General features: G+C 53.3%; 54 protein-coding genes (2 of these 54 only partly in view). 29 read left to right on the top strand and 25 right to left on the bottom strand.

Annotated elements, in window-relative coordinates:
- Both FDX09_RS01110 and ghrB read left to right on the top strand, forming a co-directional pair.
- On the top strand, positions 1-347 hold the end of the coding sequence (locus tag FDX09_RS01110) for an MFS transporter (RefSeq protein ID WP_137346670.1). Its footprint begins 934 nt before the window's first position; 347 of the gene's 1,281 nt are visible here — the last part of the coding sequence; its start codon lies off the left edge, out of view; it ends in the stop codon at positions 345-347.
- A 22-nt stretch (positions 348-369) separates the two neighbouring features.
- The gene (gene ghrB / locus FDX09_RS01105) at positions 370-1,344 is read left to right on the top strand and encodes a glyoxylate/hydroxypyruvate reductase GhrB (protein WP_038635185.1); all 975 of its coding nucleotides are present in this window, start codon (positions 370-372) and stop codon (positions 1,342-1,344) included.
- Between the two features lie 57 nt (positions 1,345-1,401).
- Here ghrB and FDX09_RS01100 read toward each other — a convergent pair whose 3' ends face one another.
- Positions 1,402-2,112 (bottom strand): DUF3053 domain-containing protein, encoded by a 711-nt coding sequence (locus FDX09_RS01100; protein WP_038635187.1) that lies wholly within the window; start codon positions 2,110-2,112, stop codon positions 1,402-1,404.
- Positions 2,113-2,492: 380 nt separating this feature from the next.
- Between FDX09_RS01100 and FDX09_RS01095 the strand changes: the two genes are divergently transcribed.
- The 3 genes from FDX09_RS01095 (at position 2,493) to cueP (ending at position 4,003) form a co-directional block, all read left to right on the top strand.
- Positions 2,493-2,783, top strand: coding sequence for an HTH-type transcriptional regulator (locus tag FDX09_RS01095; RefSeq protein ID WP_003024273.1), 291 nt, complete (start codon positions 2,493-2,495; stop codon positions 2,781-2,783).
- A 280-nt stretch (positions 2,784-3,063) separates the two neighbouring features.
- On the top strand, positions 3,064-3,276 hold the full coding sequence (gene cspA, locus FDX09_RS01090) for an RNA chaperone/antiterminator CspA (protein WP_000014594.1): 213 nt from the start codon (positions 3,064-3,066) through the stop codon (positions 3,274-3,276).
- Positions 3,277-3,463: 187 nt separating this feature from the next.
- Complete coding sequence (cueP, locus tag FDX09_RS01085; RefSeq protein ID WP_121529685.1) at positions 3,464-4,003, top strand: copper-binding periplasmic metallochaperone CueP; 540 nt, start codon at positions 3,464-3,466, stop codon at positions 4,001-4,003.
- Between the two features lie 66 nt (positions 4,004-4,069).
- On the opposite strand, the gene glyS is transcribed toward cueP, so the two are convergent.
- From glyS to FDX09_RS01070, 3 genes are all read right to left on the bottom strand, one after another.
- Positions 4,070-6,139, bottom strand: coding sequence for a glycine--tRNA ligase subunit beta (gene glyS, locus FDX09_RS01080; RefSeq protein ID WP_042311682.1), 2,070 nt, complete (start codon positions 6,137-6,139; stop codon positions 4,070-4,072).
- A 9-nt stretch (positions 6,140-6,148) separates the two neighbouring features.
- The gene (gene glyQ, locus FDX09_RS01075; RefSeq protein WP_001168552.1) at positions 6,149-7,060 is read right to left on the bottom strand and encodes a glycine--tRNA ligase subunit alpha; all 912 of its coding nucleotides are present in this window, start codon (positions 7,058-7,060) and stop codon (positions 6,149-6,151) included.
- A 95-nt stretch (positions 7,061-7,155) separates the two neighbouring features.
- A complete protein-coding gene (locus tag FDX09_RS01070; RefSeq protein ID WP_137346669.1) occupies positions 7,156-7,458 on the bottom strand; it encodes a YsaB family lipoprotein in 303 nt (100 codons plus the stop codon).
- A 171-nt stretch (positions 7,459-7,629) separates the two neighbouring features.
- On the opposite strand from FDX09_RS01070, the gene FDX09_RS01065 reads away from it, so the two are divergent.
- Positions 7,630-8,625, top strand: a complete 996-nt coding sequence (locus FDX09_RS01065; protein WP_069323830.1) for an acyltransferase — start codon at positions 7,630-7,632, stop codon at positions 8,623-8,625.
- On the opposite strand, the gene yiaB is transcribed toward FDX09_RS01065, so the two are convergent.
- From yiaB to xylA, 3 genes are all read right to left on the bottom strand, one after another.
- Positions 8,622-8,987 carry an inner membrane protein YiaB gene (gene yiaB / locus FDX09_RS01060; protein ID WP_069323738.1) on the bottom strand — a complete coding sequence of 122 codons (366 nt, stop codon included), beginning with the start codon at positions 8,985-8,987 and terminating at the stop codon, positions 8,622-8,624. The two genes, FDX09_RS01065 and yiaB, sit on opposite strands and share 4 nt — an antisense overlap.
- A 166-nt stretch (positions 8,988-9,153) precedes the next feature.
- Complete coding sequence (gene xylB / locus FDX09_RS01055) at positions 9,154-10,608, bottom strand: xylulokinase (protein ID WP_137346668.1); 1,455 nt, start codon at positions 10,606-10,608, stop codon at positions 9,154-9,156.
- A 72-nt stretch (positions 10,609-10,680) separates the two neighbouring features.
- Complete coding sequence (xylA, locus tag FDX09_RS01050; protein ID WP_137346667.1) at positions 10,681-12,003, bottom strand: xylose isomerase; 1,323 nt, start codon at positions 12,001-12,003, stop codon at positions 10,681-10,683.
- A gap of 358 nt (positions 12,004-12,361) precedes the next feature.
- Between xylA and xylR the strand changes: the two genes are divergently transcribed.
- On the top strand, positions 12,362-13,540 hold the full coding sequence (gene xylR / locus FDX09_RS01045) for a D-xylose utilization transcriptional activator XylR (protein ID WP_038635210.1): 1,179 nt from the start codon (positions 12,362-12,364) through the stop codon (positions 13,538-13,540).
- A gap of 70 nt (positions 13,541-13,610) precedes the next feature.
- Here the strand turns inward: xylR and FDX09_RS01040 are convergent, their stop codons facing one another.
- The gene (locus tag FDX09_RS01040; protein ID WP_038635213.1) at positions 13,611-14,435 is read right to left on the bottom strand and encodes a protein bax; all 825 of its coding nucleotides are present in this window, start codon (positions 14,433-14,435) and stop codon (positions 13,611-13,613) included.
- Between the two features lie 316 nt (positions 14,436-14,751).
- Between FDX09_RS01040 and malS the strand changes: the two genes are divergently transcribed.
- A complete protein-coding gene (malS, locus tag FDX09_RS01035; protein WP_137346666.1) occupies positions 14,752-16,782 on the top strand; it encodes an alpha-amylase in 2,031 nt (676 codons plus the stop codon).
- A 134-nt stretch (positions 16,783-16,916) separates the two neighbouring features.
- Positions 16,917-18,209, top strand: a complete 1,293-nt coding sequence (gene avtA / locus FDX09_RS01030) for a valine--pyruvate transaminase (RefSeq protein WP_223851226.1) — start codon at positions 16,917-16,919, stop codon at positions 18,207-18,209.
- A 34-nt stretch (positions 18,210-18,243) separates the two neighbouring features.
- Here avtA and FDX09_RS01025 read toward each other — a convergent pair whose 3' ends face one another.
- Together FDX09_RS01025 and yiaJ are read right to left on the bottom strand one after the other, a co-directional pair.
- Positions 18,244-18,717, bottom strand: a complete 474-nt coding sequence (locus tag FDX09_RS01025; RefSeq protein ID WP_038635221.1) for a 4Fe-4S dicluster domain-containing protein — start codon at positions 18,715-18,717, stop codon at positions 18,244-18,246.
- 117 nt (positions 18,718-18,834) lie between these two features.
- On the bottom strand, positions 18,835-19,650 hold the full coding sequence (gene yiaJ / locus FDX09_RS01020; protein ID WP_038642923.1) for an IclR family transcriptional regulator YiaJ: 816 nt from the start codon (positions 19,648-19,650) through the stop codon (positions 18,835-18,837).
- A gap of 217 nt (positions 19,651-19,867) precedes the next feature.
- On the opposite strand from yiaJ, the gene yiaK reads away from it, so the two are divergent.
- The 8 genes from yiaK (at position 19,868) to araD (ending at position 27,445) form a co-directional block, all read left to right on the top strand.
- Positions 19,868-20,866 carry a 3-dehydro-L-gulonate 2-dehydrogenase gene (gene yiaK / locus FDX09_RS01015; protein ID WP_137346665.1) on the top strand — a complete coding sequence of 333 codons (999 nt, stop codon included), beginning with the start codon at positions 19,868-19,870 and terminating at the stop codon, positions 20,864-20,866.
- An 11-nt stretch (positions 20,867-20,877) separates the two neighbouring features.
- Positions 20,878-21,342: a YhcH/YjgK/YiaL family protein gene (locus FDX09_RS01010; RefSeq protein WP_087857199.1), complete on the top strand. Its 465-nt coding sequence runs from the start codon at positions 20,878-20,880 to the stop codon at positions 21,340-21,342.
- A 12-nt stretch (positions 21,343-21,354) separates the two neighbouring features.
- Complete coding sequence (locus FDX09_RS01005; protein WP_137346664.1) at positions 21,355-22,287, top strand: DUF4862 family protein; 933 nt, start codon at positions 21,355-21,357, stop codon at positions 22,285-22,287.
- A gap of 31 nt (positions 22,288-22,318) precedes the next feature.
- Positions 22,319-23,638 (top strand): MFS transporter, encoded by a 1,320-nt coding sequence (locus tag FDX09_RS01000; RefSeq protein ID WP_038635232.1) that lies wholly within the window; start codon positions 22,319-22,321, stop codon positions 23,636-23,638.
- A gap of 100 nt (positions 23,639-23,738) precedes the next feature.
- Positions 23,739-25,241: an FGGY-family carbohydrate kinase gene (locus FDX09_RS00995; RefSeq protein WP_085049086.1), complete on the top strand. Its 1,503-nt coding sequence runs from the start codon at positions 23,739-23,741 to the stop codon at positions 25,239-25,241.
- Positions 25,241-25,903 (top strand): 3-keto-L-gulonate-6-phosphate decarboxylase UlaD, encoded by a 663-nt coding sequence (gene ulaD / locus FDX09_RS00990; protein ID WP_038635237.1) that lies wholly within the window; start codon positions 25,241-25,243, stop codon positions 25,901-25,903. Before FDX09_RS00995 ends, ulaD begins: the two co-directional genes overlap by 1 nt.
- A complete protein-coding gene (locus tag FDX09_RS00985) occupies positions 25,896-26,756 on the top strand; it encodes an L-ribulose-5-phosphate 3-epimerase (protein ID WP_137346663.1) in 861 nt (286 codons plus the stop codon). The genes ulaD and FDX09_RS00985 overlap by 8 nt, the downstream gene beginning before the upstream one ends.
- The gene (gene araD, locus FDX09_RS00980) at positions 26,750-27,445 is read left to right on the top strand and encodes an L-ribulose-5-phosphate 4-epimerase (protein ID WP_137346662.1); all 696 of its coding nucleotides are present in this window, start codon (positions 26,750-26,752) and stop codon (positions 27,443-27,445) included. The genes FDX09_RS00985 and araD overlap by 7 nt, the downstream gene beginning before the upstream one ends.
- 4 nt (positions 27,446-27,449) lie before the next feature.
- Here araD and FDX09_RS00975 read toward each other — a convergent pair whose 3' ends face one another.
- Positions 27,450-28,265: a helix-turn-helix domain-containing protein gene (locus FDX09_RS00975; RefSeq protein ID WP_038635243.1), complete on the bottom strand. Its 816-nt coding sequence runs from the start codon at positions 28,263-28,265 to the stop codon at positions 27,450-27,452.
- A 252-nt stretch (positions 28,266-28,517) separates the two neighbouring features.
- Between FDX09_RS00975 and FDX09_RS00970 the strand changes: the two genes are divergently transcribed.
- Both FDX09_RS00970 and FDX09_RS00965 read left to right on the top strand, forming a co-directional pair.
- Positions 28,518-29,918, top strand: a complete 1,401-nt coding sequence (locus tag FDX09_RS00970; protein ID WP_137346661.1) for an MFS transporter — start codon at positions 28,518-28,520, stop codon at positions 29,916-29,918.
- A gap of 10 nt (positions 29,919-29,928) precedes the next feature.
- A complete protein-coding gene (locus FDX09_RS00965) occupies positions 29,929-31,884 on the top strand; it encodes a glycoside hydrolase family 127 protein (protein ID WP_137346660.1) in 1,956 nt (651 codons plus the stop codon).
- 87 nt (positions 31,885-31,971) lie between these two features.
- Here FDX09_RS00965 and FDX09_RS00960 read toward each other — a convergent pair whose 3' ends face one another.
- Positions 31,972-32,712 carry a MipA/OmpV family protein gene (locus tag FDX09_RS00960; protein ID WP_038635252.1) on the bottom strand — a complete coding sequence of 247 codons (741 nt, stop codon included), beginning with the start codon at positions 32,710-32,712 and terminating at the stop codon, positions 31,972-31,974.
- A 121-nt stretch (positions 32,713-32,833) separates the two neighbouring features.
- Here FDX09_RS00960 and FDX09_RS00955 point away from each other — a divergent pair, with 121 nt between their 5' ends.
- Positions 32,834-33,784 (top strand): LysR family transcriptional regulator, encoded by a 951-nt coding sequence (locus FDX09_RS00955; RefSeq protein ID WP_038635255.1) that lies wholly within the window; start codon positions 32,834-32,836, stop codon positions 33,782-33,784.
- Positions 33,785-33,800: 16 nt separating this feature from the next.
- Here FDX09_RS00955 and FDX09_RS00950 read toward each other — a convergent pair whose 3' ends face one another.
- The 9 genes from FDX09_RS00950 to FDX09_RS00910 form a co-directional block, all read right to left on the bottom strand.
- Complete coding sequence (locus FDX09_RS00950) at positions 33,801-34,937, bottom strand: HlyD family secretion protein (RefSeq protein ID WP_038635258.1); 1,137 nt, start codon at positions 34,935-34,937, stop codon at positions 33,801-33,803.
- Positions 34,938-34,942: 5 nt separating this feature from the next.
- Complete coding sequence (locus FDX09_RS00945) at positions 34,943-35,266, bottom strand: DUF3302 domain-containing protein (protein ID WP_042311625.1); 324 nt, start codon at positions 35,264-35,266, stop codon at positions 34,943-34,945.
- A gap of 333 nt (positions 35,267-35,599) precedes the next feature.
- Positions 35,600-37,138 carry an aldehyde dehydrogenase AldB gene (gene aldB, locus FDX09_RS00940; protein WP_137346659.1) on the bottom strand — a complete coding sequence of 513 codons (1,539 nt, stop codon included), beginning with the start codon at positions 37,136-37,138 and terminating at the stop codon, positions 35,600-35,602.
- Positions 37,139-37,230: 92 nt separating this feature from the next.
- Positions 37,231-38,382, bottom strand: coding sequence for an L-threonine dehydrogenase (yiaY, locus tag FDX09_RS00935; RefSeq protein ID WP_137346658.1), 1,152 nt, complete (start codon positions 38,380-38,382; stop codon positions 37,231-37,233).
- Between the two features lie 185 nt (positions 38,383-38,567).
- Positions 38,568-40,415, bottom strand: coding sequence for a selenocysteine-specific translation elongation factor (gene selB, locus FDX09_RS00930; protein ID WP_085049091.1), 1,848 nt, complete (start codon positions 40,413-40,415; stop codon positions 38,568-38,570).
- Positions 40,412-41,803, bottom strand: a complete 1,392-nt coding sequence (selA, locus tag FDX09_RS00925) for an L-seryl-tRNA(Sec) selenium transferase (RefSeq protein WP_137346657.1) — start codon at positions 41,801-41,803, stop codon at positions 40,412-40,414. The genes selB and selA overlap by 4 nt, the downstream gene beginning before the upstream one ends.
- A 98-nt stretch (positions 41,804-41,901) precedes the next feature.
- The gene (locus FDX09_RS00920) at positions 41,902-42,510 is read right to left on the bottom strand and encodes a glutathione S-transferase (RefSeq protein ID WP_085049093.1); all 609 of its coding nucleotides are present in this window, start codon (positions 42,508-42,510) and stop codon (positions 41,902-41,904) included.
- 96 nt (positions 42,511-42,606) lie between these two features.
- Positions 42,607-43,743, bottom strand: coding sequence for an HlyD family secretion protein (locus tag FDX09_RS00915; protein ID WP_038635278.1), 1,137 nt, complete (start codon positions 43,741-43,743; stop codon positions 42,607-42,609).
- Between the two features lie 2 nt (positions 43,744-43,745).
- Entirely contained in the window at positions 43,746-44,108 is a 363-nt protein-coding gene (locus FDX09_RS00910) for a DUF3302 domain-containing protein (protein ID WP_069323722.1), read from the bottom strand.
- Positions 44,109-44,637: 529 nt separating this feature from the next.
- On the opposite strand from FDX09_RS00910, the gene mtlA reads away from it, so the two are divergent.
- The 3 genes from mtlA (at position 44,638) to mtlR (ending at position 48,520) form a co-directional block, all read left to right on the top strand.
- Positions 44,638-46,554 carry a PTS mannitol transporter subunit IICBA gene (gene mtlA, locus FDX09_RS00900; RefSeq protein WP_038635284.1) on the top strand — a complete coding sequence of 639 codons (1,917 nt, stop codon included), beginning with the start codon at positions 44,638-44,640 and terminating at the stop codon, positions 46,552-46,554.
- Between the two features lie 230 nt (positions 46,555-46,784).
- Positions 46,785-47,933: a mannitol-1-phosphate 5-dehydrogenase gene (mtlD, locus tag FDX09_RS00895; protein WP_121529697.1), complete on the top strand. Its 1,149-nt coding sequence runs from the start codon at positions 46,785-46,787 to the stop codon at positions 47,931-47,933.
- Positions 47,930-48,520, top strand: coding sequence for a mannitol operon repressor MtlR (mtlR, locus tag FDX09_RS00890; RefSeq protein ID WP_137346656.1), 591 nt, complete (start codon positions 47,930-47,932; stop codon positions 48,518-48,520). The genes mtlD and mtlR overlap by 4 nt, the downstream gene beginning before the upstream one ends.
- A gap of 12 nt (positions 48,521-48,532) precedes the next feature.
- On the opposite strand, the gene FDX09_RS00885 is transcribed toward mtlR, so the two are convergent.
- A complete protein-coding gene (locus FDX09_RS00885) occupies positions 48,533-48,739 on the bottom strand; it encodes a hypothetical protein (RefSeq protein ID WP_003827334.1) in 207 nt (68 codons plus the stop codon).
- A gap of 293 nt (positions 48,740-49,032) precedes the next feature.
- Here FDX09_RS00885 and FDX09_RS00880 point away from each other — a divergent pair, with 293 nt between their 5' ends.
- The 6 genes from FDX09_RS00880 (at position 49,033) to trmL (ending at position 55,453) form a co-directional block, all read left to right on the top strand.
- On the top strand, positions 49,033-49,395 hold the full coding sequence (locus FDX09_RS00880; RefSeq protein ID WP_038635293.1) for a YibL family ribosome-associated protein: 363 nt from the start codon (positions 49,033-49,035) through the stop codon (positions 49,393-49,395).
- Positions 49,396-49,655: 260 nt separating this feature from the next.
- Positions 49,656-51,311, top strand: a complete 1,656-nt coding sequence (gene lldP / locus FDX09_RS00875) for an L-lactate permease (protein WP_038635296.1) — start codon at positions 49,656-49,658, stop codon at positions 51,309-51,311.
- A complete protein-coding gene (lldR, locus tag FDX09_RS00870; RefSeq protein ID WP_006687599.1) occupies positions 51,308-52,084 on the top strand; it encodes a transcriptional regulator LldR in 777 nt (258 codons plus the stop codon). Before lldP ends, lldR begins: the two co-directional genes overlap by 4 nt.
- Positions 52,081-53,271, top strand: a complete 1,191-nt coding sequence (gene lldD, locus FDX09_RS00865) for an FMN-dependent L-lactate dehydrogenase LldD (protein WP_038635300.1) — start codon at positions 52,081-52,083, stop codon at positions 53,269-53,271. Before lldR ends, lldD begins: the two co-directional genes overlap by 4 nt.
- Before the next feature lie 321 nt (positions 53,272-53,592).
- Positions 53,593-54,933 (top strand): aromatic acid/H+ symport family MFS transporter, encoded by a 1,341-nt coding sequence (locus tag FDX09_RS00855; RefSeq protein ID WP_038635303.1) that lies wholly within the window; start codon positions 53,593-53,595, stop codon positions 54,931-54,933.
- A gap of 46 nt (positions 54,934-54,979) precedes the next feature.
- On the top strand, positions 54,980-55,453 hold the full coding sequence (gene trmL / locus FDX09_RS00850) for a tRNA (uridine(34)/cytosine(34)/5-carboxymethylaminomethyluridine(34)-2'-O)-methyltransferase TrmL (protein WP_137346654.1): 474 nt from the start codon (positions 54,980-54,982) through the stop codon (positions 55,451-55,453).
- A gap of 88 nt (positions 55,454-55,541) precedes the next feature.
- On the opposite strand, the gene cysE is transcribed toward trmL, so the two are convergent.
- The 3 genes from cysE to secB all read right to left on the bottom strand — a co-directional run.
- Positions 55,542-56,363 (bottom strand): serine O-acetyltransferase, encoded by an 822-nt coding sequence (cysE, locus tag FDX09_RS00845; RefSeq protein WP_016154965.1) that lies wholly within the window; start codon positions 56,361-56,363, stop codon positions 55,542-55,544.
- 77 nt (positions 56,364-56,440) lie between these two features.
- Complete coding sequence (gene gpsA, locus FDX09_RS00840) at positions 56,441-57,460, bottom strand: NAD(P)H-dependent glycerol-3-phosphate dehydrogenase (protein WP_008786462.1); 1,020 nt, start codon at positions 57,458-57,460, stop codon at positions 56,441-56,443.
- On the bottom strand, positions 57,460-57,671 hold the 3' portion of the coding sequence (secB, locus tag FDX09_RS00835) for a protein-export chaperone SecB (RefSeq protein WP_038635313.1). The gene runs 256 nt beyond the window's last position; 212 of the gene's 468 nt are visible here — the last part of the coding sequence; its start codon lies beyond the right edge, outside the window; its stop codon occupies positions 57,460-57,462. The genes gpsA and secB overlap by 1 nt, the downstream gene beginning before the upstream one ends.

Here is a 57,671-nt window from a genome sequence, read left to right as displayed (position 1 = left end):
CCTTTATCGGCTCCTGGGCCGTTGGTGCAGATCACTTCTGGGTGTCCTACACGCTGTTAGTTATCGCGGGCGCGGCAATGTACGCCCCATATGGTCCCTTCTTCGCCATCATTCCTGAAATGCTGCCGCGCAACGTGGCCGGTGGCGCCATGGCGCTGATTAACAGCATGGGCGCATTAGGCTCATTCTTTGGTTCCTGGTTTGTCGGCTACCTCAATGGCGCAACCGGCAGCCCATCCGCCTCGTACATTTTTATGGGGGTAGCGCTTTTTGCCTCAGTATGGCTAACTCTCATTGTTAAGCCTGCTAATAATCAACAGCTACCTGTTGGCGCACGCCACGCTTAAATTTTAACTTACGGAGATCCGCATGAAGCCGTCCATTATTCTCTATAAAGCGTTACCTGACGATTTACTGCATCGCCTGGAAGAGCATTTTACTGTGACTTCTGTACCGAACCTGCGCCCGGAAACGGTCGCACAGCACGCCGAGGCCTTTGCCAACGCCGAAGGCCTGCTGGGCTCCAGTGAAGCCGTCAATACCGCGCTGTTGGAGAAAATGCCCAGGCTGCGAGCGACATCCACAATTTCCGTAGGCTATGACAACTTCGATGTCGATGCCCTTAATGCGCGTAAGGTGCTGTTGATGCATACGCCAACCGTACTAACGGAAACCGTCGCCGACACGGTGATGGCGCTGATGTTAAGCACCGCTCGCCGTGTGGTGGAAGTTGCTGAACGGGTTAAGTCTGGCGAATGGACCAAAAGTATCGGGCCGGACTGGTTTGGTACGGATGTCCACCACAAAACGCTGGGAATTGTCGGCATGGGTCGTATTGGGCTCGCGCTGGCGCAGCGTGCGCATTTCGGCTTTAGCATGCCGATTCTCTATAACGCCCGCCGTCATCATCACGAAGCGGAAGAACGCTTCAACGCGCGTTACTGCGATCTCGACACACTGTTGCAGGAGTCTGATTTTGTCTGCCTGATCCTGCCATTAACCAACGAAACACATCATCTGTTCAGTAGCGAGCAGTTTGCCAAAATGAAGTCTTCCGCCATTTTCATTAATGCCGGACGTGGCCCGGTGGTCGATGAAAAAGCGTTGATTAGCGCTCTGCAAAACGGCGACATTCATGCCGCAGGTCTGGATGTATTTGAGCAGGAGCCAGTAGCGACAGACTCTCCGCTGCTGTCACTGCCCAATGTGGTGGCCGTGCCGCACATCGGTTCCGCCACGCACGAAACGCGCTATAACATGGCGGCCTGCGCGGTGGATAACTTAATCGATGCGCTGCAAGGAAGAGTGGAGAAGAACTGCGTCAACCCGCAGGTCGCGCAATAAACAAAAGGCCGGGTAGTGTTTACGCTTACCCGGCCTCGCATGTATTACAGTACTCTTTTACTGAGTGGCATTCACCGCAGCAGTCCAGGCTTGAGTAAACGCCTGATGCTGAGCAGCCAACGGGCCAATCAGCGTGTTGTACTGACTTGCCTGTTGTGAGGTTGGGAACTGGATACCGTTGGCGACAAAGCTCACCTGCGTATCCTGTTGCGCCACAAAATCACCGACCTGCACCAGTTGCTGCGTGAAGATTTGCGCGGCAGGGATCAGTGGCTGTAACGCCTCTGAAGGCGCAGTGACGACTTTATTGTAGACCTGATCAAAGACCGGCTTGAGATCCTCGCCCTGTTTCAGCGCGCCATGCGCAGCATCTGCCTGCAGTTTCGCATTCTGCAACTGTTGCCCTAACACACCCAGTGCGCCATTTGCCTGACGCAGCGGTTCACGCTGAGTCACATAATCCTGAGGAACACGAATCGCATTTACGCTATCAACGACCGGGCGCAGACCGGAGTCCATCGCCTGATTAATCTGTTGAGAATAGCCATACAGAATCGCGTAATCGGACACAAACGGGCCAAACTGTTTTTTCTGATCGGCGGTCAGCGTTGGTAAACGCTCCCCGCTACGCATTGCAGTATTCTGCAGAAAATCGATAAACGCTTTGCGCTGATCGCCTTCTTTATCAAAACACCCACTCAGGCCAACTACCATTAAGAGCGCCAAAACAGGCGCAAACCAGCGAGAGCAGGACTTACCTGTCGCCATTTTAATACTCCTTTCACCCAAAAATGCGCACAACGACACCCGCGTGCCAGACGTTGACAAGGATAGTCCAGGTCAAGCTCGCAAGATACCCTTTCCGCGTAATCTTGTGAGGGAAAATAACCGCTCCCGCCCCCCTTTTTTTTGCTAAACAATGCGCCATTCAGTACCCAGGGTCATATTTTCATCATCTTTACAATCGGGAGCGATCGTTCGGAGATCGCGACCTTAATCAGTTTGTTAGCCTGTAAAGGCTTGTCGCTCATACTCTGCTGAAACGAATCCATCACGCAAACCTTAGATCCGACTTCATTTTTTCCGACTACTCTTAAGGAGCTTCGATGAAATTCACGATCCCGCTGTGTGATTTATAGGAGTTCTCAATGGAATACAAAGATCCAATGTTTGAACTGCTGAGCAGTCTGGAGCAGATTGTTTTTAAAGATGTATCGCAGACAGTTACTCTGACGCAAAAAACCAACCCTTTCACCGAATTTGAACAGCTACGACGAGGGACAGGTTTAAAAACAGATGATTTTGCCCGAGTGATGGGCGTGACGGTCGCGATGGTGCATGAATGGGAGTCTAAACGCGTAAAGCCTTCCACTACCGAATTGAAGTTGATGCGCCTGATCCAGGCCGATCCGAGATTAAGTAAGCAGTTGATGGATTGAACTATTTTTTAATTTTGCTGAAGAACGGTCCGGTAAAAGGGCCGTTCCCTTACGGAGGGTATCCACAAATAAGAAAATAGTAGTTGCATCCACAGGCGTAAAATGAGTTAATGCTCTCAACGGTTTGACGTACAGACCATTACAGCAGTTTAGTAAGGCAAGTCCCTTCAAGAGTTATCATTGATACCCCTCGTAGTGAGCATTTCCTTTACTGTTAAAAAATCTGTAGAGCACGCCATATCGCCGAAAGGCACACTTATTTTTTAAAAGGTAATACACTATGTCCGGTAAAATGACTGGTATCGTAAAATGGTTCAACGCTGATAAAGGTTTCGGCTTCATCACTCCTGACGATGGCTCTAAAGACGTGTTCGTACACTTCTCTGCTATCCAGAACGATGGCTACAAATCTCTGGACGAAGGTCAGAAAGTTTCCTTCACCATCGAAAGCGGCGCTAAAGGCCCGGCAGCTGGCAACGTAACCAGCCTGTAAGCTTAAAAAGCTCAAAATTCTGAATCCCTGCCAAACGGCGGGGATTTTTTTTACCTGTATTTCGCAATACATCCCACCGAAACGCGTCTTTGCATTACTTTACCCGCCGTACCTTTGACCTTTCCCTAAGGGCAAGCTTTATAGTGAGCCAGTCTGTATTCCATAATGTTCACAAGGAATTGAAGCTATGTCGAAATCCTCACTGCTGCTGGTTTTAGGTTTGCTCACAACGGGTACTGCATTCGCGGCGACCCCGGAAGCCACTTTTCTGGCGGAACATGGACTCAGCGGTAAATCCGTTGAGCAAATCGTAGAGACTATTGACCAGTCGCCGCAGAGTCGCCCGTTGCCTTACTCAGCGTCTGTCACCAGCGCCGCGCTGAAACTCTCTTCTGGCGATCAGGTTTATACCCTGCCGCTCGGTGACAAATTCTACCTGTCATTTGCCCCCTATGAATGGCAAACACACCCTTGCTTCAACCATAGTCTGTCTGGCTGCCAGGGCGAAATGCCGGAGAAGACATTCAATGTCAAAGTGACGGACAGTAAGGGAGAGGTCGTAGTACAAAAAGCGATGAAGAGCGGTCGAAACGGCTTCGTCGGGGTATGGCTACCGCGCAATATGGAAGGCACCATCGCAGTAAACTACAACGGTAAATCAGCCGAGTATCCCATTAAGACTATGGAAGACAGCCAGACCTGCCTGACTAAGTTGCAGTTGCGCTAACAACATAAAAAAATGCCGGATAAGGCGGAGACGCCATCCGGCATTTTCTAAGTCAGCTCAGGACCGTTACTGTAGCAGCGAAATATCCGCCACGCGCAGGAACAGCTCGCGCAGTTTTTCGAGCATAGACAGACGGTTAATACGCAGTTCTTTATCTTCTACGTTAACCATGACTTTCTCGAAGAAGGCATCGACCGGTTCACGCAGTGCCGATAGCTCAACCAGCGCTTCCTGGTAATGCCCGGCTGCAAAGACTGGCTCCAGCTTGTCGCGCAGCACCACAACCTGCATCGCCAGCGCAATTTCTTCCGGCTCTTTCAGCGTTGCCGCATTCACGCGGTCGTTCAGCGTTTCTTCAGACTTCGCCAGGATGTTCGATACACGCTTGTTCGCCGCAGCCAGCGCGGACGCGGCTTCCAGCGTACGGAAGTGCGATACCGCCTTCATGCGTGCGTCGAAATCAGCCGGACGAGTCGGACGACGCGCCAGCACGGCCTGAATGGTATCAACGGTGTAACCTTCATCCTGATACCAGGCGCGGAAGCGACCGAGCATAAAGTCGATAACGTCATCCACGACTTTCGCGTTGGTCAGCTTGTCACCATACAGACGAACCGCTTCTTCGGTCAGCGTTTGCAGATCGAGATTCAGGTTCTTCTCAACGATAATACGCAGCACCCCCAGCGCGGCACGACGCAGCGCAAACGGGTCTTTGTCGCCTTTCGGATGCTGGCCGATACCAAAGATACCCGCCAGGGTATCCATCTTGTCGGCAATCGCCACGGCACAGGCTACCGGGTTAGACGGCAGGTCATCGCCGGCAAAGCGCGGCTGATACTGCTCGTTTAGCGCCACGGCCACATCTTCCGCTTCGCCATCATGACGCGCATAGTGCATGCCCATCACGCCCTGGGTGTCGGTGAACTCAAAGACCATGTTGGTCATCAGGTCACACTTGGACAGCAGGCCCGCACGCGTTGCGTGGTTAACGTCAGCGCCAATCTGGCCAGCAATCCAGCCCGCCAGCGCCTGGATACGATCGGTCTTGTCGCGCAGCGTACCCAGTTGCTGTTGGAACAGCACGGTTTGCAGACGCGGCAGATGATCTTCCAGACGTTTTTTACGGTCGGTATTGAAGAAGAACTCGGCATCCGCCAGACGCGGGCGAACCACTTTCTCGTTACCGGAAATAATCTGGCTCGGATCTTTCGATTCGATGTTGGCAACGAAGATAAAGTTCGGCAGCAGTTTGCCGTCGTTGGCGTAAACCGGGAAGTACTTCTGGTCGCCTTTCATGGTGTGAACCAGCGCTTCTGACGGAACCGCGAGGAATTTATCTTCGAACTTCGCGGTCAGCACTACTGGCCATTCCACCAGCGAGGTGACTTCTTCCAGCAGGCTTTCGCTCAGATCGGCGTTACCGCCAATCTTGCGCGCCGCTTCTTCAGCATCGGCTTTGATTTTCGCTTTACGCTCAGCGTAATCCGCAATCACTTTACCGCGCTCACGCAGGATTTCTGGGTATTGATCGGCAGAATCGATGGTGAACTCCGCTTCGCCCATAAAGCGATGGCCGCGAATCACGCGATCGGACTGAATGCCCAGAATCGTTGCCGGAATCACTTTGTCACCCAGCAGCAGAGTCACGGTGTGAACCGGACGCACGAAATGGACGTCAGACGCGCCCCAGCGCATCAGTTTCGGGATCGGCAGCTTAGCCAGCGAGGTGGCGATCATGTTCGGCAGCAGCGTTTCAGCGCTTTCGCCTTTCACATGCGCGCGGTACAACAACCACTCGCCTTTATCGGTGGTCAGACGCTCGGCCTGGTCAACGGTGATACCGCAGCCACGCGCCCAACCTTCTGCCGCTTTACTCGGTTTGCCTTCGGCGTCAAACGCCTGAGCAATTGCCGGGCCGCGTTTTTCAACTTCACGGTCAGGTTGCGCTTCAGCCAGGTTCGCGACTTTCAGCGCCAGACGACGCGGTGCGGCGAACCACTCAACGTTGCCGTGCGCGATGCCAGCGTTATCCAGCTCCGCGGTAAAGTTCGCAGCAAAGGACTCAGCCAGGCTGCGCAGTGCTTTTGGTGGCAGCTCTTCAGTGCCGATTTCCACCAGAAAAGTTTTCTCAGACATGGCCGCCTCTTATTTCTCTTTGTTGCACATCGGGAAGCCAAGGGCTTCACGGGAAGCGTAGTAAGCTTCTGCCACTGCTTTGGTCAGGGTGCGAATGCGCAGGATATAGCGCTGACGCTCGGTGACGGAGATGGCTTTACGCGCATCCAGCAGGTTGAAGCTATGAGCGGCTTTCAGAATACGTTCATACGCAGGCAGCGGCAGTGGGTTTTCCAGCGCCAGCAGCTGCTGCGCTTCTTTCTCGTACTGCTCGAAGCAGGTGAACAGGAAGTCCACGTCGGCGTATTCGAAGTTATAGGTGGATTGCTCCACTTCGTTCTGATGGAACACGTCGCCGTAAGTGGTTTTACCCAGCGGGCCGTCGCTCCAGACCAGGTCGTAAACGCTGTCTACGCCCTGAATGTACATGGCCAGACGTTCCAGACCGTAGGTAATTTCCCCGGTCACAGGTTTACATTCCAGACCACCAACCTGCTGGAAGTAGGTGAACTGCGTGACTTCCATACCGTTCAGCCACACTTCCCAACCCAGCCCCCAGGCACCCAGCGTCGGGTTCTCCCAGTTATCTTCCACGAAACGGATGTCGTGAATGGTCGGGTCCATACCCAGCTCTTTCAGAGAACCCAGGTACAGCTCCTGAATATTGTCCGGAGACGGCTTAATCACTACCTGGAACTGATAGTAGTGCTGTAAGCGGTTCGGGTTTTCGCCATAGCGGCCGTCGGTCGGACGACGAGAAGGCTGCACATACGCAGTCGCCATCGGTTCCGGCCCCAGCGCACGCAGGCAGGTCATTGGGTGAGATGTCCCCGCGCCGACTTCCATGTCCAATGGTTGAACGATGGTGCAGCCCTGGCGAGCCCAGTAATCCTGTAAGGTCAGGATCAAGCCCTGGAAGGTCCTGGTATCAAACTTTTGCATATTATTTCGTGCTGGATACGTGTGGATTTAAAGGAAGCGGTCAGTATACCCGCTGGCTGCAAGATATACAGTACGAAACGGGAAAAAGGGGGAACTTAGCGCATGGAAAGGTGCAAAAACTGCCCGTCTGCATCAAAAGAGCAGACAAAACTCTCTTTACGGAAGGTCGAACCGCGCATTTCATAGCTGCCCTGGAATTGTTCCAGGCCGGCGATATCAATTTTCTGCGCGCCGGTGTTATAAAGCTCTGCCGCTTCACTTTTGCACAATGCCTCCATATCGAGCGAACGTGCGGCATTCACCTTTTGCGCCTTCTGCGCAGGTGCAGGCGGCTGTGTGTCGGCGCACGCCGCCAACAAAAAGATAGCGAGCGCGGGAAAGAAATACTTCATCATCATTTTATTACCGCCTGGTTTGCTGGTCAGTCTTATTATTAGTGTCTGAAAACGGATCTTATTTTGAGAATCTCATCAGACCATCTCAAGCTTTAGCGTAAAAACTCAGATTATTCCAGTGAGTTACGCTCGCAAAAAATCGGTCAGACTTTTTTAATGGAGACAGAGGAACTGATGCAGCCCAAAATTTTCTGGATTGATAACCTGCGCGGAATAGCTTGTTTAATGGTCGTGATGATCCACACCACAACCTGGTACATCACCAATGCGCACAGCGTCAGCCCGTTTAATTGGGATCTGGCCAATGTGCTCAATTCCGCCTCTCGCGTCAGCGTACCGTTGTTCTTTATGATTTCGGGTTATCTGTTTTTTGGCGAACGCAGCGCCAAACCGCGCCATTTCACGCGCATCGCGCTGTGCATTCTTTTTTACAGCAGCGTGTCTCTGGCCTATATCCTGTTGTTTACCTCGATCAACGCTGAGCTGTCGCTGAAAAACCTGCTGCAAAAGCCGGTGTTCTATCACCTGTGGTTTTTCTTCGCCATCGCCGTCATCTACCTGGTTTCCCCGCTGATACAGGTGAAAAATATCAGCGGCAAGATGCTGCTGGCGCTCATGGTAGTGACTGGGGTGATTGCCAATCCCAACACCGTCTCGCAAAAAATCGGCGGTTTTGAGTGGCTTCCCATCAACCTGTACATCAGTGGCGACACTTTCTATTACATCCTGTACGGCATGCTGGGAAGGGCGATTGGCATGATGGATACACAGAAACGTTCGCTCACCTGGCTCTGTGCAGCGTTGTTCATCGTCGCCGTGTTTGTTATCTCTCGAGGCACGTTGCATGAACTGCGCTGGCGAGGCAATTTTGCCGATACCTGGTACCTCTACTGCGGCCCGGCAGTATTTATTTGCGCCGTCTCGCTCCTGACGCTGGTCAAAAACACGCTCAGCACGCGCACTCTGCCGGTATTGGGCCTTATTTCCCGTCACTCGTTGGGTATTTATGGCTTTCATGCGCTGATCATTCACGCGCTGCGCACCAACGGTTTAGAACTCAAGAACTGGCCGCCGCTGGATATGCTATGGATTTTTAGCGCCACGCTGGCGGGTAGCCTGCTGTTATCCATACTGTTGCAGCGCATTGATACACGCAGGCTGGTGAGTTAAGACTCACCGTTCTGTTCATTCTGCCCTGGACGCAGCAGTAAAACTTGTCCGACCAAACACACGAAGAATGCTGCCGGGTATAGCCCCTTTTCGATGGGCGCTAACGGAATATTCCATATCCCTACCAGCAGTAGTCCCAGCGTTATCAACGCCACCATCTTGCATATGGAGGTGAAGCATTCGTCATTCTGATTAAGATTTACAGCACGCTGATAAGCATACGTCACGAACATTCCCGTCATCAGCGCACCCAAAAAATAGCCTTTGCCACTCAATAACGGGCAGGCATGCCATAAGCCAACAACGTAAATCAGTATGCCAGAGAAGAATAATATCCATGGCAACAGCCTGGTGGTCTTCATTGGGATCTCCTTATCCATCATGGGTACAATATGAATAACCCGCTAAAGACAACACAGAAAAATGCCACCACACTGGATTTTCAGAATAAATCCATGCGTATCAATTATTTATCAGATTGAAATATATATTAAATCAATCCCCTCTGTTATCCAGAGGGGAAAGTCGTCAGGACATCAGCGGCTGTAATTGCTGATAAATTCGACGGAAGGTTTCCCGACGCTGTTGGTAGAGCGCATGGCGCTCAGCATCAGGATAATGCGCCTGTTCCAGCGTAAGCTGAGGCAGTATGTCTGATAACGGCTTTTGCGGGTTCATGGCAATTTGCGCCAGGCGCGCCGCACCGAGTGCAGGACCGACATCGCCGCCGGTACGATAATCCAGTTGCAACCCGCTGATATCAGACAGCATCTGACGCCAGTATTCGCTGCGAGCCCCGCCGCCAATGAGCGTAATGCTGGCTGGCTGTACACCGCACGCATGCACGACATCCATGCCGTCGGCCAGCGCAAAACCCACACCTTCCAGTACCGCCCGCGCCAGTTCTGCCGGACCATGCTGATGCGTCAGACCGAAAAATACGCCCTTCGCCTGCGGGTTATTATGCGGCGTACGTTCACCGGACAGGTAAGGTAAAAACCAGACCGGCTCGGCGTCTGCATTCGCTTGTTGCGCTGCGGCGATCAATGCCGGTACGCTCGCCAGTCCGGTTAATTTCGCCGCCCAATCCAGGCAGGATGCCGCACTCAGCATCACGGACATCAGGTGCCATCGCTCCGGCAAAGCATGACAAAAACTGTGGACCGCGCTTTCCGGCTTACTGAGGAAGCCGTCGCTTACCGCAAAATAGACGCCGGATGTACCCAACGAAAGCATCGCCTGACCGGCATTCATCATGCCTACGCCGACCGCTCCCGCCGCGTTATCACCGCCCCCGGCAACGACCGCAACCTCATTCATTCCCCAGTCCTGGGCGACTTCTGGCAGCAATGTTCCGGTAACCGCACAACCTTCGTATAGCGCAGGCATATGCGCACGAGACAGCTTACAGGCCGCCAGCATGACATCACTCCAGTCACGTTTGGCGACATCCAGCCACATCGTACCTGCCGCATCAGACATATCGCTGGCAAAATCGCCGGTCATACGCAGACGCAGGTAATCTTTCGGTAGCAGCACTTTATCTACCCGGCTGAAAATCTCCGGCTCGTGACGTTGCACCCACAGCAACTTTGGCGCGGTAAAGCCAGGCATCATCAGGTTGCCGGTGATAGCACGAGACTGCGGAACCAGGTTCTCCAGCATTACGCACTCTTCAGCGCAGCGACCATCGTTCCACAGGATTGCGGGACGTAATACTTTCTGTTGCTTGTCCAGTAACGTCGCGCCGTGCATCTGGCCGGCAATCCCTAACGCTTTCACCTCACTGAGCGAATGCTGCTGGCCCAGCGCTTTTACGGCGCGATCCGTTGCCAGCCACCATTGTTCAGGGTCCTGCTCTGACCATAACGGATGCGGACGCGAGACCGTGAGTTTCTCCGTTTGCGAAGCGATCACATCGCCCTGCTCATTCAGCAGAATGGCCTTTACGCCTGAGGTGCCAAGATCTATCCCGATATACATAGCGTATCGTTCCTTAAAGAAAGGCCCGGCAGCGCGTGGCTTTCCGGGCTTACGGACGTTCTCAGAAACCTGTTATTTGTCGAACAAATAATGGTTTACCAGATTTTCCAGCAGTTCCTGATGGCCGCTCTGATGCACTGGCGCCAGATTATGTTGTTCAGCGTACTGCGCAATTTCCGTCAGCGTCATCTGCCCTTTCAGAATTTGCTGGCCCAGCTCACCATTCCAACCAGCGTAACGCTTGGCCACACGCTGATCCAAACCACCGTCCTCAATCATACGGGCCGCAATTTTCAGCGACAGCGCCATGGTATCCATTGCGCCAATATGACCATAGAACAGATCGTATTTATCGGTGCTCTGACGACGAACTTTGGCGTCAAAGTTCAGACCGCCGGTGGTGAAGCCGCCCGCTTTGAGGATTTCGTACATCACCAACGCATTCTCTTCTACGCTATTTGGGAACTGGTCAGTATCCCATCCCAACTGTGCGTCACCGCGGTTGGCATCGACAGAACCAAACAGACCCAGCGCGATAGCAGTGGCGATTTCATGATGGAATGAGTGACCCGCCAGCGTGGCGTGGTTGGCTTCGATATTCAGTTTGATCTCTTTTTCCAGGCCGAACTGCTTGAGGAACCCGTAAACGGTCGCCGCATCGTAGTCGTACTGGTGTTTGGTCGGTTCCTGCGGCTTCGGTTCGATAAGCAAAGTGCCCTGGAAACCCGTTTTGTGTTTGTGCTCTACCACCAGTTGCATAAAGCGGCCAATCTGCTCACGTTCCTGACGCAGATCGGTATTCAGCAGCGTTTCATAGCCTTCACGGCCGCCCCACAGAACGTAGTTTTCACCGCCTAACTTGTGCGTGGCATCCATCGCCGTAACTACCTGTGTGGCAGCCCAGCTGAACACTTCCGGGTCCGGGTTAGTGGCCGCGCCCGCGCCGTAGCGTGGATTGGTGAAGCAGTTTGCCGTTCCCCACAGCAGCTTGACCCCACTTTGTTCCTGTTTTGCCGCCAATACATCAAGCATCTGCGCAAAGTTGTTTTTGTACTCTTTCAGCGACGCGCCTTCCGGAGAGACATCCACGTCATGGAAGCAGTAGTAAGGGACGTTCAGCTTGTGAAAGAACTCAAATGCGACATCCGCTTTGCGTTTCGCCAGCTCCAGTGCTTCTCCGGGCTGCTGCCACGGACGATCGAAAGCGCCCATGCCGAACATGTCCGCACCGTTCCAGCAGAATGTATGCCAATAGCAGGCGGCAAAACGCAGATGATCTTCCATGCGTTTGCCCAACACGATTTCGTCAGGGTTGTAATGGCGAAATGCGAGCGGGTTAGTAGTTTTAGTCCCTTCAAAACGAACACGATCGAGTTGGTCGAAATAAGCCTGCATAATAAGCTCCATAATCAGGTAATACGGCAAGTAAACTGCGATATAGCTATACTGGAATTTCCTGATTTATTGCTCAATTACGTTATTTCACACCGCCATTAAGAGAATACCCAAACGTGCGCTGGCTCCCAAAAAAGCGCATTGAAAAGAGAATTAAAAAAGCGATCGCGATCGAAGGTTAATCATTAAACAAAAAACCGTAATGCGCAGATAAAAAATGGCAATTGTCATCCCGCGTTCAGTATGTGAATTTTGCGTAGCATTAAGAAAATAAAAATTTGTCACGCTTCATCAAGCAGTCGTCCCTGCGGTTTTGCTAGTATCGACAGGCCACGTTAACCTTCCAGGACAGATTCTTATGTTTGATAAACGTCACCGCATCACTCTATTATTTAATGCCAATAAAGCCTACGACCGCCAGGTGGTAGAAGGGGTGGGTGAATATTTACAGGCATCGCAATCAGAGTGGGATATATTCATTGAGGAAGATTTCCGCGCCCGCATTGATAATATTAAAGACTGGTTAGGCGATGGTGTTATTGCCGATTATGACGATGATGACATTGCACAATTACTTGCCGATGTGGATGTTCCTATCATCGGCGTCGGGGGTTCCTACCATGCGGAACAGGATTATCCGCCGGTGCATTACATTGCCACCGATAACCACGCGCTGGTAGAAAGCGCTTTCCTGCATCTGAAAGAAAAAGGGATCAACCGGTTCGCGTTCTACGGACTGCCCGCTTCAAGCGGCAAACGCTGGGCGGCTGAACGTGAATATGCGTTTTGCCAACTGGTCGCTAAAGAAAAGTACCGTGGAGTTGTCTATCAGGGACTGGAAACCGCGCCGGAAAACTGGCAGCACGCGCAAAATCGTCTGGCGGACTGGCTGCAAACTCTGCCGCCGCAAACCGGCATTATCGCCGTCACCGACGCGCGAGCGCGGCACATTCTGCAAGCTTGCGAACACCTGCATATTCCGGTCCCGGAAAAACTGTGCGTGATTGGAATCGACAACGAGGAACTGACCCGTTACCTGTCGCGGGTGGCGCTGTCATCCGTTGCTCAGGGGGCCAGACAGATGGGGTATCAGGCCGCTAAGCTTCTGCACCGATTACTGGCGAATGAAGAACTACCGCTGCAACGCATACTGGTCCCGCCAGTGCGCGTCATTGAACGCCGTTCAACTGACTATCGTTCATTGACCGATCCGGCGGTGATTCAGGCGATGCACTTTATCCGCAACCATGCCTGCAAAGGCATTAAAGTCGAACAGGTGCTGGATTCAGTGGGGATTTCGCGGTCGAATCTGGAGAAACGTTTTAAAGAAGAGGTCGGAGAAACTATCCATGCGGTGATTCATGCCGAGAAGCTGGAAAAAGCGCGCAGCCTGTTGATTTCCACCACGCTGTCGATCAACGAAATTTCACAAATGTGCGGCTATCCATCACTGCAGTACTTCTATTCCGTCTTCAAGAAAGAGTACGACACGACGCCAAAAGAGTATCGCGATGTGAATAGTGAAGTGTTGCTATAGAGGGAATTGCCGGATGGCGGCTTCGTCTGATCCGGCCTACGAGATGACTTGTAGACCGGATTAGCACACGTTACATATGCGCGGCAATTAAGCGCTGGTTATCCTGATACATTGCGAACAGATAGTTGTTGTAGCTCTGTCCCTTAGTGGAATAACCCTTCAGCTTATGGATCATCGCAGTAGCGGTGACTTCCTGATCGGCTTTACGCAGTTGCGCACGTGACTTCCGGAAAGAAGAGTAAGCGGGGTGCGTATTCAGGTTAATGACATAGGCATTGACTGACTCTTTCACTGATTCAAACTGTGAGTAGCCTTTCACCTTACCAGGGGCATTATTACAACGCCCTTTGCCACATTTCATGCCAAACAGGTTGTTGTTGCTCCGCGCCAGCTTCGACGTCCCCCAGCCGCTTTCAGCAGCAGCCATGGTTGCCACCATACTGGTCGGGATAATGTCTACACGCTCAAGCAGCGTGTTCCACGGAATTTTACGCGTGTTGCCAGACCAGCTCACCTTATAGCGCTTAGCGATGTCTTTCATCCGCGTACGCTCTGTCGGTGACCAGCGATTCTGGTACTGTTTTGAAATCAGCCAGTTACGATCCGCCGTAATGGCAGCATTTTGACTGGTAATATAAGGCATAACCGTCCGGAGAAACGCTTTTTTCCTTGGTGTTCCGGAAGGGTATTTTCGCAAATCAGGAAGTGAACTACTCTTTGCACTATTGCGAGAATACTCTTGTTTACTGCTAACCTGTTTATTACTTGCCTTGATTACCTGGGGCTTGTGACTCGTTGTCGCCGTGTGTGTCTTTGCCAGCGCCTCACCCGAAAATGCAACGGTGAGTAACATAAGAATCATTGCCCCATATCGTCGAATGGGAGTCAATATCATTAGGTCTCCTGGTCGGATTTATACATTCCAACACCTTATATTTTTCAAAAAAATGAGAGATGAATCTCAAATCATATCAAAAATAACGGTCAAGAGCACCCAAAGGAATAGTCCAATTCTGAAACTATGTCACGCGTTAACGATTCGGGCTGCCATTAATTTGATGAAAATGTGGGGGTTATCGCAAAATCAGTTCATTTTTTGCGCGCATTAGCTCACCCTCACTTCTCCTCCTGGCGGAATCACCTCAAAGGAGGAGTTTCCGGCCTGATTTCACTGGCAAACTGGCTAAAATCGCAGCATCAAGGACAGCATTATGAAACTTGCCGCCGTTGCGCTGGCGCTGATGCCCGGCATTGCCATCGCCTCAACATGGACTTCTCAGGGACTTCCCGCCTTCGAAGCGGAAGGTACGGGTAAATTCGTCAGCCATGCAGCGTTGACGAAGGGTACTCGTCCTTTAATTCTGAATTTTGACCAACAGTGCTGGCAGCCAGCTGACGCGATAAAACTCAACCAGATGCTGTCGCTTAAACCTTGTGAAGGCGCGCCGCCGCAGTGGCGTTTATTCAAGGACGGCGATTACACGCTGGAAGTCGATACCCGCTCCGGCACGCCAACGCTGATGCTCTCAGTCAAAAGCGCCGCAGACCCCGTCAGTAGCCAAATTCGCCAGTGTCCGAAATGGGATGGTTCGCCATTAACGCTGGACGTCAGTCAGACCTTCCCGGAAGGCGCCGTGGTGCGCGACTACTACAGCAACCAAACGGCGACGGTAAAAAACGGGTCGATTACCCTGCAGCCCGCCGCAACCAGTAACGGGTTGTTGCTGCTGGAACGAGCGGAAACCGACGCCCCCGCCGCTTTCGACTGGCATAACGCGACGGTGTATTTCGTCCTGACGGACCGCTTTGTGAATGGCGATCCGGACAATGACCACAGCTACGGTCGGCGCAACGACGGTATGCAGGAAATTGGCACCTTCCACGGCGGCGATTTACGCGGTCTTGCCAGCAAACTCGACTATCTGCAACAACTGGGCGTCAATGCGTTATGGATCAGCGCGCCGTTTGAGCAAATCCACGGCTGGGTCGGCGGTGGCACCAAAGGCGATTTCCCCCACTACGCCTACCATGGCTACTACACTCAGGACTGGACCACGCTCGACGCCAATATGGGTAACGAAAACGATCTGCGCGCGCTGGTTGACGGCGCTCACCAGCGCGGCATCCGTGTCCTGTTTGATGTCGTGATGAACCATACTGGCTACGCCACGCTGGCGGATATGCAGGAATATCAGTTTGGGGCGCTGTACTTATCAGGCGATGAGCTGAAAAACACGCTCGGCGAACGCTGGACGGACTGGAAGCCAGCTGCCGGGCAGAGCTGGCATAGCTTTAATGATTACATCAACTTCAGCGATAAAGCCGGTTGGGAAAAATGGTGGGGCAAAAACTGGATCCGCACCGATATTGGCGATTACGACAACCCTGGTTTTGACGACCTGACCATGTCGCTGGCTTTCCTGCCCGATCTGAAAACCGAATCCACCACGCCTTCCGGCCTGCCTAATTTTTATCAGCACAAACCGGATACTCACGCCAAAGCGATCGCCGGCTACACGCCCCGTGATTATCTGACCCACTGGCTCAGTCAGTGGGTGCGCGATTACGGAATTGACGGCTTTCGGGTCGATACCGCCAAACACGTCGAGCTTCCCGCCTGGCAGCAGCTCAAAACACAGGCCAGCGCGGCGCTGGTCGAATGGAAGAAAGCCCACCCGGACAAAGCCCTGGATGATAAACCCTTCTGGATGACCGGTGAAGCCTGGGGTCACGGCGTCATGCAAAGCGACTATTATCGTCACGGTTTCGACGCGATGATCAATTTCGACTATCAGGAGCAGGCGGCGAAAGCCGTTGATTGTCTGGCAAATATGGATCTCACCTGGCAACAGATGGCGGAAAAACTGCAGGATTTCAACGTTCTGAGCTATCTCTCCTCCCATGATACCCGGCTGTTTCGCGAAGGTGGAGACAAAGCCGCCGAGCTATTGCTGCTGGCGCCTGGGGCAGTACAAGTTTTTTACGGTGACGAGTCGGCCCGGTCTTTCGGCCCCACGGGGTCCGATCCCTTACAGGGTACGCGCTCAGAGATGAACTGGCAGGACGTGACCGGGAAATCTGCCGCCAGCGTCGCACATTGGCAACGTATCAGCCAGTTCAGGGCCAGACATCCCGCCATTGGCACCGGTAAACAAACCACACTGACATTGAAGCAGGGGTACGGATTCGTCCGTGAACATGGCAACGATAAAGTTATGGTGGTGTGGGCCGGTCAGCCCTGATCCTGACGGGCTTCTCGTACTCGCTGATGCGAGAAGCCAAATTCACGATAAAACACCAGCTCGACAAAAATTTGCAGCACAAAACATCAATCCAGCCTGATGCCCCTGATTTGCACCCCGCCATAGGTAGCGCTATGGTTAGCCACTTTACTACTCAGTTCGACAGACCACCTGCTATGACATTCTCACTTTTTGGCGACAAATTTACCCGCCATTCAGGCATCACACGCCTGATGGAGGACCTCAACGATGGTTTACGCACACCAGGCGCCATCATGCTCGGCGGCGGTAATCCGGCGCAAATTCCAGAGATGAAAAATTACTTTCAGTCTCTGCTGGCAGATATGCTGGAAAACGGCAAAGCCGCTGATGCGCTTTGCAATTATGACGGTCCACAAGGTAAAACCGAGCTACTGGCCGAGCTGGCGAAACTGCTACGTGAGAAGCAGGGTTGGGATATCGAGCCACAAAATATTGCACTGACAAATGGCAGTCAGAGCGCATTTTTCTACTTATTCAATCTCTTCGCCGGACGCCGCGCCGACGGAACAACCCAAAAAGTGTTGTTCCCATTAGCGCCGGAATATATTGGCTATGCCGATGCCGGGCTGGAAGAAGAACTCTTTGTCTCTGCACGCCCAAACATCGAGCTGTTACCAGAAGGCCAGTTTAAGTATCACGTTGATTTTGAACATCTGCACATCGGTGAAGAAACGGGGATGATCTGCGTGTCGCGCCCGACTAACCCGACAGGCAACGTGATCACCGACGAAGAACTGATGAAGCTGGATCGGCTGGCCAACCAGCACGGCATCCCGTTGGTGATCGATAACGCATATGGCGTACCGTTCCCAGGCATCATTTTTAGCGAAGCCCGGCCGCTGTGGAACCCCAACATTGTGCTGTGCATGAGCCTTTCTAAGCTGGGTCTGCCAGGCTCCCGCTGCGGCATCATTATCGCCAATGAAAAAATCATCACCGCCATCACCAATATGAATGGCATTATCAGCCTTGCGCCCGGCGGAATGGGACCGGCGATGATGTGCGAAATGATTAAACGTAACGATCTTCTGCGCCTTTCTGAGACGGTGATCAAACCGTTTTATTACCAGCGCGTTCAGCAGACTATTGCGATCATTCGTCGCTATTTATCTGAAGATCGCTGCCTCATCCACAAACCAGAAGGGGCGATTTTCCTGTGGTTATGGTTTAAAGATTTGCCGATCACCACCGAGCTGCTGTATCAGCGCCTGAAAGCGCGCGGCGTACTGATGGTTCCCGGTGACTACTTCTTCCCGGGGCTGGATAAACCCTGGCCGCATACCCATCAGTGCATGCGCATGAATTACGTTCCGGAGCCGGAGAAAATCGAGGCTGGCGTGAAGATTCTGGCGGAAGAGATCGAGCGCGCCTGGCTGGAAGGCTAACGCAAATCCCGACCCAAGCGCGGGTCGGGTCGCTTCACAGCGGCAGCGAACGCAGACGCTGTCGCTGCATACTGACAGCATCAATACACTGCAAGGCACTGGTCGGGCAGGCTTCTACACATGCGGGTCCCGTCTCGCGATGCCAGCACAAATCACATTTTATCGCCTGCGCCCGTGACGTTCGTGCGACAACGTTCATCGCCCCAAACGGACACGCGATCATGCAGCTTTTACAGCCAATACACTGAGCCTGTTCAACGAAGATATGTCCATGTTCACGACGAATTGCGTGGGTTGGGCACACGTTAGCGCAGGGAGCATCTTCGCACTGATGACAGGCAACTGCCGTCGTAAAGGCGTCGTCTTTAATCACCCGAATCCGCGGGATAAATGCCCCGGAGGAGACCGATGCGCAATCCTGATTTTCCTGATGTGCGACAACGCAGGCAACTTCGCAGGTACGACACCCAATACATTTTGCCGCATCCGCCATAATAAACTCGTTCATTGCCCCCTCCGTCAGAGTGAAAACCACAGATTGCCAGAGAGAGACTCCCTGCTGCCTTGATCGGACAGGGGAAACGGTTAAATTTTGTCAGGTGACTGAACGATGTCAGGCACGCGCCTAATCGCGAACGGTAAAGCCCAGCTCATTGGAAATTGCCTGAGCGGTTTCGCGTAGCGGCTTGAGTAAATTCTTTTCCCCTACCTGCTTCAGACGCGAGGTAGAAAGTGAAATCGACACCGAATATGGCACCCGACCGTGAATATCAAACACCGGCACGGCAATACAGGAAACCCCCAGCTCGTTCTCTTCCCGATCCATCGCCATACTGCTTTCGCGGATTTGCGCCAGTTCATCGTACATCGCCGGTAAACCAGTGATGGTATTGCGGGTCAGCGGCTGAATCAGATCCTGATGGCTCTCCCAGTAGGACGCCACGTAATCCGCATGCCCAAACGCCATATAGATTTTGCCCATCGCGGAGCAGTACAGCGGCATATGCTGGCCGATATAGGCGCGGGTACGCAGCATGCCCGTCGTCGGCTCGAGCTTATAGATCAAAATAGCGTGGTCATCTTCACGGCTGGAGAAGTTGATGGTTTCGCCGGTGGCAATATTCAGCGCTTCAAGGTGCGGCGCGGCGACATGGATGATATTCAGTGACGACAGCGCCTTCTGCCCAACGGCGATAAATTTAGTGGTCAGCCGATAGCTGCCCGCAGCGGGTGCGGGTGTGACATAGCCGCAGGATTGCAATCCTTGCAAGAGTCGATGCACGGTACTTTTATTCAGCCCCGCCAGTTCAGACAGGTGGGCCAGCGGGCACCCATTCGGATAGTTGCTCAGGATCTCAATCAACATCAAACCACGGAACAGGCTCTGACTTCCGGCTGGCCTCTCTTTGTCTTGCGTCATTTCACTCTCTTTTGTGCCCATTTTTTCCGCTCCCCTTTTCGTCGCGCTCTGATGGTAGCGCAAAGTGTGTTTCAGTTCACGATCTGAACCGAAAAAACACAACTGTTTGATTTTGCAGATTTTAAAAAACAGGCCACCCCGTTGATCTGTTAAATTTTGATCGCTATATTTGAAATCAGATTTCGCATAGTGAAATTTAGAGATAAAAAAGCGATCAAATTTAAACAAGGAAACAGGAATGAAAGTCACCTTTGAACAGTTAAAAGATGCGTTCAATCGGGTACTGCTGGCACGCGGTATCGCCGCTGAAACCGCAGATGCCTGTGCAGAAATGTTCGCCCGCACCACCGAATCCGGCGTCTATTCGCATGGCGTCAACCGTTTTCCCCGCTTCATTCAGCAACTGGATAACGGCGACATCGTTCCTGAAGCCAAACCACAGCGCATCACCAGCCTGGGGGCGATTGAGCAATGGGATGCCCGGCGTTCGATCGGCAATCTGACGGCGAAAAAGATGATGGACCGAGCCATTGAACTGGCCTCCGATCACGGTATTGGTCTGGTGGCGCTGCGTAACGCCAACCACTGGATGCGCGGCGGCAGCTATGGCTGGCAGGCCGCGGAGAAAGGTTACATTGGTATCTGCTGGACCAACTCAATTGCCGTCATGCCGCCGTGGGGTTCGAAGGAGTGCCGCATTGGTACTAACCCGCTGATTGTCGCGATCCCCTCCACGCCAATCACCATGGTTGATATGTCGATGTCGATGTTCTCCTACGGCATGCTGGAAGTGAATCGCCTGGCCGGTCGCGAACTGCCGGTAGACGGTGGCTTTGACAATGAAGGTAATCTCACCAAAGAGCCTGGCGTTATCGAAAAAAATCGTCGCATTCTGCCAATGGGTTACTGGAAAGGTTCAGGTCTGTCGATTGTGCTGGATATGATCGCCACCCTGCTTTCTGACGGCTCTTCTGTTGCGGAGGTCACTCAGGATAACAGCGACGAATATGGCGTTTCGCAGATTTTCATCGCCATTGAAGTGGATAAGTTGATCGATGGCGCCACGCGCGATGCGAAACTCCAGCGGATTATGGATTTCATCACCACCGCCGAACGCGCTGATGAAAACACGCCTGTTCGTCTGCCTGGCCACGAGTTTACAAAGCTACTGGAAGAAAATCGCCGTAACGGCATCACCGTTGATGACAGCGTCTGGGCAAAAATTCAGACGCTGTAAGGAGCAACCCCATGATCTTTGGACATATCTCACAGCCTAATCCGTGTCGTTTGCCCGAGGCGATTGAAAGAGCGCTCGACTTCCTGCGCACCACGGATTTCCGCAAACTTGAGCCGGGCGTGGTGGAGATCGAGGGTAAAAATATCTTCGCGCAGATTATCGATTTAACCACGCGTGACGCTGCCGAAAATCGCCCAGAAGTACATCGTCGCTATCTTGATATTCAGTTTTTAGCCTGGGGTGAAGAAAAAATCGGTATCGCCATTGATACCGGAAATAATCAAATCAGCGAATCGTTATTAGCACAGCGCGATATTATTTTTTATCACGCCAGTGAACATGAATCTTTTATTGAAATGATTCCGGGAAGTTACGCCATATTTTTCCCGCAGGATGTTCATCGCCCTGCATGTCATAAAACTGTCGCCACGCCGATCCGCAAAATAGTCGTGAAGGTTGCTATTTCAGTTTTATAAAGGAGCACAAAAATGAAAGCTAACACTACCGGTTATATTATCGGTGCGTACCCTTGTGCACCCTCATTTCACCAAAAGAGTGAAGAGGAAGAGAAGGAATTCTGGCGTCAACTCTCCGATACCCCGGATATTCGCGGGCTGGAACAGCCCTGCCTTGAGCATCTGCATCCATTAGGTGACGAGTGGTTATTGCGCCATACGCCAGGCGAGTGGCAAATCGTGGTCACAGCGATTATGGAGACCATGCGCCGTCGCGGCATCAATAGCGGTTTTGGGCTGGCCTCCAGCGACGAAGAGCAGCGTCAGGCCTGTGTGGCGTATTACCGCCATCTGCACCAGAAAATCAACCGTATTAATGCGGCCAGCGCCGGGAAAATAATCGCCCTTGAACTGCATGCCGCTCCGCTGGCAAGCAACCCCAATGTCGCTCAGGCCACCGACGCGTTTGCCCGTTCGCTCCAGGAAATTACCCGTTGGGACTGGTCCTGCGATCTGGTGCTGGAACATTGCGATGCTATGACTGGCCCCGCGCCACGCAAAGGATTTTTGCCGTTAGAAAACGTACTGGACGCGATCGCCGGTTACGACATCAGCGTGTGTATTAACTGGGCGCGATCGGCGATTGAAGGGCAGGACCTCGCCCTACCGCTGGCCCACACGCAGCAGGCCCAACGGGCCGGGAAACTGGGCGCGCTGATGTTCTCCGGCACGACGATTACAGGAGAATACGGCGAGTGGCAGGACCTACACGCGCCGTTTGCTCCTTTCTGCCCGCAGAGCCTGATGACCGCCGATCATGCCCGCGCATTATTCACCTGTGCAGGAACCGATCTATTGCAATTTGCCGGTATTAAATTGCTGGAAATAAATGCCAATGCAGATGTGAACCATCGCGTAGCGATATTACGCGACGGCATCGCTGCATTAAACAAAGCAAAACTATAAAAATAACATACTACTCTACGAGAATATTAATATGAACATGACCTCTCGCCCTACACTCAAAGATATACCCCGTCAGCGCTGGCTGCGGATTATTCCCCCGATTCTGATCGCTTGTATTATCTCTTATATGGACCGCGTTAATATCGCATTTGCGATGCCCGGCGGTATGGATGAGGAATTAGGTATTTCCGCCACCATGGCCGGTCTGGCCGGGGGAATTTTCTTCATCGGTTATCTGTTTTTACAGGTTCCCGGCGGAAAAATTGCCGTACACGGCAGCGGCAAGAAATTTATCGGCTGGTCGCTGGTTGCCTGGGCGGTTATTTCTGTTCTGACGGGATTGATCACTAATCAGTATCAACTGCTGGTTTTGCGTTTCTTACTCGGCGTGGCCGAAGGCGGCATGCTGCCGGTGGTGCTGACGATGATCAGTAACTGGTTCCCCGACGCCGAACGCGGTCGCGCCAATGCGATTGTGATTATGTTTGTGCCTATTGCCGGGATCATTACCGCCCCGCTCTCGGGCTGGATAATCACCGTACTCGACTGGCGCTGGCTGTTCATCATTGAAGGTTTACTCTCCGTCGTCGTTCTGGTGCTGTGGGCCTATACCGTTTACGACCGTCCGCAGGAAGCGCGCTGGATCTCTGAGGCGGAGAAAAATTACCTGGTAGAAACTCTGGCCGCCGAGCAAAAAGCGATTGCCGGAACAGAGGTCAAAAATGCCTCTCTGGGCGCGGTGTTGTCCGACAAAACCATGTGGCAGCTTATCGCCCTGAACTTCTTCTATCAGACCGGGATTTATGGTTACACCCTGTGGCTGCCGACCATCCTCAAAGAGTTGACCCACAGCAGCATGGGGCAAGTTGGCATGCTCGCTATTCTGCCGTACGTCGGCGCGATTGCCGGGATGTTCCTGTTCTCTTCCCTCTCTGACCGGACCGGTAAACGCAAGCTGTTCGTCTGCCTGCCGCTGATTGGCTTTGCCCTGTGCATGTTCCTCTCTGTAGCGCTGAAAAATAACGTCTGGCTGGCTTATGCCGCGCTGGTTGGCTGCGGATTCTTCCTGCAATCAGCCGCGGGGGTGTTCTGGACTATTCCGGCGCGTTTGTTCAGCGCGGAAATGGCCGGTGGCGCACGTGGGGTCATCAATGCGTTGGGGAACCTTGGCGGTTTCTGCGGTCCTTACGCGGTCGGCGTACTTATCACCCTGTACAGCAAAGATGCTGGCGTTTACTGCCTGGCCGTCTCACTGGCTCTGGCCGCGCTGATGGCGCTGCTGCTGCCGGCGAAATGCGATGCGGGCGCAGCTCCGCTAAAGACACTGAATCCACATAAACGCACAGCCTGAAACAATGCCCGGGGGCGCTGCGCTCACCGGGCCTACAAAACCAATAAATACCCAAGGCCGGATACGCACAGCGCCATCCGGCAAAAATGAGATAACAAAGATGAGTGATAGAGAGACCTTTTGGCTAGGGATCGATTGTGGCGGTACGTATCTGAAAGCCGGTTTGTATGATGCCAAAGGTCATGAGCATGGAATTAACCGTCAATCGTTGCAGACCGTATCGCCATTACCGGGTTACGCCGAACGCGATATGCGCCAACTGTGGCAACAGTGTATCGCCACCATTGCCGGGCTGTTGAAACGCACCGGCGTATCCGGTGAACAAATCAAAGGCGTCGGTATCTCCGCTCAGGGCAAGGGACTGTTCCTTCTTGATAAACAGGATAAGCCGCTGGGCAATGCCATTCTCTCTTCCGACCGACGGGCGATGGACATCGTTCAGCGCTGGCAGCAGGATGGAATCCCCGCACAGCTCTACCCGATCACCCGCCAGACATTGTGGACCGGACATCCCGCATCCCTCCTGCGCTGGGTGAAAGAAAATGAACCGCAACGCTACGCGCAAATCGGCTGCGTCATGATGGGCCATGACTACCTGCGCTGGTGTTTAACCGGCGTGAAAGGCTGCGAAGAGAGCAACATCTCCGAGTCAAATCTCTACAACATGACGACAGGTCAGTACGACCCGCGTCTGACCCAGTGGCTGGGCATCAGTGAAGTCGACAATGCGCTACCGCCCATTGTCGGTTCAGCAGAAATATGCGGGGAAATCACCGCTCAAACGGCTGCCATAACCGGTCTGGCGGCGGGTACACCCGTCGTCGGCGGTCTGTTTGATGTGGTTTCCACCGCACTCTGCGCCGGGATCGAAGATGAACACACCCTCAACGCGGTGATGGGGACCTGGGCTGTCACCAGCGGGATCGCTCACGGCCTGCGCGACCACGAAGCGCATCCTTACGTCTATGGCCGCTATGTCAATGACGGGCAGTACATCGTTCACGAAGCCAGCCCGACCTCTTCCGGCAATCTGGAGTGGTTTACCGCCCAATGGGGCGAACTCTCTTTTGATGAGGTCAACCAGGCCGTTGCCAGCTTGCCGAAAGCCAGTAGCAATCTTTTGTTCCTGCCTTTTTTGTATGGCAGTAACGCCGGGCTGGAGATGACCAGCGGTTTTTATGGCATGCAGGCTTTACACACTCGCGCCCACTTATTGCAAGCCATCTACGAAGGCGTGGTTTTCAGCCATATGACCCATCTCAACCGCATGCGCGAACGTTTTACGCAGGCCCATACCCTGCGCGTTACCGGTGGTCCGGCGCACTCCAACGTCTGGATGCAAATGCTGGCGGACGTCAGCGGTTTACGTATCGAACTGCCGCAGGTTGAAGAGACCGGCTGCTTTGGCGCAGCGCTCGCCGCCCGCGTCGGCACCGGTGTTTATCACAATTTCAGCGATGCCCAGCGCAGCTTACAGCATCCGGTACGCACCCTGTTGCCGGACGCCGCGGCGCATGCGAACTATCAGCGCAAATACCGCCAATACCAGAATTTAATTACCGCACTGCAGGGCTATCACGCCCGTATTAAGGAGCACGAATAATGAGTCGACCATTACTGCAACTGGCGCTTGACCACACGAATCTGCAAGCGGCCCAACGCGATGTCGCTCTGTTACAGGAAAGTGTCGATATCGTTGAGGCCGGCACGATTCTCTGTTTAACCGAAGGTCTGGGCGCGGTGAAAGCGCTGCGCGCTCAGTGCCCAAATAAAATTATCGTCGCCGACTGGAAGGTGGCCGACGCAGGTGAAACCCTCGCCCAGCAAGCGTTTGGCGCAGGCGCCAACTGGATGACCATCATCTGCGCCGCGCCCCTCGCTACCGTAGAAAAAGGTCATAGCGTCGCACAGTCCTGCGGCGGTGAAATTCAGATGGAACTGTTCGGCAACTGGACCCTGGATGATGCCCGCGACTGGTATCGCGTTGGCGTTCGCCAAGCGATTTACCACCGTGGACGCGATGCGCAGGCCAGCGGTCAACAGTGGGGGGAAGCGGACCTGGCGCGGATGAAGGCGCTTTCCGATATTGGTCTGGAGCTGTCGATTACCGGTGGTATTACGCCTGCCGACCTGCCGCTGTTTCGCGACATCAACGTCAAAGCCTTTATCGCCGGACGCGCGCTGGCGGGAGCACAAAACCCGGCGCAGGTGGCCGCCGAATTCCATGCGCAAATCGACGCCATCTGGGGAGCACAGTATGCGTAACCATCCGTTAGGTATCTATGAAAAAGCGCTGGCGAAAGACCTCACCTGGCCGGAACGGCTGGTGCTGGCGAAGAGCTGCGGTTTTGATTTCGTTGAAATGTCGGTAGATGAAACCGATGAACGTCTGTCTCGCCTTGACTGGACATCTGCCCAGCGCGCATCGCTGGTGAGCGCGATGCTGGAAACCGGCGTGGCCATTCCTTCCATGTGCCTGTCAGCCCACCGCCGCTTTCCCTTTGGCAGTCGCGATGAAGCCGTCCGCGCCCGGGCACGCGACATCATGACCAAAGCCATCCGCCTGGCCCGGGATTTAGGTATTCGTACCATTCAACTGGCCGGTTACGACGTCTATTACGAAGAACATGACGAAGGTACACAGCAGCGCTTTGCCGAGGGGCTGGCATGGGCAGTTGAGCAAGCCGCCGCCGCGCAGGTGATGCTGGCGGTAGAAATCATGGATACCGCATTTATGAACTCGATCAGCAAGTGGAAAAAGTGGGATGAAATGCTCTCATCGCCGTGGTTCACCGTCTACCCGGACGTGGGCAACCTCAGCGCCTGGGGTAACGACGTCAAAGCTGAATTGACGTTGGGCATCGACCGTATCGCCGCTATCCATCTGAAGGACACGCTGCCGGTAACCGAAACCCATCCGGGCCAGTTTCGCGATGTACCCTTTGGCGAAGGATGCGTGGACTTTGTGGGCATCTTCAAAACGCTGCATGAGCTGAACTATCGCGGATCGTTTCTGATTGAAATGTGGACGGAAAAAGCAAAAGAACCGGTGCTGGAAATTATCCAGGCCCGACGCTGGATAGAAGACCGTATGCAGGAAGGAGGTTTTCCATGTTAGAACAACTGAAAGCCGAGGTGTTGGCGGCGAACCTGGCGCTGCCGGCACATGGTTTAGTCACCTTTACCTGGGGTAACGTCAGCGCAGTGGATGAAACACGCAAACTGATGGTTATCAAGCCATCCGGCGTGGAATATGACGTGATGACCGCCGACGATATGGTGGTGGTGGATATCGCCAGCGGCAACGTGGTTGAAGGCAGTAAAAAACCCTCGTCTGACACGCCAACCCATCTGGCGCTGTATCGCCGTTACCCTGAGATCGGCGGTATTGTGCACACGCACTCACGCCACGCGACAATCTGGTCGCAAGCGGGTCTTGAGCTCCCGGCATGGGGTACCACGCATGCCGATTACTTTTACGGCACTATCCCATGCACCCGACTGATGACCGTGGAAGAGATCAACGGTGAATATGAATACCAGACCGGCGAAGTCATCATTAAAACGTTCGAGCAACGGGACCTGAACCCGATGCAGGTTCCGGCGGTACTGGTGCATTCACACGGCCCGTTCGCCTGGGGTAAAAACGCCGCGGATGCTGTGCATAACGCCGTGGTACTAGAGGAGTGCGCCTATATGGGGCTGTTCTCACGCCAGTTGGCCCCACAGTTACCGGATATGCAGGCTGAGTTGCTGGATAAACACTATCTGCGTAAACACGGTGCGAATGCCTATTACGGACAGTAGCATGTCAGGCGCTATTGATATGTTCTTTGCAATAGCGCCGTTTCCAGGCCGCGGGCGTCAGGCTGGTATGCTTGCGGAAGATTTTGCGAAAATAGCCCACGTCGTTAAATCCACATCTCCTCGCCACTTCAGTGAGCGACAGCGAATCGCTGATTAACAGTTTTTCTGCCGCCCTCACCCGTTGCCGATGCAACGCTTCGGTGAGGGTCAGCCGAAAAGCGCCACGGAAAACACGTCCCAGATAGTCTGCATTGCAATGCAGTTCTTTCGCCAGCGTTGAAGCGCCAATCGGCAGGTGGAACTGAGTGTGGATCATTTGCTGCGCTTTCCACGCCAGCGCATTCCCGGGGCGATCAACAGGTTGCTCGCTGGCGGCCGCGGATATTTGCTGCAAAATCAACAGCAGGATCAGTTCCAGCGCCATGCTGCGATGAATATTTTCCTGCTCGTGTAAGAACTGGCGGAACAGTGAAATAATATATTGCGGCTCGCTCACCCGGGTATGCTGGGGAATCGCAAGTAACGGTTGTGTTGATGAAGCATCGTTTCCTGTCGTTAACTCAAAGTGCAGCCAGTAAAATTTTAAATCGGGCGGAAATTGTCCCACGCCAATATGTAAGCGATGCGGCCACAGCAGCAGACTTTCCCCGGCACTAACAGAAAAAATGTTACTGCCTTCGCGAATCGTTAATGTCCCTTTTTCAACAAAGATTATTTCCCAGGATTGCAATTGCCGCGCAGGATGGCTACCGATGCCGCGTGAAATAAATAACCCACCGTTTTGCACTTTAATCGGCAGAGACATGGACAATTCGAGCATATATATTCAAATTCCCGCTTTTTGTATTAATTAAACCGGCCTTTACCTTTGATTATTCACGATAAAATTGCTTTTCGCCGGATCGAAATCACATTTTCCCAATGAAGTCGGAATTGTCATCTTTTTATACTTTTCTCTTCCCTTGTTGACCCAAACATAACGTGCAAAATTAATCATGTATTTTGCAAATTACATCCAAATAACCCGCGGCGTAGCGGGATACTTTCCGAATATCACTTCCGGGAGTTATTTATGACTTCGGCTCCGATTACGACATCTGATTTGGCACAGCGTGCGCAAGACGACAAATTATCCCTGCGTGAAAAAATAGGTTATGGGTTAGGCGATGCAGGCGGGACGGTCATTACCTGCCTGATCATGAATTTCCTGACGTTCTTCTACACGGATGTCTTCGGGCTAACGCCCGCGCTGGTCGGCACATTGTTTATTGCCCTGCGCGTGTTTGATGCGATTTCCGACCCCATCATGGGCGTTCTCGCCGACCGTACGCAAAGCCGCTGGGGACGCTTCCGCCCCTGGCAACTATGGGTCGCGGTTCCTATTGGCATTATTGGCGTGCTCACATTTACCGTCCCAGACGCCAGCATGGGCGTAAAAATCGCCTGGGCATTCTGCACCTATCTGTTGCTCTCCGTCGGCTATACCGCCATCAACGTACCGTACTGTGCGCTGATTAACACCATGACCACCCGCCACAACGAGGTGATCGCCTGCCAGTCCTGGCGCTTTGTGCTGTGCGGCGTGGCGGGTTTTCTTGTCTCCGTCGGCCTGCCGTGGATGGTGGATGTGCTGGGCCAGGGCAATGCCGCGCAGGGTTACCAGTTCGGTGTCGGCGTGCTCTGCGCCGTTGCAGTGGTCATGTTCCTGTGCTGCTTCTTCTGGGTGCGTGAGCGTGTTCCGCTGGCGATGATGGGGAAATTTACCCTGCGCGAACATATTGGCGGCCTGCGCAAAAATGACCAGTTGCTGCTGATGCTGGTGATGTCGTTCCTGCTGATCAACGTCTTTAATATTCGCGGCGGCGGGTACATGTACTTCATTACCTATGTGCTGGAAGGCAGCACCGCTTACACATCGCTGTTTTTCACCATGGTCACCTTCGCCTCTATCATCGGTTCAGTGCTCGTCAGCCCGCTGACCCGTGGGTTCGATACCGTCAAACTCTATTACTACACCAACCTGGTGTTGGCGGCGCTGGCGGTGCTGATGTGGTTCTTGCCAACCGGCCCGGCTTATCAGACATTGTGGCTGGCGGTTATCCTCGGGAACGGCATTATCCTGGGCTTCACGCTACCGCTGCACTTCTCGCTGATGGCCTTCGCCGATGATTACGGCGAATGGAAAACCGGCGTGCGCTCTTCCGGCATGAATTTCGCCTTCAACCTGTTCTTCATCAAACTGGCCTGGGCCTCCAGCGCGGGGATCATCAGCCTGTTGTTTATCTTTGTCGCCTATCAGCCCGGCGCCGGTAATCAAACCGCCAGCTCGCTGCAAGGGATTACTGCCATGGAGACGCTGCTGCCCGCACTGTTCCACCTGCTGCTGGCGCTGTCTGTTCGCATCTGCAAACTCAATAACCCGATGATGTCGCGCATTGCCACCGATCTGCGTCAGCGTCATATACAGCCTTAAGGAGCACGAAATGAACGTACTGGAAGTCGACCTGCATAAGCTCACGGTCAGCGATCCGTTCCTCGGACAATATCAGCAACTTGTGCGTGACGTGGTGATCCCCTACCAGTGGGATGCGCTCAATGACCGCATTCCAGAAGCGGAGCCAAGCCATGCGATCGAGAATTTCCGCATCGCCGCAGGCCTTCAGGAAGGCGAGTTTTACGGGATGGTTTTTCAGGACAGCGACGTGGCGAAATGGCTGGAAGCCGTCGCCTGGTCGCTGTGCCAGAAACCCGATGCTGAACTTGAGAAAACTGCCGATGAGGTTATTGAACTGGTCGCCGCCGCCCAGTGTGATGATGGCTACCTCAATACGTATTTTACGGTCAAAGCGCCGGATGAACGCTGGACTAACCTCGCTGAGTGTCATGAGTTGTACTGTGCGGGTCATTTGATTGAAGCGGGCGTCGCTTTCTACCAGGCGACGGGGAAACGTCGTCTGTTAGAGGTGGTGTGCCGCCTGGCAGATCATATCGACAGCGTTTTTGGGCTGGGAGAAGATCAACTGCGCGGCTACCCCGGACACCCGGAAATCGAGCTGGCATTAATGCGTTTGTACGAAGTCACTCAGCAACCACGCTATATGGCGCTGGTAAATTACTTTGTTGAGCAACGCGGTGCGCAACCTCATTTTTATGACGAAGAGTACAAAAAACGCGGCCAAACGTCTTACTGGCACACCTACGGTCCGGCGTGGATGGTGAAGGATAAGCCCTATAGCCAGGCACACCAGCCTGTTTCAGAGCAGCAAACGGCTATCGGTCACGCCGTCCGTTTTGTTTATCTGATGACCGGCGTGGCGCATCTGGCACGCTTAAGTCAGGACGAAAGCAAGCGTCAGGATTGTTTGCGTCTGTGGAACAATATGGCCCAGCGTCAGTTGTATATCACCGGCGGGATCGGCTCGCAAAGCAGCGGCGAGGCGTTTAGCAGCGATTACGATCTGCCCAACGATTCCGTATACGCCGAAAGCTGCGCCTCAATCGGGCTGATGATGTTCGCCCGCCGGATGCTGGAAATGGAAGCCGACAGCCAGTATGCCGACGTGATGGAGCGCGCCCTGTATAACACGGTACTTGGCGGCATGGCGCTGGACGGGAAGCACTTCTTCTACGTTAACCCGCTGGAGGTGCATCCTAAATCGTTAAAATTCAATCATATTTACGACCATGTGAAGCCCGTTCGCCAGCGCTGGTTTGGCTGCGCCTGCTGCCCGCCCAATATCGCCCGCGTACTCACTTCTATTGGCCATTACATCTATACGCCACGTCAGGACGCACTGTATATCAACATGTATGTGGGCAATAGCATGGAAGTTCCTGTGGCAGACGGTGTGCTTAAGCTGCGCATTAACGGAAATTACCCGTGGCATGAGCAGGTAACAATCGCCATTGAATCACCGCTGCCGGTCGATCATACCCTCGCGTTACGCCTGCCTGACTGGTGTACCGCGCCGCAGATTTTGCTGAATGGTCAACCGGTTACACAAGATATACGGAAAGGCTATTTGCACATCAGCCGAACGTGGCTGGAGGGGGATACGCTAAGCCTGACCCTGCCGATGCCCGTGCGTCGCGTATACGGAAACCCACTGGTGCGCCATGTTGCCGGTAAGGTCGCCATTCAGCGTGGGCCGCTGGTGTATTGCCTGGAGCAGGCCGACAACGGCGAAGAGTTGCATAACTTGTGGCTGCCAAAAGAGAGTGAGTTCAGGGTCTTTGAGGGTAAGGGACTGTTCAGCCATAAGATGTTAATTCAGGCGGAAGGCGTGAAGCAAAGTGCCCGCAATGCGGCACAACAAGCGTTGTGGCACTACGATGTTTCACCAGCTTCGCGTCAGGCGCATACGCTGACGTTCATTCCGTGGTTTAGCTGGGCAAACCGTGGTGAAGGCGAAATGCGAATCTGGATAAACGAGCAGTAATGATGACGATGGATGGCGGCAGTTAGCCCCATCCGTCAAGGCATCATGAAAAGATTGCCCTCCTCCCTGAGGACAAACGGGTGAGAATCAGAAACGCCAGGTCAGACCGGACATCAAGGTAAAGCTGTCATCGCGATCAACCATCGGGCTATTTTTAATGTCATCCGGCAGCACGCTATAGTTGGCGCTGGCCAGCAGCGTCAGGTTGCTGGTCAACGCGTATTTAGCGGACAGGCCAACATACGGTGTCCAGCTGTCCCCTGGGGAGTAGCTTGATAACCCACTACGGCGGGATTCATTGCCAGAGATGCCGTAGTAATATTCGTTGAAGTTTTCGTCATAGTAGAGCACGCCAATCGCCGGCGTCAGCGTCAGCTTGCCCATTGGCATTTGGCGGAACATAGACATTTCCGCCACCCAGCCATTGCTGTTATCCAGCACATCCGCTGCGGCAGAGACCTTCACGCTGCCCCATTTTTCATGGTGATACCATGCGGCACCCGCCATCGCGGTTGCATCACGCTTGTCCAGTTGCTTCATCGCATGATCGTCGTTATCACCGGGATCAAACTCAAGCGGCATGTAAGAAGCAGTAATGCTAAATTCATTACTTTCACTTTTTGAAAGAATATAGCCTAACGTTGTTTGCCTAAAATAAAATGATTCACTTTCATAACTGATAAGTGGTACTGCATGAACATTATCATTATATCCACGATAAGGAGATTCATTATATACAGCGCCACCGCCAATAGAAAACTCTGCGGCAGTTGCACTCGCCATAAAAGAAAAGGCGAACAGCGCCACAATATTGCGTTTAATTAACATGCCAACATTCCATTTTAAAATAAGCCACAAAGCGGGTGCATAATAATGCTTACAATTTCATCGATGCAACTTCCATATTTATATAGTAATATATACAAACATATATATATTGGGTTTGGCGATGAACAAATTACAACTCAAACACCGGGAACTGAAGATTATTTCGGTAATTGCTGCCAGTGAAAACATCAGTCATGCCGCTACGGTTCTCGGCATCGCACAGGCTAATGTCAGCAAGTACCTTGCTGATTTTGAATCAAAAGTTGGGCTAAAGGTCTTTGATCGCACCACCCGCCAGTTGACCCTGACGCCCTTTGGTGTAGCGCTGCTGCCTTACATCAATGACATGCTGGACAGAAACGATCAGCTAAATAGTTTCATCGCTGATTATAAGCATGAAAAACGTGGCAAGGTAACGGTATATGCACCAACCGGAATTATTGCTTACTTATCGCAACATGTTATTGCAAAAATTCAGGATATCGGTGGTATTACTCTCTCGCTGAAAACCTGCAATCTTGAACGGAAAGCATTTTATGAAGGTGTAGATTTCCCGGATGATTGTGACGTTTTAATTACCTATGCGCATCCCAAAGATGAATCACTGGTCGCCAGCTTTATTACCAAATATGCAGTGATGGCGTTTGCCAGCCCTGAATATATCAAACAGCATCCCATTAACAGCCCTGATGAGCTGGAAAATCATTCCTGTATTTTAATCGACTCCATGATGATTGATGATGCCAATATCTGGCGCTTCAGCTCCGCCGGCGGCAAGGAAATGCATGATTATCGGGTGACCGGAAACTACGTCTGTGACAATACGCAATCCGCGCTGGCGCTGGCGCGTAATCATCTGGGCATTGTTTTTGCGCCTTATGCGAGTATACAAAAAGACGTTCAGTCCGGATTGTTGGTTCCCTGTTTCTCCGAACAGCACGAATGGTGGCTGGATTTAGTGGCGATTTTCCGCAAGCGTGAATACCAGCCCTGGCGTGTACAGTTTATTCTCGACGCAATGTTAGCGGAGATACGTCAGCAGCTTACTCAGACGCTACAGCTGTCTGAGTAAGCTAAATAGCCTGCACCTAGTGGTCGAGATACAGGTAATGCACCCAGCTGGTCATCCGCAACAAGACTTTGCGCATGATTGACACATGTTCGAAGTGGTCAGAGTAAACGGCGACCTGGGCGTAAATCCCATCAGGTAACGCGCTCACGTCCGCATTGTCGTTCAGCTCAATCGTGGCGATCACCCCTTCTGAACCGGGTGTAGAGTTTAAGGATTGCAACGCCCCGTTCGACTGGTATGTACCACCCGGTACAGCCGGGCTGATAGCCGCCAGTTTGCCGCTAAATACCTTCCCCGGCAGGGCGTTAAACACCACTTCCGCTTCATCGCCTGGCTCCAGTCGCAGCAGTGAGTTTTGACGGAACTGGGCGATAATTTGCCGTTTCTGTTCCGGGATAAACACCATCACCGGACGCATAGGCAGCGCGGCGGCATAGGTTCCGGGGCGCATCAACACCTGCGTAACGTAACCATCGCTGGGCGCACGAACCACGGTCTGGTCAAGGTTAAACTCCGCTTCGGCGAGTTGTGCCTTCAGGCTGGCAATTTGCGAATTTTCACCCAGTACCAGGCTGTCTAACTGGCTCTGGATTTGCTGTTGCTCCGCAATAGACGATTTCACCGATGCTTCCTGCGCCAGATAGTTTTGGCGCGCCGCATCGATATCGCGTTCAGAAAAAGGGTTGACCTTCGCCTGACTCCCCTGCGCATAGCGCTGGTAATCTTTTGCCAGCTTGTCACGCGTGGCCTTTGCCTGTTGCGTGTTGGCTTTCATTTCGTCTAGCTGCGCAACCAGCGCCTGCTCTTTATGCTGAGCGGTGACAATATCGGCTTTCAGGCGATCAACCCGCGCCTGATAACGTCCAGGATTAAGTTTAAACAGAACTTCGCCTTTTTTGATCAGCGTATTCTTCTTATCCGTCACTTCCGTTACAACCCCCGTGACCTGCGGCACGACGGGAATAGAAATTACCGCTTTTTGCGCCTTAAAGGTATACGGATGGTTATAATTCATCAGTAATATAAGCCCGCAAACAATGAAAATACCACCCAATGCTGCAGTGGGTACCGTCCATTTATTTACAGGAATTTTAAAAATTTTAAATATCGACCATGCGCATGCCACATAGGTCAGAACAATCAGTAAATCCATCGATATTACTCCGCCGGAGAGGTCTTAACCTCACCCAGTTTCTTTTCCAGGTCGGCAACCCGCGCCTGAAGCTGGATCAGGGAAGAATCCGCGCTCTGCATACCCCACCCGCGCTCCGGACGATAAAGCGTTGCCCAGATCCATAAAAAGGGCCAAATAACATGTAAGGTAAACAAGCTAACCCAGCCCGCAACATGTATTGCATCGGCATGAGGATGGTTACGTTTCTTTGCAATAAGATAGGGAATATCATGCAGAATAATAATCCCGTAAAAAATGACCAGGAATACAAAAATAAGCACTCCTAATGCAAAATAATCAAGGAACATATTTGCCTCAGGGATTTAAATTAAAGAACTTGGCTGCTATTTATTTAAAAAATAGAGTTGATAATAGTAGTGGAATGACCAGATTGGGTGCAATGGGGTTATTTATATAACGATATATGAGTTTCTATATATACCCGTCGTCTTTCGAGCTGCTTCTTTGTTGGCTGCGTTCACTCACCCCAGTCACCTACCGGAGTAAGCTCCTGGGGATTCCCTCTCTTGCCGCCTCGAAGCAACACGAAATCCATAGGGTACCCTTGTCATACTTTGAACTGCAGGACATAACTTGATGCCCGGTACGCTAAATGCGACCGGGCGGTAAGTGACGGGATATTAAAACAGCCCCAGCGGTTTATCAGAGTAGCTCACCAACAGGCATTTGGTTTGCTGATAGTGCTCAAGCATCATTTTGTGTGTCTCACGCCCAATGCCCGACTGCTTATAGCCGCCGAACGCCGCATGTGCCGGATAAGCATGGTAGCAGTTGGTCCAGACACGCCCCGCCTGAATCCCGCGGCCCATCTTGTACGCGAGATTTCCGTTACGGCTCCAGACGCCAGCGCCAAGTCCATATTGGGTGTCATTGGCAATTTCCAGCGCTTCGTCCATGGTTTTAAAGGTCGTAACAGCCAGCACCGGGCCGAAGATCTCCTCCTGGAAAACCCGCATGTTGTTCTTACCAAACAGAATGGTCGGTTCGAGGTAGTAACCCTCTTTTAACTCACCATCCAACTGCTTACGCCGTCCACCGGTCAGGACATCCGCCCCTTCTTTCTTACCAATATCGATGTAATTCAGAATGGTTTCCAGTTGACCATGCGACACCTGCGCACCCATTTGCGTCACACTGTCTAACGGGTTGCCGCTACGGATACTCTCTACCCGGCGAATGGCTCTTTCCATAAAGCGTTCGTAAATGGATTCCTGTACCAGCGCGCGGCTCGGACAGGTACACACTTCGCCCTGGTTGAAGGCAAACAGCGCAAAGCCTTCCAGCGCCTTATCAAAGAACGCATCTTCTTCATCCATCACGTCCGCGAAGAAGATATTGGGCGATTTCCCACCCAGCTCCAGGGTGACGGGAATAATGTTCTGCGTAGCATACTGCATGATCTGCTGGCCGACTTCCGTTGAGCCGGTAAACGCCACTTTCGCAATACGTTTAGACGTCGCCAGATATTCACCGATTTCCCCACCCGCGCCGTTTACCACGTTCACGACACCAGGCGGGAGCAGATCGCCAATGACCTCCATCAGCAGCAGCACGGACAGCGGCGTCAGGCGCGCAGGTTTAAGCACCACGCAGTTACCCGCCGCCAGTGCGGGCGCCATCTTCCAACTGGCCATTAGCAGCGGGAAGTTCCACGGGATAATTTGCCCGACCACGCCAAGAGGCTCATGGAAATGATAAGCCACGGTCTCACTATCAACCTCGCTGATTCCCCCTTCCTGCGCACGAATACAGGAGGCGAAATAGCGGAAATGGTCAATCGCCAGCGGCGCGTCTGCCGCGCTGGTTTCACGGATGGGTTTACCGTTATCCCAGGTTTCTGCCGTCGCCAGCAGTTCCAGGTTTTGTTCCATACGATCGGCGATTTTAAACAGAATCGCCGCTCTGTCCTGCACGGATGTCTGCGCCCATTTATCTTTTATTTTGTGCGCGGCATCCAGTGCCAGATCGATATCCTTCTTACCGGAAGAGGCCACTTCGCACAGCAATTGCCCGGTGACCGGCGTCAGGTTTTGGTAATACTCGCCGTCCACCGGCGCGACCCAGTCACCGCCGATAAAGTTATCGTATCGGGCCTTTAACTTCAGAGGGTAACCATACTCGCCGGGATAAATACGCGTTGAAGGGGGGTTATTGGTCATGACCGTCTCCTTGCTGTAGGGGTACTACAAGGGTAGACGGGGCTGGCGAATAATTCGCCAGCCTTTTACTGCTTTACGACAGGTATCACGAATTACATCGCAGCGCGATAAATCGCCATGATTTCGTCATGAGTCGCCTGAATCGGGTTAGTGAAACCACAGGCGTCTTTCAGGGCATTGGTCGCCAGAACGGCAAAATCTTCTTCCTTCACGTTCAGCTCACGCAGACCGGCCGGAATATTCACTTTCTGCGCCAGTCCACGGATCGCCGCGATACAGGCTTCCGCCCCTTGCTCTGCACTCAGTCCAGCAACGTTAACGCCCATCGCAGCCGCGCAATCACGCAGACGAGCGGCAGCCACTTTGCTATTGAAAACCTGTACATGCGGCAGCAGCACGGCGTTACATACACCGTGTGGCAGATCGTAGAAGCCACCCAACTGGTGCGCCATGGCGTGCACGTAACCCAGAGAGGCGTTGTTAAATGCCATGCCTGCGAGGAACTGTGCGTAAGCCATGGCTTCACGTGCCTGAGCATTGCTGCCATCTTCAACGGCAACCGGCAGATTTTCCGCAATCATGGTGACCGCTTTCAGCGCACACGCATCGGTAATCGGGGTTGCAGCAATAGAAACGTAGGCTTCGATAGCGTGGGTCAGCGCATCCATACCGGTAGCCGCCGTCAGAGACTTCGGCATACCGACCATCAGCGAGGAGTCATTGACCGACAGCAGCGGAGTGACGTGCTTGTCGACAATCGCCATTTTGATATGGCGTTCTTCATCGGTAATGATGCAGAAACGGGTCATTTCAGATGCCGTACCCGCCGTGGTGTTGATGGCAATCATCGGCAACTGCGGTTTTGCAGAGCGGTCAACGCCTTCGTAATCGCCGATATAGCCACCGTTAGCGGCCACCAGCGCAATGCCTTTCGCACAATCGTGTGGCGAACCGCCGCCGAGAGAAATAACGCTATCACAGTCGTTTTCTTTCAACATTTTCAGGCCAGCAGCTACGTTACTGGTCGTCGGGTTAGGATGCGTACCATCGTAAATTACGCTGAAAATATCATGTTCCTGTAATGCTTTTTGAATCTCGCCAGCCATACCTAATTTGGTCAACATGGCATCCGTGACAATCAGCGTGCGGCGAAAACCATATTCAGCCATGGTATTCATCGCGTCTTTTAATGAATCAGCGCCGATTATATTCACAGAAGGAATAAAAAATGTTGAAGCAGCCATTGTACGATCCTTAATTACTCTAAAGAGTCAGGAAGCATACGTGTGCATTTTCCAGCAAAATATGATCGCGGTTGTTATTTTAATCACATTCAAAATAAAAAAGCACATTAGGTTCATAATCTAATGTGCTGATTGCAATCAATATATATTTTGTATTAATTCATTTAATCTCTGAATTAATTGTTTCATTGTTTTTCAGGAAACAGTAAGGCATCGCGTAATAAATGATCATTCCCGCGACGACGCGTAAAACCAATGCGGTCAAAATATTCCAGAATCTGGATAGCCAATTTACGCCCCACGTTAAGCCTGTCGCGAAAATCGGCGGCGCAGGTCGATCCTTTCTCCTGGTCCAGCTCGCGGATCATATTGGCGAAAGACACAATGCGATCGTTACGATAATAACGATCTTTCACGATCGCAGTAATAATGCCTTGCTGCGCCGCTTGTCGTAATACCACGCGCATCATTTGCTCATCCGTCCCGGTCTGTTTTGCCAGGTCGCGCACCCACCACGGCTCATCGCCAAAAAGCGGTTCTGCTTTTTGCCAGATAGCCTGCTGTTCATCGCTGAAACCCGCCTTGTGATCCGGCAAATGCAGCCAACCGTGATGGCTATGGATAGCGCCGCTCTCGCGCATCTTTTCAATCAGCAGCAATACCAGCGCTTCATCTTCCATCGGCAACGCCATACGACGCAGGCGTTCGCGCCCTGGCCCTGGCTCATCACGGTGCTGTTCGTGATAGGTCGCCAGCGTATCGAGGACTTTTCGCTGCCAACGCGCGGCAACGGGAGCATTCAACAGGCTATACCCCGCCTGAATAAAACCATGTTGCTCAATCAACGGACGCATACCGTTACCATTGAGCTGACGCGCCCAGGCGAAGTCAGGAATATTCACCGCCCCGCGCGACAGATGCAGCGCCAGGGCGTCGCCGTCGGTGTGCGCATTTTCGAGCGCCGACAACCACTGCAGATATTCCGGTTTACGCTTTCCGCGGCGCGGTGGGTTGAGCGTGACGACGCGTGCGCCAGCCAGCGTCGTGCGAGCAGAAATATCGCGCAGCACCAGGCGGTCGTTATCGGCGAGCCACAGCGGTGTATCAAACACCAGTTCCGCCAGCGTTCCTTCAAGCAATGAGATGCGCCCGGTGACATGGCTGGCCGCGTGGTGAATATGCAGCGGTTGCCACTGCATCAGCGGCGCGGCATGCTCTAAAGAGACAATCACGCGGGTAAAAGCCTCTGGCGGGACATCTGAAAGCAGCCAGTCGCCGCGATTTAGCGCTTCTTTTTGCGCATCACCGGCAATATTCAGCGCAATACGCTGCCCGGCATGAGCATGCTCAGTAGCCTGATTTTGCGCATGCAAGCTACGTACGCGCATTGGCTTGTTGACGCCCGTCAGCCACAGCGTATCACCGACATTCACTTCACCGCTGAGCGCCGTCCCGGTCACCACCAGCCCTGCGCCTTTAACCGTAAAAGCACGGTCAATCGCCAGACGGAAGCTGTGATCGCGGGCATGCTCGCGCGAGGTTAATTGCAATAAATGGTCGCGTAGTTCTTCGATCCCACGGCCTTCACTGGCGGCAGTCACAAACAGAGCCGCATCGGCAAAACCATAGTTTTCCAGCGTGGTGTGTACCTCTTCGCGCACTGTATTGATGCGGTCCTCATCCACGCGATCGGCTTTCGTGAGCGCTACGGTGATTTGCGGATTGCCCGTCAGTTGCAGAATTTGCAAATGTTCACGCGTTTGCGCCATCACGCCATCATCACAGGCGACAACCAGCAGCGCGTGGTCGATACCGCCTACACCCGCCAGCATGTTGGACAAAAACTTTTCATGTCCGGGAACATCAATAAACCCCAGCACCTGCCCATCCGGCTGCGGCCAGTAGGCATAGCCGAGATCGATGGTCATGCCACGCTTTTTTTCCTCCGGCAGACGGTCGGCATTCACGCCCGTAATTGCCTGTAATAACGTTGTTTTTCCGTGGTCAACGTGTCCGGCGGTTGCAATAATCATTTCAGCATCATCTCCATAAACCGGGTCTCGTCTTCAAGGCAGCGCAGATCCAGCCACATGCGGCCATCATAAATTCGTCCAATGATCGGCACGGGCAACGCACGCCAGCGGGCGGCCAGCGCGTCGAGGCGACTACCGCGCCCGTCATGTGGGGTAAAGGTCAATGCCGCGCTGGGTAACCTGTCGACAGGTAACGAACCGCTACCAATCTGCGACAGGCAAGGCATCACATTCAAAGCAAACTCGTCGCAGTAACGATCGGCAAGCTGCGCCTGTAATTGCTGGGCCTGCGTGTGGATCGCCTCTTGCGAGCGGGTGAGCTGGCGTAATGTCGGCAACTTCGCCGCCAGCGCTTCCGGATGCAGATAGAGCCGCAGCGTTGCTTCCAGCGCCGCCAGCGTCATTTTATCTGCCCGTAACGCACGTTTCAGCGGATGGCTCTGTAAGCGCGCGATCATCTCTTTTTTACCGACGATAATTCCGGCCTGTGGCCCACCCAGCAGTTTATCGCCAGAGAAACTCACCAGACTCACGCCTGCGGCAATCAGTTGCTGCGGCATTGGCTCCTGCGGCAAACCATACTGGCTGAGATCGACCAGCGAACCGCTGCCGAGATCCGCCACCACAGGTACATCCAGCTCCCGGCCAATGGCGGCCAACTCTGCCTCATCCACCGACTTCGTAAAGCCTTCAATGCTGTAATTACTTGTATGCACCTTCATCAGCAGGCCGGTATTTTCATTCACCGCCTGACGGTAATCCTTCGCGTGGGTCCGGTTGGTGGTACCCACTTCGCGTAGCGTACATCCGGCCTGACACATCACATCAGGAATACGAAACGCGCCGCCAATTTCCACCAGCTCACCGCGCGAAACGACCACCTCTTTGCCGTTAGCCGTGGCGGCCAGCATCAGCAGAACCGCTGCCGCATTGTTATTCACGATACAAGCGTCTTCGGCCCCCGTCAGGCGACAGAGTAAATCCGCCAACGCCCGATCCCGATGTCCGCGCCCGGCATCATCCAGGCTGTATTCCAGCGTCACCGGCGTGCGCATCGCCTGCACCACCGCATCGATGGCTTCCTCGGCCTGCGACGCACGACCCAGGTTAGTATGCAGCACCGTTCCGGTCAGATTAATCACTGGACGCAACGCGCTTTGCGATTCACGTTCCAGCCGGGCTCTGGCTTCTTGCGTCCAGTCCTCACACCATGCCGGGAGCGCGTGGGCGTCGCGAATGGCTTCTCTGGCTTCGTCGAGCATGTGACGCAGCAGGTCAACTACCCGGGTGTGACCGTGGGATTCACGTAAGGCGGAGAAAGCGCTATCGCGCAATAGACGATCGATAGCAGGAAGCTGGCTGTAGAGTGAACGCATGTCGGTTGTCATGAAAGGGCCTGGCTGTTGGTGGCCCTCTCCACCGCGGAGAGGGCTATCGATATAGGAAGGATTGTATCGTGACTTTGCTCAGGCGGACATAACGTGTATCAAGCCTTTGGCGGTTCCGTACGGGCAAAACTTTCGCGTTGAAAGAGCGTTTCCACCAGTTTGACCAGACGCGGGCGGTCCACACACCAGCCGGGCGCGACCCGACGGAAATTGAGATAGCCGACAGCGCAGGCAATCGCAATGGTGGCCAGGTTAACCGTATCCGTTTTCAGCGTACCGTCCGCCAGATAGCCTTCCAGCACATCCAGACTGCGGGTGATTTTCTCCCGCTGGCGTAACAACTCAGTTTCTGACTGCTGTGCGGCGGGGCGAGCCTGTTCGCGTACCGAGACTAAACCGGCATCCATAATGCCGTCTGCCAGCGCTTCCAACTGACGCACCTTCAGCGCCGCCAGCGGTTCACGCGGCAACATAGCTGGCGCAATTTCCAGCAGCTCTATGTATTCCGCGATGATTGGAGAATCAAACCAATACTCGCCTTCATCAGTAACCAGCGCGGGCACTTTTCCTAACGGGTTATAGCGCGCCACGCCGCTATCCGCGTTGTAGGGGAGTTCATTTACAAATTCGAAGGTGATGCCCTTTTCCAGTAACAGAATAGAAATTTTACGCACAAAAGGGCTGGTATAGCTGCCAATGAGTTTCATGCCGGGTCCTTTTTGCCAACAAAAAGCTATGCCCAACGATTGGGGGACACAGCTTAGTATGGCTCAGGTCAGCGCAAATGGCAGGTGATGACGGTCTCAATGATCCAAATAAAGGTAATGCATCCAGCTGGTCATGCGCAGCAGCACTTTACGCATCACCGACACATGGGCGAAATGGTCGGAATAGACCGCCACCTGGGCATAGATACCGTCCGGCAGCGCATCTACCTCGGCATTCGGATCCAGTTCAATGGTTGCCATTACGCCATCGGTACCCGGTACTACTGTTAAGGATTGTAATGCCCCCTGCGCCTGATAAGAACCTCCCGGCACAACGGGAAGGATACTGGTCAGCTTGCCGCTAAACACCTGGCCTGGCAGCGCGTTGAATACCACTTCGGCTTCATCGCCCGGTTCAAGACGCAGCAGTGAATTCTGGCGGAATTGCGCCACGATTTGCCGTTTTTGTTCAGGAATAAATACCATCACGGGTCGCAGAGGCAACGCGGCGGCGTAAGTCCCCGGGCGAATAAGCACCTGCGTGACGTAACCGTTGCTGGGCGCACGCACAACGGTCTGTTCAAGATTATATTTGGCTTCGGCAAGCTGGGCGCGCAGGGAGGCGACCTGGGATTGCTCACCGTTGACCATACTGTCTAACTGGCTCTGAATCTGGGTCTGTTCCGCTACTGAGCCTTTTACCAGCGCATCCTGAGCCAGATAGTTCTGGCGGGCATTGTCGATATCACTTTCGGAAAACGGGTTAACCTTCGCCTGGCTACCCTTCAAATAGCGCTGATAATCTTTATACAGGCGGTCACGTTCAGCAGACACGCGAGTGGTATTAGCGACCGCTTCCGACAGTTGCGCTTTCAAATTGTCGATGTTGTGGGTCGCGGTGACCAGGTCGGCCTGCAGCCGGTCAACTCGCGCCTGATAACGCACAGGATCGAGTTTAAATAACACTTCGCCTTTTTTAATCAGCTGATTATTTTTATCTGTTACCTCACTAACAATTCCTGTGACCTGTGGAGTGACGGGAATTGAAATAACCGCTTTTTGCGCCGTAAAGGTATACGGATGGTTATAGTTCATTAATAAGATGAGTCCCGCCACAATAAACACCCCACCTAATGCTGCGGTGGCAAGCGTCCACTGGTTTACCGGAATACGAAATATTTTAAAGATGGCCCAGGCGAATGCCACATAAGTCAGGACAATTAACAAATCCATGATTAAATCTCCGGAAAGGTGGAGTTATCGATTTTTTTATCCCCATCCAGTTTTTTTTCCAACTGGGCTATGCGCGCGGCCAGCACGGCGATTTCAGGGTCAGGTTCCTTTCCGGTCGGCGTGATGTGCGACTGCATCCCCCACCCCTTTTCGGGCTGGTAGAGCGTGGCCCAAATCCACAGGAACGGCCAAATAACATGCAACGTAAAAAGACTTACCCACCCTGCCGTATGGATAGCGTCGGCATGCGGATGGTTGCGCTTTTTAGCGATGTTATAGGGAATGTCATGGATGGCGATGATTCCGTAAAACAGAACCAGAAAAACGAAGATCAGCACGCCTAACGCGAAATAATTTAGAAACATACCTGCCTCGAATTCACGCTAATTAGAGTTTTTTATGCCGGCAGCCGTACGCATCCTGGCTGATGCTTTGAACATAACCGCAGTTTGCGGTTTTCGCCATACCACAAAAAAAATATTTTTTCTGGTTTTAAGTTGCTTTATCTGGCAAGAAAAATATGAGCTCCAGAACCCGTCGCAGATCACATTTGGTTAAACCGAGACAAAAATACTTTGTGAATCACATCACAAAAATTCAACAAACAGCAAATACAAAAACGTGAATAAGATCACATTTAACCGCCATTTTTCGCGATTACTTGCACTGTGATGTTTTTTTGTACCATTATTTTGTGATGAAAATCACATTAACTGACACCACACACCCTATATTTACGTGACCAACATCACATTAAAGGCCGTCGACTGGACAGTTGAACGATTCAGTGCCAGATTTCGCAGTATCTACAGGGTCCGGCTACCTCCTGCCGCTACATTAACAAACCTCGGGCTTTCAGCCTGCGCGATAGCAAACATAAGAAGGGGTGTTTTTATGTCATCCGATATTAAGATCAAGGTGCAAAGCTTTGGTCGATTCCTCAGCAATATGGTGATGCCAAATATCGGCGCGTTTATCGCGTGGGGTATTATCACCGCATTATTCATTCCGACAGGGTGGTTGCCGAACGAAACGCTGGCGAAGCTGGTCGGTCCGATGATCACCTATCTGCTGCCGCTGCTGATCGGTTATACCGGTGGTAAGCTGGTGGGCGGAGAGCGTGGCGGCGTGGTTGGTGCTATCACCACCATGGGCGTTATCGTCGGCGCGGATATGCCGATGTTCCTTGGCTCCATGATCGCAGGCCCGCTGGGCGGCTACTGCATCAAAAAATTCGATAACTGGGTAGACGGTAAGATCAAATCCGGTTTTGAGATGCTGGTGAATAACTTCTCCGCAGGCATCATCGGTATGATCCTCGCCATCCTGGCTTTCCTCGGCATTGGTCCATTGGTTGAAGGTCTGTCCAAAATTCTGGCGGCAGGCGTTAACTTCATGGTTGTCCATGACATGCTGCCGCTGGCGTCTATCTTCGTTGAACCGGCAAAAATCCTGTTCCTCAACAACGCCATCAACCACGGTATTTTCTCACCGCTGGGTATTCAGCAGTCCCATGAGATGGGCAAATCCATCTTCTTCCTGATTGAAGCTAACCCAGGTCCGGGTATGGGCGTCCTGCTGGCGTACATGTTCTTTGGTCGCGGCAGCGCTAAGCAGTCTGCGGGCGGCGCGGCTATCATCCACTTCCTGGGCGGTATCCACGAAATTTACTTCCCGTACGTGCTGATGAACCCACGTCTGATTCTGGCCGTTATCCTTGGCGGTATGACTGGCGTATTCACCCTGACCATCCTGAATGGCGGTCTGGTTTCTCCGGCTTCTCCTGGCTCGATTCTGGCCGTGCTGGCGATGACGCCAAAAGGCGCTTACTTCGCAAACATCGCTGCTATCTGTGCCGCCATGGCGGTCTCCTTTGTGGTCTCAGCTATCCTGCTGAAAACCAGCAAAGTGAAAGAAGAAGACGATATTGATGCGGCGACCCGTCGTATGCAGGACATGAAAGCGGAATCTAAAGGCGCATCTCCGCTGGCGGCTGGCGACGTGACCAACGACCTGAGCCATGTACGTAAAATCATCGTGGCTTGCGATGCCGGTATGGGTTCCAGCGCCATGGGCGCAGGCGTACTGCGTAAGAAAGTGCAGGATGCCGGTCTGTCTCAGATTTCCGTCACCAACAGCGCGATTAACAATCTGCCGCCGGATGTGGATCTGGTCATTACCCACCGCGACCTGACTGAACGTGCGATGCGTCAGGTGCCTCAGGCACAGCACATCTCGCTGACTAACTTCCTCGACAGCGGTCTGTATACCAGCCTGACCGAACGTCTGGTCGCTGCACAGCGCCACAACGTGAACGAAGAGAAAGTCCGCGATCACCTGAAAGACAGCTTTGATGAGGGTGATACCCATCTGTTCAAACTGGGTGCGGAAAATATCTTCCTTGGCCGGAAAGCCTCTAACAAAGAAGAAGCGATTCGCTTTGCCGGTGAACAACTGGTGAAAGGCGGCTATGTTGAGCCGGAATACGTCGATGCCATGCTGGACCGCGAAAAGCTGACGCCGACTTACCTCGGTGAATCCATCGCAGTACCGCACGGTACGGTAGAAGCCAAAGACCGGGTGCTGAAAACCGGCGTGGTGTTCTGCCAGTACCCGGAAGGCGTACGCTTTGGTGAAGAAGAAGACGATATTGCCCGTCTGGTCATTGGTATCGCCGCACGTAACAATGAGCACATCCAGGTCATCACCAGCCTGACCAACGCGCTGGATGATGAATCCGTGATCGAACGTCTGGCCCATACCACCAGCGTGGATGAAGTTCTGGAACTGCTGGCAGGTAAAAAAGCTTAACAGTTAAGTATCTCCAAAATAGTTCGAGCTGCAGGAAGGCGGCAACGCAGTGAATCCCCAGGAGCGTACATAAGTACGTGACTGGGGTGAGCGAGGAGAGCCAACGCATCTGCAGTTCGAAATATGAAGGCGAGATCCTCTCCCTTGTGGAGAGGGTTAGGTTGAGGGGAAAGCTATGCGGTCCCTCACCCCAGCCCTCTTGGGTAAAAACATTAATGAAGGTTAATACTATGAAAGCATTACATTTTGGCGCAGGTAATATCGGTCGTGGCTTTATCGGCAAACTGCTGGCGGACGCGGGGATACAGCTGACGTTTGCAGATGTAAACCAGGTCGTGCTCGATGCCCTGAATGCCCGTCATAGCTATCAGGTTCATGTTGTGGGTGAAAACGAGCAGGTTGATACCGTTTCCGGCGTCAACGCCGTCAGCAGCATCGGCGATGATGTCGTCGATCTGATTGCCCACGTTGATTTAATCACTACTGCCGTAGGTCCGGTTGTGCTTGAGCGTATCGCTCCGGCCATCGCTAAAGGGCTGGTAAAACGCAAAGCGCAGGGCATCTCTACCCCGCTGAATATCATCGCCTGTGAAAACATGGTGCGCGGAACCACGCAACTGAAAGGCCACGTCATGAACGCGCTGGCAGATGAAGACAAAGCCTGGGTTGAAGAACATGTTGGCTTTGTCGATTCCGCCGTGGATCGCATCGTGCCGCCATCTGCTTCTGCGACCAACGATCCGCTGGAAGTTACCGTCGAAACATTTAGCGAGTGGATTGTCGACCAAACGCAGTTCAAAGGCGAGCTGCCAAACATCCCGGGAATGGAATTAACTGATAACCTGATGGCATTTGTCGAACGTAAACTCTTCACGCTGAACACCGGGCATGCTATAACCGCGTACCTCGGAAAATTGACCGGTCATCAGACCATCCGTGACGCGATTCTCGACGAGAAAATCCGCGCAGTGGTAAAAGGTGCAATGGAAGAGAGCGGCGCGGTACTGATCAAACGCTACGGTTTTGATGCCGATAAACACGCGGCTTATATCCAGAAGATCCTCGGTCGTTTTGAAAACCCGTATCTGAAAGATGATGTTGAGCGCGTTGGACGTCAGCCGCTGCGTAAACTGAGTGCAGGCGACCGTCTGATTAAACCGCTGCTGGGCACGCTTGAGTATGGTCTACCGCACGTTAATCTGGTTACCGGTATTGCTGCTGCAATGCATTACCGCAGTGAAGAAGATCCGCAGGCACAGGAACTGGCCGCGCTGATTGACGAAAAAGGTCCACAGGCCGCGCTGGCGCAGGTATCCGGTCTGGATGCCAACAGTGATGTGGTGGCGGAGGCGGTTAACGCATATAACGCGACCAAATGATAGAGAATGTGGCGCAGGTCAGCCTGCGCACGAATGACAGATTGTCAGATATGCAGGCAATAATGGAACAAACGCAGGCCTTTGAAAATCGTGTGCTTGAGCGTCTGAATGCTGGCAAAACCGTACGCAGCTTCCTCATCACCGCCGTAGAACTGCTCACCGAGGCGGTGAATATCCTTGTGCTTCAGGTATTTCGCAAAGATGACTATGCGGTGAAATATGCCGTAGAACCGTTGCTCGACGGCGACGGTCCATTGGGCGATCTTTCGGTTCGTTTGAAGCTAATCTACGGTCTGGGCGTACTCAGCCGCCCGGAGTATGAAGATGCGGAGCTTCTGATGGCGCTGCGGGAAGAGCTGAATCACGACGGCAATGAGTATGCGTTTACCGACGACGAGATTCTTGGGCCGTTTGGCGAGCTTCACTGCGTGACGGCACTCCCGCCACCGCCACAGTTTGATACCTCAGACTCAGGTTTGCACGCCATGCAAATCCAGCGCTACCAGCAAATGGTACGCTCCACGATGGTACTTTCCCTGACCGAGCTGATTTCTAAAATCAGCTTAAAAAAAGCCTTTCAAAAATAAGGCCATGCAGGCTTATTTCTCTTCCTGCTGCGGTCGATAAAGCTGTCGATAGTACGCCAGACGTTGCAGATACAGCTGCGCATTCTCCTGCGGTATTTCAGAAGGGACAACGTTGCGCGGCGGTGTTTTATTCAGATACTCACGAAAAGCCTGGCTTGAGGCCATGAAATCAACAGTCTTATCAATAAGGACCGAAACATTCTCACCTATTTTCGCCATAATCTTCCCTCCTCCATGTATTAACCACGCTTAGCCTGCGCGGTTGATCATTTAAGTTTAGGATCGGTTGGGCGATTATATTGAGGAAAACGTGCTTCGCTATCAACCCGCCAACAGAAAGCGCCATCGCCGATCTTATTGCTTAAAATTCCTTATCAATCAAAAACGTAATATTATCATTAGCTGATTAATACTTGCGGCATTTGATTATTTATCTTCGATTTGTTGTGAAGAATCCCGCTCTGCGCGCATACTATAGGATATACGTTCTATTTTTTATCAGAAGCTATCCTATGAAAGAAGTCGAAAAAAACGAAATTAAACGCCTGAGCGATCGCCTGGACGCTATCCGCCACCAGCAGGCTGACCTGTCGCTGGTTGAAGCCGCTGACAAATATGCCGAGCTGGAAAAAGAGAAAGAAACCCTGGAAGCCGAGATCGCGCGCCTGCGTGAAGTACACGGCCAGAAGCTGAGCAAAGAAGCGCACAAGCTAACGAAACTTCCCTTTCGCCGCGCCATTACCAAAAAAGAACAGGCCGACATGGGCAAGCTGAAGAAAAGCGTGCGTGGTCTGATTGTCGTCCACCCGATGACCGAACTTGGCCGTGAAATGGGCCTGAAAGAGATGACAGGCTTCGCAAAAACCGAGTTCTGATCTCCTGCCGGGCAACATCCGTTTGCCCGGTCTTTCCCGCACCACCAATTGGCCCTACCAATTATAACCAGATCCTACCATCACCTCACATTTCATTAAAATTCGCGTACAATACCGTTGCCAATAAATAACATCTGATTAACCATTCATTGTCATTACCCCTACACAACAATATTGGCAGGGCCACTTTTACACATAATGTGACGAAGAGATGAGCAAAGACTCATTTCATTATGTCTGAGGCCCCCAGGAGACCTGCAATGAATCTCTGGCAACAGAACTACGATCCAGCCGGTAACATCTGGCTTTCCAGTCTGATCGCATCGCTCCCAATCCTGTTCTTTTTCTTCGCCCTGATTAAGCTCAAGCTGAAAGGCTATGTTGCGGCGTCATGGACGGTGGTGATTGCTCTGGCTGTCGCCCTACTGTTCTACAAAATGCCGGTCGATCACGCTCTGGCCTCGGTGGTGTACGGCTTCTTTTATGGTCTGTGGCCGATTGCCTGGATAATCATCGCAGCGGTATTCGTCTATAAAATCTCGGTAAAAACCGGGCAGTTCGACATCATCCGTTCATCAATACTCTCCATTACCCCAGACCAGCGTCTGCAAATGCTGATCGTTGGTTTCTCCTTTGGGGCATTCCTTGAAGGTGCAGCTGGCTTTGGCGCGCCGGTCGCCATTACCGCCGCGCTGCTGGTGGGGCTTGGCTTTAACCCGCTGTATGCGGCGGGGTTGTGCCTGATCGTGAATACCGCGCCGGTCGCCTTTGGCGCAATGGGCATTCCGATTCTGGTTGCCGGCCAGGTTACCGGACTGGACAGCTTTGAAATTGGCCAGATGGTCGGTCGTCAGTTGCCGTTCCTGACGATTATCGTGCTGTTCTGGATTATGGCGATTATGGATGGCTGGCGCGGCGTGAAAGAAACCTGGCCTGCGGTAATGGTCGCTGGCGGCTCGTTTGCTATCGCCCAATACCTCAGCTCGAACTTTATTGGGCCGGAACTGCCGGACATTATCTCTTCGCTGGTCTCACTGGTGTGTCTGACGCTGTTCCTGAAACGCTGGCAGCCGGTACGTATCTTCCGCTTCGGCGACATGGGCGCTTCGCAGGTCGATATGGACCTGTCGCGCACCCGCTACACTGCGGGGCAAATCATCCGCGCCTGGTCCCCATTCCTGTTCCTGACAGCCACCGTCACGCTGTGGAGCATACCACCGTTTAAAGCGCTGTTTGCGCCGGGTGGCGCAATGTACCACTGGGTAGTGAATGTTCCGGTTCCGTTCCTCGACAAGCTGGTAGCCCGCATGCCGCCAGTCGTACACGAAGCCACAGCCTACGCGGCAGTGTACAAATTTGACTGGTTCTCCGCGACCGGTACCGCGATTCTGTTTGCCGCCCTGCTGTCTATCGTCTGGTTGAAGATGAAGCCGTCCGCTGCGCTGCAGACCTTTGGCAACACGCTGAAAGATCTGGCGCTACCGATCTATTCCATCGGGATGGTGCTGGCATTCGCATTTATCTCTAACTACTCGGGGCTTTCATCAACCCTGGCGTTGGCCCTGGCGCACACCGGCAGCGCGTTTACTTTCTTCTCGCCGTTCCTCGGCTGGCTGGGGGTATTCCTGACCGGGTCCGATACCTCATCTAACGCCCTGTTTGCCGCCCTGCAGGCCACCGCGGCTCAGCAAATCGGCGTTTCGGATGTGCTGATGGTGGCGGCAAATACCACCGGCGGCGTGACCGGCAAGATGATCTCTCCACAGTCTATCGCTATCGCCTGTGCGGCAGTGGGATTAGTGGGGAAAGAGTCTGATCTGTTCCGCTTTACCGTGAAACATAGCCTGATTTTCACCTGCATGGTGGGAGTGATTACCACCCTGCAGGCCTATGTCTTAACCTGGATGATTCCATGATAGTGATGCCCAGACGCCTGTCCGACGAAGTCGCTTCTCGTGTGCGGGCGCTGATTGAAGAACAACAGCTGGAGGCGGGCATGAAGTTGCCCGCTGAGCGCCAGTTGGCCGTACAGCTCGGCGTATCGCGCAACTCGCTGCGCGAGGCGTTAGCAAAGCTGGTGAGTGAAGGCGTGTTAATCAGCCGTCGCGGCGGCGGGACGTTTGTTCGCTGGCAGCATGAAGCCTGGTCTGAACAAAACATCGTTCAGCCGCTGAAATCCTTGATGGCGGACGATCCTGATTACAGCTTCGATATTCTGGAAGCCCGCCACGCTATTGAAGCCAGTACCGCCTGGCACGCAGCCATGCGGGCCACCAGCGCCGACAAAGAGAAGATCAGACTCTGTTTCGAGGCCACGCAGAGCGAAGATCCGGATCTCGCTTCGCAAGCGGACGTGCGCTTTCATCTCGCCATTGCGGAAGCCTCGCATAACGTGGTGCTGTTACAGACCATGCGCGGTTTCTTCGACGTATTGCAGTCTTCGGTTAAACAGAGCCGCCAACGTATGTACCTTGTGCCACCCGTATTTTCACAGCTTACAGAACAACATCAGGCCGTGCTGGACGCCATTGTCGCCGGTGATGCCGATGGCGCACGTAAGGCCATGATGGCGCACCTCAGCTTTGTCCACACCACGATTAAACAATTTGATGAAGATCAGGCCCGCCAGGCACGTATCACCCGCCTGCCCGGTGACCCTGGTGAGAATAGCAGGGAGAACAACACATGATTATTTCAGCCGCCAGCGACTATCGCGCCGCCGCCCAACGTATTTTGCCCCCGTTCTTGTTCCACTACATTGACGGCGGCGCATATGCCGAGCGCACTCTGCGCCGTAACGTCGAAGACCTGTCGGAAGTGGCGCTGCGCCAGCGTGTGCTGAAGAATATGTCCGATCTGAGCCTTGAGACAAAGCTGTTCAACGAAACGCTCTCCATGCCCGTGGCCCTCGCGCCTGTCGGCCTGTGCGGAATGTATGCGCGTCGGGGAGAAGTGCAGGCCGCCGCTGCCGCTGACGCCAAAGGCATTCCGTTTACGCTTTCCACGGTTTCCGTATGTCCAATTGAAGAAGTCGCTCCGACCATCAAGCGTCCGATGTGGTTCCAGTTATATGTTCTGCGCGATCGTGGCTTTATGCGCAACGCGCTGGAACGCGCCAAAGCGGCGGGCTGCTCCACGTTGGTCTTTACCGTCGATATGCCTACGCCGGGCGCACGCTACCGTGACGCCCATTCCGGTATGAGCGGTCCCAACGCCGCGCTGCGTCGTTACTGGCAAGCGGTTACCCATCCGCAGTGGGCATGGGACGTGGGCCTGAATGGTCGCCCACATGACTTAGGCAATATCTCAACCTATCTTGGCAAACCTACCGGCCTTGAGGATTACATTGGCTGGCTGGCGAATAACTTCGATCCGTCAATTTCGTGGAAAGACCTTGAGTGGATCCGCGAATTCTGGGATGGCCCGATGGTGATCAAAGGGATCCTCGATCCGGAAGATGCCCGCGATGCCGTCCGTTTTGGCGCGGATGGCATTGTTGTTTCTAACCATGGTGGCCGCCAGTTAGATGGTGTGCTGTCTTCTGCTCGCGCGCTGCCCGCCATTGCCGATGCGGTGAAAGGCGATATCACTATTCTGGCAGACAGCGGGATCCGTAACGGTCTGGACGTTGTGCGCATGATTGCGCTGGGCGCGGATAGCGTGCTGCTGGGGCGTGCTTATCTGTACGCACTCGCAACCCACGGCCAGGCCGGTGTGGCAAACCTGTTAAACCTGATCGAGAAAGAGATGAAGGTGGCGATGACCTTAACCGGTGCGAAATCGATTAGCGAAATCAGCCGCGATTCACTGGTACAGGAGCTGGGTAAGAACCTACCTGCTGCATTAGCGCCTCTGGCCCAGGGTAGCGCTGCGTAACACTCTCCCCCGTAAAATCGCGTTTTCTGCATGGTCGGCCTGTTCTCAGTCCGGCCATTTTTTATGCAAAAAATAACGACCAGTTAACATTTACAACCAATATATTTGACAACTTTTTATCCAACTGCCAAATGTATATACAAGCTAATACAAGGGCATTTTATACAGATACCCAAATAATTCGAGCTGCAGGAAGGCGGCAACGCAGCGAATCTCAGGAGCGTACATAAGTACGTGACCGGGGTGAGCGAGGAAAGCCAACGCACATGCAGCTTGAAGTATGACGGGTAGATAACAACCATCATAACGGGCGAGGGTGACATGGCTTATTCCGGTAAAGTGAATATCCAGCAGGCGATAGACGACAGTCCTTTTTCACGCTTTCATTGGGTGATTATTGTCCTGGGCTTTCTGGTGTTAGCCATTGACGGCTTCGATACGGCGGCGATGGGTTATATTGCGCCCACGCTCTCTGCTGACTGGGGCATCCAGAAGCAGGATCTCGGGCCTGTTTTAAGCGCCGCATTATTGGGTCTCTCATTTGGCGCATTATTAGCCGGACCGATTTCCGATCGGATGGGCCGTAAGCGCGTACTGGTCTTTTCCTGCCTGTTCTTTGGCCTCGCCAGTCTCGGCACCGCCTATGCACAGACGCTGAATATGTTAACGTTCTGGCGCTTCCTCACCGGGCTTGGACTCGGCGCAGCAATGCCCAATGCCATTACCCTGGTGTCAGAATTTGCGCCCAAACGCTGCCGTTCGATGGCAATAAACACCATGTATTGCGGCTTTCCATTAGGGGCTGCGGGCGGTGGCGTCATCTCGTCCTGGCTGATCCCCAACTACGGCTGGCACAGCGTGCTGCTCGCTGGCGCAATCGCCCCACTGACGCTCACCGTGCTGTTGGTGCTGTTCCTGCCGGAGTCGGTTAAGTATTTGGTGCACCGTGGCAAAAGCGTTGCGCAGGTGAAACGTATTGCCCAACGCTTTATGTCGGGCAGTCTGGAACAGGTCACCCAGTTTTATTTGGATGAAGACAAGGTTACGGTCAAAAAAGGCAGCGTGGCGCAGTTGTTCAGTATGCCCTGGCTGCCGGGCACGCTGATGCTGTGGATGACCTACTTTATGGGGCTGGTTATCTATTACGTACTGCTGAGCTGGATGCCCACCCTGATGTTGGGCATGGGCTATCCACTGGCGGAATCGGCCTGGTTAACTTCGCTGTTTACCTTCGGCGGTACGGCCGGGATCCTGCTGGCCGGTTGGTTAATGGATCGCTGGGAAGCACATAAAGTGGTATCACTCGGCTTTATTCTGACGATGCTGTTTGCCCTCGCCCTCGGGTTTGAGCATAACCATATCATCCTGTTCGGCGCACTGATTTTCCTGATGGGGATTACCATGAACGGTGCGCAGTCCGGGCTGCAGACGCTGGCCGCAACGTTCTATCCTACCCACTGCCGCGCGACGGGTATTGCGTGGATGCAGGGCGTGGGTCGATTCGGCGGCGTGGCCGGAACGATGATGAGCGCCCAGTTGCTTTCCCTGCAATGGCAGGCTGATAGTATCTTAATGTTCCTTAGCCTTCCCGCGCTGCTGGCTGCTGCGGCCACGATTTACAAGCTGCAACGCTATAAACCGCGCGCGCTGACCGTCGCATAGTACCCGCTGTTTCTGCTATTCTGCCCCCCGTTATTAAGGGGGCAGTATGCTTAACATCGTTTTATTCGAACCAGAAATCCCGCCAAATACCGGCAATATTATCCGTCTTTGCGCCAATACTGGCTTTCGTCTGCATATTATTGAGCCAATGGGCTTTACCTGGGACGACAAGCGCCTGCGTCGCGCAGGCCTGGATTACCATGAATTTACCGCCGTGCTGCGCCACCCTGATTACGCCGCCTTCGTCGCCGCAGAAAACCCGCAGCGTCTGTTTGCCCTGACCACCAAAGGTACGCCAGCGCACAGCGCAGTAAGTTATAAGGATGGGGATTATCTTATGTTTGGCCCGGAAACACGCGGTCTGCCAGCCAGTATCCTCGACGCTCTGCCGGCCGAACAAAAAATTCGTATTCCGATGATGCCGGACAGTCGTAGCATGAACCTGTCAAATGCGGTGTCGGTGGTGGTGTATGAAGCCTGGCGCCAACTGGGATATCCCGGCGCGATATTACGCAGTTAATTTGTGTCGGATGGCGGCTGACGCCTTATCCGGCCTACAAATCCCACGTAGGCCCGGTAAACGCAGCGCCACCGGGCATGGCTCGAAATCAGATGCCATCGCCGTATTCGAACGTATGATGTATCCCGTTGAAATGCTGATCCATATCCATGGACGGCTTATCGCTGTCAGGCTTGCCGACAATGCGTGCCGGGACGCCTGCGGCGGTAGTATGTGGCGGTACGGGTTGTAAAACGACGGAACCCGCGCCAATCTTCGCGCCGCGCCCGACTTCAATGTTGCCGAGAATTTTCGCGCCCGCGCCAATCATCACCCCTTCACGAATTTTTGGATGACGATCGCCGCCCGCTTTACCGGTCCCGCCAAGCGTAACGGATTGCAAAATAGAGACGTCATTTTCAATCACGGCGGTTTCACCCACCACAATACCGGTGGCGTGATCGAGCATAATCCCACGGCCAATTTTTGCCGCCGGATGAATATCTACCTGGAAAGAAACAGATACCTGATTTTGCAGGAAGATTGCCAGCGCCTGACGCCCCTGATGCCATAGCCAGTGGCCGATGCGGTAGGCCTGAAGCGCATGAAAGCCCTTCAGATACAGAAGTGGGGTGGAATATTTGTCGACGGCCGGGTCGCGCGTGCGTACCGCCTGGATATCACAAGCCGCCGAAGCAATCATTTCGGGATCGGCCGCGTAGGCCTCTTCCACAACTTCGCGAATCGCAATGGCAGGCATGATTGGAGACGCGAGCTTATTCGCCAGCATATAGCTCAGCGCGCTACCGAGGTTTTCATGCTTGAGCAGCGTTGCGTGGTAAAAACTGGCCAACATAGGCTCACATTCCGCCAGTGCCCGGGCTTCTGCTTTAATGTTTTTCCAGACGATATCCAGTTCTTCACACGGCATTGCGTACTCCAGAAGGTAGCAAAACGACCGACCCGTTCTTCGCGGGTCGGGTCGTTATATTCAACAGTTCCTTACAGCTAGTGGCGGCTCAGCTCATCCTTGCGTGCACGGCCTAATAACGTTAATGCTGCCTCGCGCGCGTTTTTTCCGCAATACAATACTTGATAAATTTCCTCGGTTATTGGCATCTCAACACCAAAACGGTGCGCCAATTCACGAACTTCTTTCGTATTACGGTAACCTTCCACTACCTGACCAATCTTGTCCTGCGCGCCCTGCACGTCCATCCCCTGGCCGAGCATCATGCCAAATCGACGGTTGCGCGACTGGTTGTCGGTACAGGTCAGCACCAGATCGCCTAAACCCGCCATCCCCATAAAGGTGGCAGGATCGGCTCCCAGCGCCGCGCCAAGACGCGACATTTCGGTCAGTCCACGGGTGATCAATGCGGTTCGCGCATTGGCGCCAAAACCGATGCCGTCGGACATTCCCGCGCCAATCGCAATGACGTTTTTCACCGCGCCGCCAAGCTGCACGCCAATGAAATCCGGGTTGCTGTAAACGCGAAAGCTTTTGCCGCAGTGCAGCAACTGCTGGAGATCGTCAGCAAAGGTGTCGTCCGTCGAGGCCAGAGAAATCGCCGTCGGCATACCCGCCGCCAGCTCTTTGGCGAACGTCGGGCCGGAGATGACCGCCAGCGGAATAGAATCCCCCAGCGCTTCACGCGCCACATCCTGCAACAGACGCCCTGTTTCCGCTTCCAGACCTTTTGTCGCCCAGACCAGACGCGCATCAGGACGCATCAACGGTTTGATGTTACGCAGCACTTCGCCAAAGACGTGGCTCGGCACCACCACCAGAATATTACGGCTGGCGGCCAGCGCAGTGGCTAAGTCACTTTCCAGGCGCAGCGTGTCGGGAAAAGGCACATCAGGGAGGAACGCGACGTTGCAGCGATCGTGCTCAAGGGTCGCGATATGTTTTGGATCATGGCCCCACAGGACAACCTGATGGCCATTTCTTGCCAGGGTAATGGCAAGAGCGGTGCCGTACGAGCCGGCACCAATCACAGTCATTGAAGCATTACTTTGGTTCATCAGGCATCCTGATGTTCTTCAGTACCTTCGCCAGCCTGCTGCTGTAAATAGTTCATGAACAGCGCATCAAAGTTGACCGGCGCAAGGTTCAGTTGCGGGAACGTACCGCGTGAAACCAGGCTAGTGATGCATTCGCGGGCATACGGGAACAGAATGTTCGGGCAGTATGCGCCGAGGCAATGCGCCATCTGAGTCCCTTCGATACCGCTGA

The sequence above is a fragment of the Citrobacter sp. wls717 genome (assembly GCF_005280955.1).
Lineage (GTDB): Bacteria > Pseudomonadota > Gammaproteobacteria > Enterobacterales > Enterobacteriaceae > Citrobacter > Citrobacter werkmanii.
This window is presented reverse-complemented; position numbering and strand designations above follow the sequence as displayed.

Excerpts from the sequence above, each read along its gene's own strand:
- ghrB (WP_038635185.1), top strand. The coding sequence starts at position 370 with ATGAAGCCGTCCATTATTCTCTATAAAGCGTTACCTGACGATTTACTG.
- FDX09_RS01100 (WP_038635187.1), bottom strand. The coding sequence starts at position 2,112 with ATGGCGACAGGTAAGTCCTGCTCTCGCTGGTTTGCGCCTGTTTTGGCG.
- FDX09_RS01095 (WP_003024273.1), top strand. The coding sequence starts at position 2,493 with ATGGAATACAAAGATCCAATGTTTGAACTGCTGAGCAGTCTGGAGCAG.
- cspA (WP_000014594.1), top strand. The coding sequence starts at position 3,064 with ATGTCCGGTAAAATGACTGGTATCGTAAAATGGTTCAACGCTGATAAA.
- cueP (WP_121529685.1), top strand. The coding sequence starts at position 3,464 with ATGTCGAAATCCTCACTGCTGCTGGTTTTAGGTTTGCTCACAACGGGT.
- glyS (WP_042311682.1), bottom strand. The coding sequence starts at position 6,139 with ATGTCTGAGAAAACTTTTCTGGTGGAAATCGGCACTGAAGAGCTGCCA.
- glyQ (WP_001168552.1), bottom strand. The coding sequence starts at position 7,060 with ATGCAAAAGTTTGATACCAGGACCTTCCAGGGCTTGATCCTGACCTTA.
- FDX09_RS01070 (WP_137346669.1), bottom strand. The coding sequence starts at position 7,458 with ATGATGATGAAGTATTTCTTTCCCGCGCTCGCTATCTTTTTGTTGGCG.
- FDX09_RS01065 (WP_069323830.1), top strand. The coding sequence starts at position 7,630 with ATGCAGCCCAAAATTTTCTGGATTGATAACCTGCGCGGAATAGCTTGT.
- yiaB (WP_069323738.1), bottom strand. The coding sequence starts at position 8,987 with ATGAAGACCACCAGGCTGTTGCCATGGATATTATTCTTCTCTGGCATA.
- xylB (WP_137346668.1), bottom strand. The coding sequence starts at position 10,608 with ATGTATATCGGGATAGATCTTGGCACCTCAGGCGTAAAGGCCATTCTG.
- xylA (WP_137346667.1), bottom strand. The coding sequence starts at position 12,003 with ATGCAGGCTTATTTCGACCAACTCGATCGTGTTCGTTTTGAAGGGACT.
- xylR (WP_038635210.1), top strand. The coding sequence starts at position 12,362 with ATGTTTGATAAACGTCACCGCATCACTCTATTATTTAATGCCAATAAA.
- FDX09_RS01040 (WP_038635213.1), bottom strand. The coding sequence starts at position 14,435 with ATGATATTGACTCCCATTCGACGATATGGGGCAATGATTCTTATGTTA.
- malS (WP_137346666.1), top strand. The coding sequence starts at position 14,752 with ATGAAACTTGCCGCCGTTGCGCTGGCGCTGATGCCCGGCATTGCCATC.
- avtA (WP_223851226.1), top strand. The coding sequence starts at position 16,917 with ATGGTTAGCCACTTTACTACTCAGTTCGACAGACCACCTGCTATGACA.
- FDX09_RS01025 (WP_038635221.1), bottom strand. The coding sequence starts at position 18,717 with ATGAACGAGTTTATTATGGCGGATGCGGCAAAATGTATTGGGTGTCGT.
- yiaJ (WP_038642923.1), bottom strand. The coding sequence starts at position 19,650 with ATGGGCACAAAAGAGAGTGAAATGACGCAAGACAAAGAGAGGCCAGCC.
- yiaK (WP_137346665.1), top strand. The coding sequence starts at position 19,868 with ATGAAAGTCACCTTTGAACAGTTAAAAGATGCGTTCAATCGGGTACTG.
- FDX09_RS01010 (WP_087857199.1), top strand. The coding sequence starts at position 20,878 with ATGATCTTTGGACATATCTCACAGCCTAATCCGTGTCGTTTGCCCGAG.
- FDX09_RS01005 (WP_137346664.1), top strand. The coding sequence starts at position 21,355 with ATGAAAGCTAACACTACCGGTTATATTATCGGTGCGTACCCTTGTGCA.
- FDX09_RS01000 (WP_038635232.1), top strand. The coding sequence starts at position 22,319 with ATGAACATGACCTCTCGCCCTACACTCAAAGATATACCCCGTCAGCGC.
- FDX09_RS00995 (WP_085049086.1), top strand. The coding sequence starts at position 23,739 with ATGAGTGATAGAGAGACCTTTTGGCTAGGGATCGATTGTGGCGGTACG.
- ulaD (WP_038635237.1), top strand. The coding sequence starts at position 25,241 with ATGAGTCGACCATTACTGCAACTGGCGCTTGACCACACGAATCTGCAA.
- FDX09_RS00985 (WP_137346663.1), top strand. The coding sequence starts at position 25,896 with ATGCGTAACCATCCGTTAGGTATCTATGAAAAAGCGCTGGCGAAAGAC.
- araD (WP_137346662.1), top strand. The coding sequence starts at position 26,750 with ATGTTAGAACAACTGAAAGCCGAGGTGTTGGCGGCGAACCTGGCGCTG.
- FDX09_RS00975 (WP_038635243.1), bottom strand. The coding sequence starts at position 28,265 with ATGCTCGAATTGTCCATGTCTCTGCCGATTAAAGTGCAAAACGGTGGG.
- FDX09_RS00970 (WP_137346661.1), top strand. The coding sequence starts at position 28,518 with ATGACTTCGGCTCCGATTACGACATCTGATTTGGCACAGCGTGCGCAA.
- FDX09_RS00965 (WP_137346660.1), top strand. The coding sequence starts at position 29,929 with ATGAACGTACTGGAAGTCGACCTGCATAAGCTCACGGTCAGCGATCCG.
- FDX09_RS00960 (WP_038635252.1), bottom strand. The coding sequence starts at position 32,712 with ATGTTAATTAAACGCAATATTGTGGCGCTGTTCGCCTTTTCTTTTATG.
- FDX09_RS00955 (WP_038635255.1), top strand. The coding sequence starts at position 32,834 with ATGAACAAATTACAACTCAAACACCGGGAACTGAAGATTATTTCGGTA.
- FDX09_RS00950 (WP_038635258.1), bottom strand. The coding sequence starts at position 34,937 with ATGGATTTACTGATTGTTCTGACCTATGTGGCATGCGCATGGTCGATA.
- FDX09_RS00945 (WP_042311625.1), bottom strand. The coding sequence starts at position 35,266 with ATGTTCCTTGATTATTTTGCATTAGGAGTGCTTATTTTTGTATTCCTG.
- aldB (WP_137346659.1), bottom strand. The coding sequence starts at position 37,138 with ATGACCAATAACCCCCCTTCAACGCGTATTTATCCCGGCGAGTATGGT.
- yiaY (WP_137346658.1), bottom strand. The coding sequence starts at position 38,382 with ATGGCTGCTTCAACATTTTTTATTCCTTCTGTGAATATAATCGGCGCT.
- selB (WP_085049091.1), bottom strand. The coding sequence starts at position 40,415 with ATGATTATTGCAACCGCCGGACACGTTGACCACGGAAAAACAACGTTA.
- selA (WP_137346657.1), bottom strand. The coding sequence starts at position 41,803 with ATGACAACCGACATGCGTTCACTCTACAGCCAGCTTCCTGCTATCGAT.
- FDX09_RS00920 (WP_085049093.1), bottom strand. The coding sequence starts at position 42,510 with ATGAAACTCATTGGCAGCTATACCAGCCCTTTTGTGCGTAAAATTTCT.
- FDX09_RS00915 (WP_038635278.1), bottom strand. The coding sequence starts at position 43,743 with ATGGATTTGTTAATTGTCCTGACTTATGTGGCATTCGCCTGGGCCATC.
- FDX09_RS00910 (WP_069323722.1), bottom strand. The coding sequence starts at position 44,108 with ATGTTTCTAAATTATTTCGCGTTAGGCGTGCTGATCTTCGTTTTTCTG.
- mtlA (WP_038635284.1), top strand. The coding sequence starts at position 44,638 with ATGTCATCCGATATTAAGATCAAGGTGCAAAGCTTTGGTCGATTCCTC.
- mtlD (WP_121529697.1), top strand. The coding sequence starts at position 46,785 with ATGAAAGCATTACATTTTGGCGCAGGTAATATCGGTCGTGGCTTTATC.
- mtlR (WP_137346656.1), top strand. The coding sequence starts at position 47,930 with ATGATAGAGAATGTGGCGCAGGTCAGCCTGCGCACGAATGACAGATTG.
- FDX09_RS00885 (WP_003827334.1), bottom strand. The coding sequence starts at position 48,739 with ATGGCGAAAATAGGTGAGAATGTTTCGGTCCTTATTGATAAGACTGTT.
- FDX09_RS00880 (WP_038635293.1), top strand. The coding sequence starts at position 49,033 with ATGAAAGAAGTCGAAAAAAACGAAATTAAACGCCTGAGCGATCGCCTG.
- lldP (WP_038635296.1), top strand. The coding sequence starts at position 49,656 with ATGAATCTCTGGCAACAGAACTACGATCCAGCCGGTAACATCTGGCTT.
- lldR (WP_006687599.1), top strand. The coding sequence starts at position 51,308 with ATGATAGTGATGCCCAGACGCCTGTCCGACGAAGTCGCTTCTCGTGTG.
- lldD (WP_038635300.1), top strand. The coding sequence starts at position 52,081 with ATGATTATTTCAGCCGCCAGCGACTATCGCGCCGCCGCCCAACGTATT.
- FDX09_RS00855 (WP_038635303.1), top strand. The coding sequence starts at position 53,593 with ATGGCTTATTCCGGTAAAGTGAATATCCAGCAGGCGATAGACGACAGT.
- trmL (WP_137346654.1), top strand. The coding sequence starts at position 54,980 with ATGCTTAACATCGTTTTATTCGAACCAGAAATCCCGCCAAATACCGGC.
- cysE (WP_016154965.1), bottom strand. The coding sequence starts at position 56,363 with ATGCCGTGTGAAGAACTGGATATCGTCTGGAAAAACATTAAAGCAGAA.
- gpsA (WP_008786462.1), bottom strand. The coding sequence starts at position 57,460 with ATGAACCAAAGTAATGCTTCAATGACTGTGATTGGTGCCGGCTCGTAC.